This window comes from Bradyrhizobium sp. AC87j1, assembly GCF_002936975.1.
GTDB classification, from domain to species: domain Bacteria; phylum Pseudomonadota; class Alphaproteobacteria; order Rhizobiales; family Xanthobacteraceae; genus Bradyrhizobium; species Bradyrhizobium shewense.
In genome coordinates this window covers 113708-168199 of the sequence record NZ_PTFE01000005.1, presented here as the reverse complement: position 1 = coordinate 168199, position 54492 = coordinate 113708, and the positions used below count along the sequence as shown (strand labels likewise).

Annotated in this window: 49 protein-coding genes, 1 pseudogene and 1 riboswitch (1 of these 51 running past the window's edge); of the genes and pseudogenes, 8 read left to right on the top strand and 42 right to left on the bottom strand. The window is 64.7% G+C overall.

Features of this window, described 5'->3' with window-relative positions:
- On the top strand, window positions 1–933 hold a 933-nt coding region (locus tag CV770_RS05555; RefSeq protein WP_104461600.1), incomplete at its 5' end, for an ATP-binding protein.
- Between the two features lie 172 nt (window positions 934–1105).
- Here the strand turns inward: CV770_RS05555 and CV770_RS05550 are convergent.
- Complete coding sequence (locus CV770_RS05550; RefSeq protein WP_091963250.1) at window positions 1106–2506, bottom strand: LysM peptidoglycan-binding domain-containing M23 family metallopeptidase; 1401 nt, start codon at window positions 2504–2506, stop codon at window positions 1106–1108.
- A 109-nt stretch (window positions 2507–2615) separates the two neighbouring features.
- Window positions 2616–3266, bottom strand: coding sequence for a protein-L-isoaspartate(D-aspartate) O-methyltransferase (locus CV770_RS05545; protein ID WP_091963247.1), 651 nt, complete (start codon window positions 3264–3266; stop codon window positions 2616–2618).
- 228 nt (window positions 3267–3494) lie between these two features.
- On the opposite strand from CV770_RS05545, the gene CV770_RS05540 reads away from it, so the two are divergent.
- Window positions 3495–3866, top strand: coding sequence for a response regulator (locus CV770_RS05540; RefSeq protein WP_008547195.1), 372 nt, complete (start codon window positions 3495–3497; stop codon window positions 3864–3866).
- Between the two features lie 100 nt (window positions 3867–3966).
- Here the strand turns inward: CV770_RS05540 and surE are convergent, their stop codons facing one another.
- From surE to CV770_RS05470, 12 genes are all read right to left on the bottom strand, one after another.
- Complete coding sequence (surE, locus tag CV770_RS05535; RefSeq protein WP_104461594.1) at window positions 3967–4734, bottom strand: 5'/3'-nucleotidase SurE; 768 nt, start codon at window positions 4732–4734, stop codon at window positions 3967–3969.
- A 97-nt stretch (window positions 4735–4831) separates the two neighbouring features.
- The gene (locus tag CV770_RS05530; protein ID WP_091963241.1) at window positions 4832–5194 is read right to left on the bottom strand and encodes a hypothetical protein; all 363 of its coding nucleotides are present in this window, start codon (window positions 5192–5194) and stop codon (window positions 4832–4834) included.
- Between the two features lie 153 nt (window positions 5195–5347).
- On the bottom strand, window positions 5348–6679 hold the full coding sequence (gene serS / locus CV770_RS05525) for a serine--tRNA ligase (RefSeq protein WP_104461593.1): 1332 nt from the start codon (window positions 6677–6679) through the stop codon (window positions 5348–5350).
- 203 nt (window positions 6680–6882) lie between these two features.
- A complete protein-coding gene (gene tatC, locus CV770_RS05515; RefSeq protein WP_018317876.1) occupies window positions 6883–7701 on the bottom strand; it encodes a twin-arginine translocase subunit TatC in 819 nt (272 codons plus the stop codon).
- Window positions 7698–8201, bottom strand: a complete 504-nt coding sequence (gene tatB / locus CV770_RS05510) for a Sec-independent protein translocase protein TatB (RefSeq protein ID WP_104461591.1) — start codon at window positions 8199–8201, stop codon at window positions 7698–7700. Before tatB ends, tatC begins: the two co-directional genes overlap by 4 nt.
- Window positions 8202–8291: 90 nt before the next feature.
- A complete protein-coding gene (locus CV770_RS05505) occupies window positions 8292–8525 on the bottom strand; it encodes a twin-arginine translocase TatA/TatE family subunit (RefSeq protein ID WP_028145381.1) in 234 nt (77 codons plus the stop codon).
- Window positions 8526–8692: 167 nt separating this feature from the next.
- Window positions 8693–9457, bottom strand: coding sequence for an SMC-Scp complex subunit ScpB (gene scpB, locus CV770_RS05500; RefSeq protein WP_201759706.1), 765 nt, complete (start codon window positions 9455–9457; stop codon window positions 8693–8695).
- 21 nt (window positions 9458–9478) lie between these two features.
- Window positions 9479–10318 carry a segregation and condensation protein A gene (locus CV770_RS05495; RefSeq protein ID WP_018317872.1) on the bottom strand — a complete coding sequence of 280 codons (840 nt, stop codon included), beginning with the start codon at window positions 10316–10318 and terminating at the stop codon, window positions 9479–9481.
- Window positions 10315–11343: a beta-N-acetylhexosaminidase gene (gene nagZ / locus CV770_RS05490; protein WP_104461589.1), complete on the bottom strand. Its 1029-nt coding sequence runs from the start codon at window positions 11341–11343 to the stop codon at window positions 10315–10317. Before nagZ ends, CV770_RS05495 begins: the two co-directional genes overlap by 4 nt.
- A gap of 46 nt (window positions 11344–11389) precedes the next feature.
- Window positions 11390–12994, bottom strand: a complete 1605-nt coding sequence (locus CV770_RS05485) for an SPOR domain-containing protein (RefSeq protein WP_104461599.1) — start codon at window positions 12992–12994, stop codon at window positions 11390–11392.
- A 141-nt stretch (window positions 12995–13135) separates the two neighbouring features.
- The gene (gene argS, locus CV770_RS05475; RefSeq protein ID WP_201759705.1) at window positions 13136–14926 is read right to left on the bottom strand and encodes an arginine--tRNA ligase; all 1791 of its coding nucleotides are present in this window, start codon (window positions 14924–14926) and stop codon (window positions 13136–13138) included.
- 9 nt (window positions 14927–14935) lie between these two features.
- On the bottom strand, window positions 14936–16144 hold the full coding sequence (locus CV770_RS05470) for a deoxyguanosinetriphosphate triphosphohydrolase (RefSeq protein WP_104461587.1): 1209 nt from the start codon (window positions 16142–16144) through the stop codon (window positions 14936–14938).
- 136 nt (window positions 16145–16280) lie between these two features.
- On the opposite strand from CV770_RS05470, the gene erpA reads away from it, so the two are divergent.
- Window positions 16281–16610, top strand: coding sequence for an iron-sulfur cluster insertion protein ErpA (gene erpA / locus CV770_RS05465; RefSeq protein ID WP_038949166.1), 330 nt, complete (start codon window positions 16281–16283; stop codon window positions 16608–16610).
- 4 nt (window positions 16611–16614) lie between these two features.
- Here the strand turns inward: erpA and CV770_RS05460 are convergent, their stop codons facing one another.
- The gene (locus tag CV770_RS05460; protein WP_104461586.1) at window positions 16615–18945 is read right to left on the bottom strand and encodes a hybrid sensor histidine kinase/response regulator; all 2331 of its coding nucleotides are present in this window, start codon (window positions 18943–18945) and stop codon (window positions 16615–16617) included.
- 134 nt (window positions 18946–19079) lie between these two features.
- On the opposite strand from CV770_RS05460, the pseudogene xth reads away from it, so the two are divergent.
- Window positions 19080–19876 (top strand): annotated as a pseudogene (xth, locus tag CV770_RS05455) (exodeoxyribonuclease III).
- Window positions 19877–19974: 98 nt separating this feature from the next.
- Here xth and CV770_RS05450 read toward each other — a convergent pair.
- The 8 genes from CV770_RS05450 to CV770_RS05410 all read right to left on the bottom strand — a co-directional run bounded on the left by CV770_RS05450 (window position 19975) and on the right by CV770_RS05410 (window position 30141).
- A complete protein-coding gene (locus CV770_RS05450; RefSeq protein ID WP_091963212.1) occupies window positions 19975–20805 on the bottom strand; it encodes a tetratricopeptide repeat protein in 831 nt (276 codons plus the stop codon).
- Window positions 20792–22516 (bottom strand): dihydroxy-acid dehydratase, encoded by a 1725-nt coding sequence (gene ilvD / locus CV770_RS05445; RefSeq protein ID WP_104461585.1) that lies wholly within the window; start codon window positions 22514–22516, stop codon window positions 20792–20794. Before ilvD ends, CV770_RS05450 begins: the two co-directional genes overlap by 14 nt.
- 1619 nt (window positions 22517–24135) lie before the next feature.
- Window positions 24136–24717 carry a hypothetical protein gene (locus tag CV770_RS05430; protein ID WP_104461584.1) on the bottom strand — a complete coding sequence of 194 codons (582 nt, stop codon included), beginning with the start codon at window positions 24715–24717 and terminating at the stop codon, window positions 24136–24138.
- A gap of 64 nt (window positions 24718–24781) precedes the next feature.
- The gene (locus CV770_RS05425; RefSeq protein WP_104461583.1) at window positions 24782–27019 is read right to left on the bottom strand and encodes a TonB-dependent receptor; all 2238 of its coding nucleotides are present in this window, start codon (window positions 27017–27019) and stop codon (window positions 24782–24784) included.
- Window positions 27020–27133: 114 nt separating this feature from the next.
- A riboswitch (cobalamin riboswitch) is annotated at window positions 27134–27348 on the bottom strand.
- 43 nt (window positions 27349–27391) lie between these two features.
- Window positions 27392–27655: a hypothetical protein gene (locus CV770_RS05420; RefSeq protein WP_244550660.1), complete on the bottom strand. Its 264-nt coding sequence runs from the start codon at window positions 27653–27655 to the stop codon at window positions 27392–27394.
- A 100-nt stretch (window positions 27656–27755) separates the two neighbouring features.
- Entirely contained in the window at window positions 27756–27965 is a 210-nt protein-coding gene (locus tag CV770_RS05415; RefSeq protein WP_104461582.1) for a hypothetical protein, read from the bottom strand.
- A gap of 138 nt (window positions 27966–28103) precedes the next feature.
- Window positions 28104–28280, bottom strand: coding sequence for a hypothetical protein (locus tag CV770_RS42465; protein WP_018320305.1), 177 nt, complete (start codon window positions 28278–28280; stop codon window positions 28104–28106).
- 124 nt (window positions 28281–28404) lie between these two features.
- Entirely contained in the window at window positions 28405–30141 is a 1737-nt protein-coding gene (locus tag CV770_RS05410) for an adenylate/guanylate cyclase domain-containing protein (protein ID WP_104461581.1), read from the bottom strand.
- Between the two features lie 317 nt (window positions 30142–30458).
- Here CV770_RS05410 and CV770_RS05405 point away from each other — a divergent pair, with 317 nt between their 5' ends.
- Entirely contained in the window at window positions 30459–32645 is a 2187-nt protein-coding gene (locus tag CV770_RS05405; RefSeq protein WP_104461580.1) for a transglycosylase SLT domain-containing protein, read from the top strand.
- Between the two features lie 77 nt (window positions 32646–32722).
- Here the strand turns inward: CV770_RS05405 and CV770_RS43170 are convergent, their stop codons facing one another.
- The 3 genes from CV770_RS43170 to CV770_RS05395 form a co-directional block, all read right to left on the bottom strand.
- Complete coding sequence (locus CV770_RS43170; RefSeq protein ID WP_245323777.1) at window positions 32723–32884, bottom strand: hypothetical protein; 162 nt, start codon at window positions 32882–32884, stop codon at window positions 32723–32725.
- A 191-nt stretch (window positions 32885–33075) separates the two neighbouring features.
- Window positions 33076–33264: a hypothetical protein gene (locus tag CV770_RS42455; protein WP_165637762.1), complete on the bottom strand. Its 189-nt coding sequence runs from the start codon at window positions 33262–33264 to the stop codon at window positions 33076–33078.
- Complete coding sequence (locus CV770_RS05395) at window positions 33261–33632, bottom strand: hypothetical protein (protein ID WP_245453679.1); 372 nt, start codon at window positions 33630–33632, stop codon at window positions 33261–33263. The genes CV770_RS42455 and CV770_RS05395 overlap by 4 nt, the downstream gene beginning before the upstream one ends.
- Before the next feature lie 735 nt (window positions 33633–34367).
- On the opposite strand from CV770_RS05395, the gene CV770_RS05385 reads away from it, so the two are divergent.
- The 3 genes from CV770_RS05385 to CV770_RS05375 all read left to right on the top strand — a co-directional run bounded on the left by CV770_RS05385 (window position 34368) and on the right by CV770_RS05375 (window position 37927).
- Window positions 34368–36791 (top strand): PAS domain-containing sensor histidine kinase, encoded by a 2424-nt coding sequence (locus CV770_RS05385; RefSeq protein WP_104461579.1) that lies wholly within the window; start codon window positions 34368–34370, stop codon window positions 36789–36791.
- Window positions 36788–37453, top strand: coding sequence for a response regulator transcription factor (locus CV770_RS05380; protein WP_018320299.1), 666 nt, complete (start codon window positions 36788–36790; stop codon window positions 37451–37453). Before CV770_RS05385 ends, CV770_RS05380 begins: the two co-directional genes overlap by 4 nt.
- 87 nt (window positions 37454–37540) lie before the next feature.
- Window positions 37541–37927: a response regulator transcription factor gene (locus CV770_RS05375; protein WP_091965724.1), complete on the top strand. Its 387-nt coding sequence runs from the start codon at window positions 37541–37543 to the stop codon at window positions 37925–37927.
- A gap of 63 nt (window positions 37928–37990) precedes the next feature.
- Here the strand turns inward: CV770_RS05375 and CV770_RS05370 are convergent, their stop codons facing one another.
- The 16 genes from CV770_RS05370 to eno all read right to left on the bottom strand — a co-directional run.
- Entirely contained in the window at window positions 37991–38962 is a 972-nt protein-coding gene (locus CV770_RS05370; RefSeq protein ID WP_091965725.1) for a tripartite tricarboxylate transporter substrate binding protein BugD, read from the bottom strand.
- A gap of 87 nt (window positions 38963–39049) precedes the next feature.
- A complete protein-coding gene (locus CV770_RS05365; protein ID WP_104461578.1) occupies window positions 39050–40291 on the bottom strand; it encodes a threonine synthase in 1242 nt (413 codons plus the stop codon).
- Between the two features lie 233 nt (window positions 40292–40524).
- On the bottom strand, window positions 40525–41946 hold the full coding sequence (gene lpdA, locus CV770_RS05360; protein WP_091965726.1) for a dihydrolipoyl dehydrogenase: 1422 nt from the start codon (window positions 41944–41946) through the stop codon (window positions 40525–40527).
- A 17-nt stretch (window positions 41947–41963) separates the two neighbouring features.
- Window positions 41964–42197: a hypothetical protein gene (locus CV770_RS05355; protein WP_104461577.1), complete on the bottom strand. Its 234-nt coding sequence runs from the start codon at window positions 42195–42197 to the stop codon at window positions 41964–41966.
- Window positions 42198–42219: 22 nt separating this feature from the next.
- Window positions 42220–43578 (bottom strand): pyruvate dehydrogenase complex dihydrolipoamide acetyltransferase, encoded by a 1359-nt coding sequence (locus CV770_RS05350; RefSeq protein WP_104461576.1) that lies wholly within the window; start codon window positions 43576–43578, stop codon window positions 42220–42222.
- A 62-nt stretch (window positions 43579–43640) separates the two neighbouring features.
- Entirely contained in the window at window positions 43641–44093 is a 453-nt protein-coding gene (locus CV770_RS05345) for a nucleoside deaminase (protein ID WP_104461575.1), read from the bottom strand.
- A 2-nt stretch (window positions 44094–44095) separates the two neighbouring features.
- Complete coding sequence (locus CV770_RS05340; RefSeq protein WP_018320291.1) at window positions 44096–44398, bottom strand: DUF5076 domain-containing protein; 303 nt, start codon at window positions 44396–44398, stop codon at window positions 44096–44098.
- Window positions 44399–44401: 3 nt separating this feature from the next.
- On the bottom strand, window positions 44402–45784 hold the full coding sequence (locus CV770_RS05335) for a pyruvate dehydrogenase complex E1 component subunit beta (protein ID WP_091965729.1): 1383 nt from the start codon (window positions 45782–45784) through the stop codon (window positions 44402–44404).
- 29 nt (window positions 45785–45813) lie between these two features.
- Window positions 45814–46836 (bottom strand): pyruvate dehydrogenase (acetyl-transferring) E1 component subunit alpha, encoded by a 1023-nt coding sequence (gene pdhA / locus CV770_RS05330; protein WP_091965730.1) that lies wholly within the window; start codon window positions 46834–46836, stop codon window positions 45814–45816.
- Window positions 46837–47104: 268 nt separating this feature from the next.
- Window positions 47105–48622 (bottom strand): aldehyde dehydrogenase, encoded by a 1518-nt coding sequence (adh, locus tag CV770_RS05325; RefSeq protein WP_104461574.1) that lies wholly within the window; start codon window positions 48620–48622, stop codon window positions 47105–47107.
- A gap of 278 nt (window positions 48623–48900) precedes the next feature.
- Window positions 48901–49860 (bottom strand): helix-turn-helix domain-containing protein, encoded by a 960-nt coding sequence (locus tag CV770_RS05320; RefSeq protein ID WP_201759704.1) that lies wholly within the window; start codon window positions 49858–49860, stop codon window positions 48901–48903.
- A gap of 216 nt (window positions 49861–50076) precedes the next feature.
- Window positions 50077–50394: an FtsB family cell division protein gene (locus tag CV770_RS05315; RefSeq protein ID WP_018320286.1), complete on the bottom strand. Its 318-nt coding sequence runs from the start codon at window positions 50392–50394 to the stop codon at window positions 50077–50079.
- 137 nt (window positions 50395–50531) lie between these two features.
- Window positions 50532–51083, bottom strand: a complete 552-nt coding sequence (locus CV770_RS05310; protein ID WP_104461572.1) for an NADPH-dependent FMN reductase — start codon at window positions 51081–51083, stop codon at window positions 50532–50534.
- Window positions 51084–51355: 272 nt separating this feature from the next.
- The gene (locus CV770_RS05305) at window positions 51356–52354 is read right to left on the bottom strand and encodes an MBL fold metallo-hydrolase (protein ID WP_104461571.1); all 999 of its coding nucleotides are present in this window, start codon (window positions 52352–52354) and stop codon (window positions 51356–51358) included.
- Between the two features lie 114 nt (window positions 52355–52468).
- On the bottom strand, window positions 52469–53608 hold the full coding sequence (locus CV770_RS05300; protein WP_104461570.1) for a zinc-binding dehydrogenase: 1140 nt from the start codon (window positions 53606–53608) through the stop codon (window positions 52469–52471).
- 44 nt (window positions 53609–53652) lie between these two features.
- Window positions 53653–54492, bottom strand: the 3' portion of a protein-coding gene (eno, locus tag CV770_RS05295; RefSeq protein ID WP_104461569.1) for a phosphopyruvate hydratase. 444 nt of this gene lie beyond the right edge of the window; 840 of the gene's 1284 nt are visible here — the last part of the coding sequence; the start codon falls outside the window, past its right edge — the gene reads right to left on this strand; its stop codon occupies window positions 53653–53655.

The window sequence follows — 54492 nt, the reverse complement described above, 5'->3', positions numbered from 1 at the left end:
CCCGCCCCCGTCGCGGCAAAACGCCCCAAGGGGACGACCAAGGGGGCCGTCAAGGCAGCCCCAGACCTCTCCCAGGAGCGCATGGTCCGCGCGCTGGAGACCATTGCGGCGCACCTCTCCGCCCAGGGCAACCCGGCCCTCGAACGCGAGTCGTTCAAGCAGGCCGATGCCTATGTCTGGCACCCCGACGGCCGCCTCGCCGCGGTGCCGCGGGTCAGCCGCGTCGAGCTGTTCCTGCTCAAGGGCGTCGACCGGATGCGCGACATCCTGATGGAGAACACCGAGCGCTTCGCCAATGGCCTGCCCGCCAACAACGCGCTGCTCTGGGGCGCGCGCGGCATGGGCAAATCGTCGCTGGTCAAGGCAGCGCACGCCAGCATCAATGCGGAGCGCAAGCCGGCGGACAGGGTGAAGCTGATCGAGATCCACCGCGAGGACATCGAAACGCTGCCGATGCTGATGGAGAAGCTCCGGGACGCCAGCTTCCACTTCATCGTGTTCATCGACGACCTCTCCTTCGACGGCAATGACGCGTCCTACAAATCGCTGAAGGCCGTGCTCGAGGGCGGCATCGAGGGCCGGCCCGAGAATGTCATTCTCTACGCCACCTCGAACCGCCGCCATCTGCTCGCGCGCGACATGATCGAGAACGAGCGCTCGACCGCGATCAATCCCGGCGAAGCCGTCGAGGAGAAGGTGTCACTGTCGGATCGCTTCGGCCTCTGGCTCGGCTTCCACCGCTGCAGCCAGGACGAATACCTCGCCATGGTGCGCGGCTATTGCAGCCATTTCGGCATTGAGGTCGACGATGAGGCACTGCAGCGCGAGGCGCTGGAATGGTCGACCACCCGCGGCTCCCGCTCGGGCCGCGTCGCCTGGCAATTCGTGCAGGAGCTGGCGGGACGGCTCGGCGTGAAGCTGACGGCGAAGTAAGGCAACTCTAGCTCAGCCCGAACTGTCATTCCCCGCGAAAGCGGGGAATCCAGTACGCCGCGGCTTACCCGCTCAACAATGACTGCCCCTGGAATACTGGATCGCCCGGTCAAGCCGGGCGACGACAGTGTGCTCGTAGTGATGGCTTGGCCCTACTCAGCGGGCCCTCGCCTCACGCCCCGTTCAGGAATTGAAGCGGGTCAACCGGGCTCGATCCCTTGCGGATCTCGAAGTGGAGCTGCGGCGACGCCACCTCCCCGGATTGACCCGACTTGGCAATGACCTGACCGCGCTTGATGGTATCGCCGCGCTTCACCATCAGCTCACTCGCATGGGCATATGCGGTGACGTAGCCGTTGGAGTGCCGAACCAGGACCAGATTGCCGTAACCTTTCAGCTCATTGCCGGAATAGGCGACGACGCCGTCTTCGGCCGCCTTGACCGGCGTCCCCTCGGGCACCGCGAGATTGATGCCGTCATTGGACTTGCCGTTGGTCTTGGCGCCGTAGGTCGTGACCACCTTGCCGCGCACCGGCCAGCGGAAGGTCGGCAGCGCACTGGTGGTCTCGGCAGCCTTCGCCGGAGCCTCGGCGGGCTTCTCTTCGACATTGGCTGTGGCCTGGGCCAGGCGAGCGCTCTGCATCGGCGCAGCGACAGCCGCCATCTTGGTGGCGGGTGCCGGAGCGGCAGCAACCGGCTGGAGCGTCCCGACAACCGGAGCAGCCCCGACGGGAGCCGCCGCAACCGGCGCCGCGAGGGCAGCGGTCTTGGCACCGGGCACGGTCAGCTTGGTGCCGAGCTTGAGCTTGGCCGACGGATCGAGGCCGTTGGCACGGGCGAGCTCAGCCGACGAAATATGGTTCTTGCGGGCGATGCTGGCGAGCGTGTCGCCGTGGTTGACGAAGTGGGTGCTCGGCGGCGCAGCAATGGCCGCAACCGGCTTGGCTGCAGGCGCCATCGCGGGAGCTGCTGCGATAGGAGCCAACGCGGGCGCGGGTGCAGCGGCGGTGGCCGGATGCGGGATGATCAGCTGCTGGCCGGGCGAGAGCGAACGCGGCCCCTTGTAGCCATTGGCAGCGAGGATCGCCTGCGGCGTGACACGATAACGCTTGGCGAGCACGTCGAGCGTATCGCTGGTGCCGACGATGATCTTGGTGCCTCCGGCCGGCTGAGCCGCGGCAACGGAGCGTGGCGGCACGGTGGCCGTGGTTTCAAGATGCGGCTGCGCCGGGGGCGCGTAGGAGCTGACGCCGCGCCCGCCTCCGGACACGCCACCACCACCTGTGACGGGATAGGATTGCGGTGCGGACACCGCCGGCGGCGGCAAGGGCTGCGACTGATAATAGCCCGGCTGTGTCTGCGGCCGCGAATATTGCGGCAGCTCGCGCTGCTGCGGCGGCGGGGCCTGCTGCACCGAACCGGTCTGCTCAGAAGAGAAGGGGTTGGAGAAGTTCGACTGGGACAGCCGCGACGACATGTCGGCGCTGCACCCTGCGAAGCTGAAGGAGATCAGCGCCAGCACCGCGACCTGCGGTACGCGGCGCGAGTAAAGCAACTCGGCGACGACGGACATGGTTACTCACTCGTACGCAACAGAACTGGTGTTTTAAGTAAACACGCGCCGAGTAAATAACGGCTTAACCCTCCCAATAAGATGTTGGCCGCGCAGCCGATCCGGAAATCTACAGCTCCCGCGCCACCCCGGGCAGTGCCGGCACGAAGCGGACCTCGACGAGTTCCTTGCGCTCGATCCCGGCTTTGGTGCGGGTCAGGCGGACCAGCGTCTGCACGCCCTGATGCGGGCCGACCGGCGCGATCAGGATTCCGCCGACCTCGAGCCGCTCGACCAAATTGTCCGGAAGCTGCTCCACTGCGGCGGTGACGATGATGCGGTCGAACGGGCCGATATTGGGCGGCAGATTGAGCCCGTCGCCGAGCATCACCTCCACATTGTGACAGTTGAGCTTTTCGAGCCGGGCGCGTGCCGTATCGGCAAGCTTGCGATAGCGTTCGACGGTCAGGACCTGGCCGGCGAGCCGCGACAGCACAGCGGCCTGATAGCCGGAACCTGCCCCGATCTCGAGCACGCGGTGCCGCTTCTGAAGCTGGAGCTGCTCGGTCATGTAGGCCACGACGAAGGGCTGGCTGATGGTCTGCCCGCAGGCGATCGGCAGCGCGCTGTCACGATAGGCGCCATCGCGATCGGCCTCGTCGACGAAAAGCTCGCGCGGCACCTCCTCCATGGTTCGCAGCACCGCCTGATCGCTGATGCCCCGACGCCTCAGCGTGAGCTGAAACATCATTTTTTCCGGCGGATGCTGATCGGGGGTCATTGCCTGCTTGTGCTGTCTTGCCGGGGCCGGTGGACGTTAATCCCGGGCGCAGGAATCGTGTTCCTGCTCAGGAACCCATGATAACCTTCGCCTGGAGCATTTGACCACAAATTGGCTTGCCACGGGCGAGCCGCGATGACCATTTTCAGGTATCCGTTCGTCGAAACGCGCATTGCGTCAATTCGTGTTATCTGCGAACGTTTTTGGCGATGGGCAAGGGACTCAACTATGACCGCGACAGGGCTTTCCGGCCGCTCTGTATTCCTCGTCGAGGACGAGGTGATGATCAGGATGATGGTCGCGGACATGCTCGAAGAGCTCGGCTACAAGGTCGCAGCTGAGGCCGGCGACATCACCGAGGCCATGCGGCTCGCCCAGGCGACCGAGTTCGACATCGCCATTCTCGACGTCAACGTCAACGGCAAGGTCATCTCGCCGGTCGCCGACGTGATCAAGGCGAAAGGCTGCCCGTTCATCTTCGCCACCGGCTACGGCTCCTCCGGCCTACCCGAGCAGTACCGCGACCGGCCGGCGCTCCAGAAGCCGTTCCAGCTCGACGCACTCGGCAAGACCATCGAAGCCGCACTTCGCGGCGGCTAGGATATTTCCGTAGCCCGGATGGAGCGAAGCGCAATCCGGGAATCTCGTCACGAGCGATACGGCCCCGGATTTCGCTTCGCTCCATCCGGGCTACAGGCGCTTAACTCAGCGTCGCGCTGAGCTCTTCCGAAAACGCTTCGTTGGTGCGGTCGAGCCTGAGCGGCGTGACCGAGACGTAGCGCTCGCGAAGCGCCGCCAGATCGGTGCCGTCTGCCGGCGTGTCCATCATCGCGGCGCGCTCGAAGCCGATCCAGAAATAGGGATTGCCGCGGCCGTCCTGGCGCTCGTCGATTCTGAGGAAACCGAGATTGCGCTTGCCCTGGCGCGTGACGCGGATGCCCAGCACATCCTCGGGCGCGCAGGACGGGAAGTTGACGTTGATGACGGTGTCCTTCGGAATGCCCGCGGCAATCACCTTGCGCAGGATGTCGGGCCCGAATTTGCGTGCGGTGTCCCATGGCGGGCGCTCGCGGGTCTCGACGCTGAACTCCTGCGACAGCGCGAATGACGGCAACCCCAGGATGGTGCCTTCCAGCGCGCCGGCGATGGTGCCGGAATAGACCACGTCCTCGGCGACGTTGCGGCCCTTGTTGACCCCGGACAGCACGACGTCGGGCAGCTTGGCACCGAGGATATGGCGCGCGCCCATGATGACGCAGTCGGTCGGCGTGCCGCGCACGGCAAAGTGCCGCGGGCCGACTTCGCGCAGGCGCAAGGGATCGTTCAGCGACAGCGAATGCGACACGCCGGACTGGTCGAGCTCGGGCGCCACCACCCAGACGTCGTCGGACAATGCGCGCGCGATCTCCTCCACGACTTTGAGGCCGGGGGCATGAATGCCGTCGTCATTGGTGCAGAGAATGCGCATGCGAAGGGCCGATTCCAAAAAAGCGGGGTCTGAGCCGTCTTATCCGGCTCTGGCCGATCAGGCAAACCGGCTGATCAGGGGTTCCCGCCTGAACCCATTAGCGGCGGATGCGCCATTGTGGAAGGAAGCGCGCCAGCCGCCCCTCCGCACGCAGACTCATCGCGGGTACCGCCGGACTGACGACGGCAGCCTCGATCACGCCGAGCGCCTCCAATTGCGCAACGAACGCGTCCGGCTCCGGCGTCTGCGGAAAGCGTTCGCGCGCCACCGTCAGCGCGTTGTCGAAGTCGGCAGCATTCACACCCGGCTTGGCCCTCCGGCTCTGCACGAGATCCTGGTCCCAGAGCCGCGCGATCTCGATGTCGAGCACGCCGCGCAGGCGCTGATCCACGGCCTGAATCCCGGCCCCCGTCACCGCCCATTGTCGGCCGACCCAGAAGATGTCGCGGTGCAAGGCCATGAACGGTGGGTTCGCGTTGTCGAGTGGCCGGCAGGATAGCCGGCCGCCCGATCTTCGCAACCGATCGTTTCCAACATTTCAGACGGGCAACGCGATTCTCGTCTTGACGCGTTTTCTTGACGCAAACCGGTACCCACTTCGCCCGAAAACGCTTTAGTCGCGCCCGATCACCTTCACGCCGCCCATATAGGGCTGCAGCACGTCGGGGACTGCGATCGAGCCGTCCTCCTGCTGATAGGTCTCCATCACGGCGATCAGCGCGCGGCCGAGCGCGGTGCCCGAACCGTTCAGCGTGTGGACGAAACGCGGCTTGCCGTCGGGACCGCGCGAGCGCGCATCCATGCGTCGTGCCTGGAAATCGCCGCAGACCGAGCAGCTCGAGATCTCGCGGAATGCCCCGCCATCGCCCTGCCCCGGCATCCAGACCTCGATGTCATAGGTTTTTTGCGACGAGAAACCCATGTCTCCTGCGCAAAGCGTCATCACGCGATAATGCAGGCCAAGTCTCTGCAACACCTGCTCGGCGCAGGACAGCATGCGCTCCAGCTCGTCCTTGCTCACCTCCGGCGTCGTGATCGAGACCAGCTCGACCTTGGTGAACTGGTGCTGGCGGATCATGCCGCGCGTGTCACGCCCGGCAGCGCCCGCCTCGGCGCGGAAGCACGGCGTCAGCGCGGTGAGGCGCATCGGCAATTGCTTCTCGTCGAGAATGGATTCGCGCGCGAGGTTGGTGAGCGAGACTTCGGCGGTCGGAATGAGGCCGAGGCGCTCTGTCCTCAGCCGCTCCTGGTCGGGCGAGGCAAGGAGCTCGCCTTTGATCGCCCAGAACTGATCATCCTCGAACTTCGGCAATTGTCCGGTGCCGAACATGATCTCGTTGCGCACCAGCAGCGGCGGATTGATCTCGGTATAGCCGTGCTCGTCGACGTGCAGATTCAGCATGAACTGGCCCAGCGCGCGTTCGAGCCGCGCCAGTCTCTTCTTCAGCACGACGAAGCGGGCGCCGGAGAGTTTTGCCGCCGCCTCGAAATCCATGTCACCAAGCGCGGTGCCGAGATCGTCATGCAGCTTCGGCGCAAAGCCGTAGTTGCGCTTGTTGCCGAACACGTGGTGCTGCACGTTGCCGTGCTCGTCGACACCATCGGGCACTTCGTCGAACGGAATGTTCGGGATTGCGGACAGCTCTTTGGTCAGCTCCTCATCGGCGGCTTTCGCGGCGGCCTCGAGCTGCGGCATCGTAGTCTTGAGCTCGGCGACTTCGGCCATCAGCTTGGCCGCGCGTGCCTCGTCCTTGGCCTTCTTGGCGTCGCCGATCTCCTTCGACGCCGCGTTGCGCCGCGCCTGCGCCTGCTCGGACGCCAGGATCGCCGCGCGCCGCGTCTCGTCGATCGCGAGCAGCGAGGCCGACAACGGCTTCAGGCCGCGCCGGGCGAGGCCGGCGTCGAAGGCTTGCGGATTGTCGCGGATCGATTTGATGTCGTGCATGGCTGTGGTCCTGGATCAGCGCGTAAACAGTCAACGTCGAATGTTGCCAGTTTACATTGGCGCGCGCCTCCCCCTAGCACAGCTCTCATCGCCCGCGAAAGCGGGCGATCCAGTATTCCAGAGACGGGAGTGATTCCTTGGTAGGCCGCGGCGTACTGGATTCCCCGCTTTCGCGGAGAATGACAGCGAGGGTGTGGCGGCCTCTACTCCGCCGGATTGGCCGGCGTCGACACGTCGGTGCCGGTGGCGGCCTGCGCCGCGGCGGCGGCCTTCTTCTCCACCATCGCCACCGCGATGATCGAGCCCTCATAGAGCGCCATCAGCGGAATCGCCAGCGAGCACTGGCTGATCACGTCGGGCGGCGTCAGCACGGCCGCGATGACGAAGGCGATGACGATGAAATAGCGCCGCTTCTCGCGCAGCATCTTCGAGGTGATGATGCCGATGCGGCCAAGCAGCGTCAGGATCACCGGAAGCTGGAACGCAATGCCGAAGGCAAAGATCAGCGACATCATCAGCGACAGATATTCGCCGACCTTCGGCAACAGCTCGATCTTTGCGGTCTCGTCGCTGCCGAGTTGCTGCATGCCAAGCGAGAAGCGCGCCAGCATCGGGAACACAACGAAATAGACCAGCGCCGCACCCAGCACGAAAAAGAACGGCGTCGCGACCAGATACGGCAGGAAGGCCTGCTTCTCGTGCTTGTAGAGCCCGGGCGCCACGAACATGTAGACCTGCCCCGCCACGATCGGGAACGAGATGAACGCCGCGCCAAACATCGCCAGCTTCAACTGGGTCAGGAAATATTCCAGGAACGCGGTGTAAATGAGCTTCGCGTTTGCGGGATCGCCGACGGCCAGGACATATGGCCATACCAACACGTTGAATATCTGCTTGGCGAAGAAGAAGCAGAAGATGAACGCAATGCCAAAGCCGAGCAGCGCCTTGATCAGCCGCGAGCGCAGCTCGATCAGATGGTCCATCAGCGGGGCTTTGCTGGCCTCGATATCGGCGTCGGTCATGACGCTTTGGCGTCCTTGATCGCTTCGGATGGCGCGGTGTCCTGCGCAACCGGCGCCTGCTCGACCTCACGGGTAATCGCAAGCGGCTCGTTCGCAGCCGCATGCGCCTCGGCTTCCATGAAGGTCGCGGGCGTCGGCGCTTCCGGTGTCGTTGGTGTCGTCGGCGGTTCGATGGCAGTTGTGGTCGGCGTCTCCGCCGGCTTATCGAGCGCATCGACGCGCAGCGCGTCACTGACGTCCTTCTGGAGCGAGGTCAGCGGATTGTTGCTGGTGAACCCGGTCGCGGCTTCCTTGACCTCGTCGAAGCTCTTCTTGAGGTCGGCCATTTCGGCCTCGCGCATCGCTTCCTGGAACTGGCCCTGGAATTCGGCGGCCATCTTGCGGGCCTTGCCCATCCATTGGCCGACCATGCGCAGCACGCCCGGCAGCTCTTTCGGGCCGATGGCGATCAGGGCCACGACCCCGATCAGGACCAGTTCACTCCACCCGATGTCGAACATGAGGTCTTCCGTTCACGCGAAGCCGCAGCCGGCCCAATCCCTTGCGCGCAGGATCGGGCCGCACCCCGCGTCTCGCGTGCTTCTTCCGGCTCAGACGGCCTTGCTGCCGACGTCGGACCGCGCCGCGGTCGGCGCATTATTGTGCTCGATGGACTTGGCCGGCTCGGGCTTCTCGGCGGGCTTGTCGTCGTCCTGCATGCCCTTCTTGAACGCCTTGATGCCCTGCGCCACGTCGCCCATCAGATCCGAAATCTTGCCGCGGCCGAACAGCAGCAGGACCACTGCGATCACCAGGATCCAGTGCCAAATGCTGAGTGAACCCATCCTGCAACCCTCCAAACGCGCATGGCCGGGGACCCGGCCGATCTTCACCGAAACCTAGGCTTGGCAGGTCTCAAAAACAAGGACCTAGGCAGCGCCAATTCGCTGTTGGCACTACGTAATCTTGCTAGTGTTAACCGGTCGCAGGGCACCGGTAAAACGCAAAGGCCTCACTCTTCGGTGCCGCCTTCGCCGCCACCCTCATTGCCGCCTTCCGGGGTCTCTTCCGGGCTCTCGGGCTCGACCGCAGGCGCCAGCGCCAAATCAAGGTCCTCGCCCGGTTCCAAGGGATCCTCGTCCTCGCGAAGCTGCGGGTCGTCCGACGGCGTCGGCACGCTGAATCCGGTCGGCAGGCGCGAATCCAAGAGGCCCGTGCCCTTCAGCTCCTCAAGGCCCGGCAGATCGCCGAGCTGTTCCAGGGTGAACTGCGACAGGAAGTCCTCGGTGGTTCCGAAGGTCAGCGGACGGCCGGGCGTCTTGCGGCGGCCGCGCGGCTTGATCCAGCCGGTCTCCAGCAGCACGTCGAGGGTGCCCTTCGAGGTGACGACGCCGCGGATCTCCTCGATCTCGGCGCGCGTCACGGGCTGGTGATAGGCGATGATCGCCAGCACCTCGATCGCCGCGCGCGAGAGGCGGCGGGTCTCGGTGCTCTCCCGTGTCATCAGCCAGGCGAGATCGCCGGCCGTGCGGAAGGTCCATTTGTTGGCAACGCGAACGAGATTCACCCCGCGCAAGGAATAGTCGGCCTGCAATTGCTCGAGCGCGGCCTTGACGTCGACGCCCTCGGGCATCCGCTTGGCCAGCGTCGCGGTATCCAGCGGTTCACTCGAAGCGAACAGCAGTGCTTCCAGCAGCCGCAATTCCTCGGGACGTGCCTGGGATTCGTTCTCCATCGGCTCGGCCTCTTCTACCCGCACTTCAGCCAGGCTTGCCATGGCAGCTTCTCCTTCTTGCACTTAACCGACCGGCGCATCAGGCGCAGGAGCTGCGTCCGGCACCGGTTTGGGGCGCCCCTTCCGGAAATAGATGGGCGCAAACGCCTCTTTCTGGTTCAGCTCGAGCTGACCTTCGCGAACCAGTTCCAGCGCGGCGGCGAAGCTCGAGGCGAACACCGTCGCGCGCTGCGTCGGATCGGCGACATGCCGGACCAGAAAATCGTCGAGCACGCCCCAATCGTCCTGCTCGCTGATGCTGCCGACCAGCCGCTCCAGCGTGGCGCGCGCCTCGGCGAGCGACCACACCGTGCGCTTGGCCAGATGCACGCTCGCCAGCACGCGCGACTGGCGCTGCGAGGCGTAGGCGGTGAGCAAATCGTACAGCGTCGCCGTGTATTTCGGATGCTTGATCTCGGCGATCTGCTCGGGCTCGCCGCGCGGGAAGATGTCGCGCAGCAATTGCTGCCTGTTCATCAGCCGGTTGGCGGCTTCGCGGATGGCCTCCAGCCGGCGCAGGCGGTTGGCGAGCGCGGTCGCCATCTGCTCGGCACTCGGGCCTTCCGCGCTCGGCGGCTCCGGCAGCAGCAGGCGCGACTTCAGGAAGGCGAGCCATGCCGCCATGACGAGATAGTCGGCGGCAAGCTCGAGCCTGATCTTTCGCGCGGCCTCGATGAAGTGGAGATACTGGTCGGCCAGCGCCAGGATCGAGATCTTGGCGAGGTCAACCTTCTGCTGCCGCGCCAGCGCAAGCAACAGGTCGAGCGGGCCCTCATAGCCCTCGACGTCCACCACCAACGCCGGCTCACCCTCGGCAAGCTCTGCGGGCCGCCCGGTTTCGAAAGATAGAATTTCTGCGGTCATGCGGATGCCGTGTTTGCCCGTGCGATCAATGCGTCCAGCTCAGTGCGTGCGGCGACGCGGTCGAGCGGTTGCGGCGCCTTGCGCGCGGCGAGCGCGGCGTTCGCCCGCTCCAGCGCCTGGCCCGACAGCTCCGGTGTCTGGCCGGCGACCTCGCGCATCTCCTCGATATTGCCGTTGCAATGCAGGGCCATGTCGCAGCCGGCCGCGAAGATGGCGCTGGTCCGCTCGGCGATATTCCCCGACAGCGCGTTCATCGACACGTCATCACTCATTAACAAACCCTGGAACCCGATTGCGCCGCGAATCACGTCAGCAATCATTGTCGCAGATGTCGTCGCCGGATGGGCGGGGTCGACCGCGCTAAACACAACATGTGCAGTCATGGCCATCGGCAGGTCCGAAAGCGGCTTGAATGCGGCGAAGTCGGTCCGTTCCAGCTCGTCCCTGGGCGTATCGACCCTCGGCAGCTTGAAATGGGTGTCGGCAGTGGCCCGGCCATGGCCGGGGATGTGCTTGAGAACCGGCAGCACGCCGCCCTGCTCCAGGCCCTCGGTGACAGCGCGGGCAATCGCCGCAACCTTGCCTGGCTCGGTGCCATAAGCCCTGTTCCCGATGACGGCATCGGCGCCCTCGACCGGCACGTCGGCCAGCGGCAGGCAATCCACGGTGATGCCGAGATCGGCAAGATCGGCTGCGATCAGACGGGCGGACAGGCGCGCCGCGGTGAGCCCAAGTGCCGAATCAGTGTCGTACAAGGTCGAGAAAGCGGCGCCCGGCGGATAGACCGGCCAGTGCGGCGGACCCAGGCGCTGCACCCGTCCGCCCTCCTGATCGATCAGGACAGGCGCGTCGGCGGCACCCGCCGCCGTCCGCAATTCCGCAACCAGTGCAGCGACTTGAGCTGGCGTTGCGACATTGCGCTTGAAGAGGATGAAGCCCCATGGGCGCTGCTCGCGGATAAACTCCCGCTCGACGGCGGTCAGTTCCGTTCCGGATACACCGGTAATGAAGGCCCGCGTGCTCATAACGGCCGATTAACCCTGACCCGCGAGGGGGTCAAGGAAACGGCCGTTAATTCCTCTGGACGAAGCAGGCAGACAAGCCAGCAGACTTCAGGCTGTTGCAGGCGTGCGTCGCTTCCTCGGCCGAACCATAGGGCCCAGCGAAGGCGCGGTAGACGACGCCCTTGCCCTTGTCGCTGAGGTCGACGCGCTTGATCACCGGCGAACGGGAGCCGAGCACGCTGCCATACTTGCTCTGAAGCACGCGGTACGACGCGGCGGCGCTATCCTCGCTCTGCTGCGAGGAGACCTGCACGACGTAGCCACCACCGCCGCTGCTGGCGGGCGCGATTTGCGTCGGGGTGGTCGCAGCCATCCGCTGCGGCGGTTCGGCCGCTGGGACCGACTGCGGCGCCAGCGACATCGGCTGGTTGGCGCTGGCATTGGCAGCGGTCGGCGGAGTGCGCGGCGCGGCCGGTGCAACGGGTGCAGCAACTGGCTTCGGCCCCGCCGTGGGCCTGGCGGCAGCGGCCGATTGCGGCGTGGCGCTATCGGTCTGATCGCCCTTCACGGCGACAGTCCTGATCGCGCGCGGCGAATTGTTCGGCATCGTGCCGTTGCTTGAGGTCGCGCTGGTGCTCGGTAGCGGCACCGCAGACGGCGACACGCTCGCGACCGACGGCGGGTTCGCATTCTGGTTCAGCGGCGGGAACACCACGCGGGGACCGCCCGCCTTGGCGTTGACGTCGACCGGCGCTTCTTCGCGCGGCACGATCTTCTCGGTGCCATCGCCGCTCACCATGCGATCCGGCACCTTGGCCGAGGAATCCGTCGGCGCGGGCACGATCTTGGTCGGAGTGTTGTCGGCCTTGATGATCGGCGGCTCACCGCTGCGGGGCGAGCCGACATAGGTCTTGTAGGCGAAGGCGGCGCCGGTGCCGACCACGGCAAGCGCCAGGATCGCCGCGACCGTCATCATGCCGCCGCGCTGCTTCTTGGGCTCTTCGAGCTCCGCATCGGGATAGTCGCTCTGATACGCGTAGGGATCGTCGGGATAGGCCGGCTCGCGCTGATAGTCCTGCTCGCCTGCCTCCAGCCGGCCGTAGAGCGCATCGTCGTAACGCGCCGGATCGGGCTGCTGATGCGGCTCCTGATAGGCCTGTTGCTGGTAAGCCTGATCCTGCTGCTGGTAGGCCTGATCCTGGTAGGCTTGCCCCTGGTAGGGCTGCGCCTGATAGGCGTGATCCTGATAAGCCTGCGGCTGAAGCTCAGGCTCGGGCGCGGCGGGCTGGGCTGAATAGCGGTGCAACGGATGAACCGGGTTTACGGACACGGGATAGTCGGGCTCGGGAGCTGGCGCCGGCTGCGGCTGCACGTTGGCGCGCCGCATCCATGAGGGCGGCCCGGGCTGCGCCGGCGGGGTCTGCTCGGCATAGTCCTGCTGATAATCGTCTTGCCGATCCTCTTGCCGATAGTCGTCGTCCTGATAGCTCTGTGCTGGCGCGGGGGCTGCCGGCGGATGTGCGCCGGGCCGCCCCTGAGCTGCGAACGGATCGGTCTGTCCGATCAGGCGGGCGAGCTCGGCCAAGGGATCGCTCTCCGCCTTGCCATGCTGGGCGCCACCGCGACCATAGTCATCGGAGGGATACGGTCTGTCTTGATATCGTTCGGCCATCGTGATGATGCGTCCCTTCGGGAAAGCCGCGCGCCCCTCGACCAAGGCACGGCTTTCGACCCACAAGGCTTTCAACCAAGTCTAAGCGATCCGGCTTCTGCCGGTTACCCCCGATATTCCCCTTAAGTAGTTCGCCCCAAACTACCGCATCTCGTTCGGAGCATGGACGCCGAGGATGGCGAGGCCCGATGCCAGAACCGAGACGACGCCCTGGACCATGGCCAGTCGCGCCTTTGTAAGCTCTGCATCATTATTGATAATGAAGCGTAAATAGGGCAAATCGCGCCCCTTCGTCCAAAGTGCATGAAATTCGCTGGCTAAATCATAGAGATAAAAGGCAATTCGGTGCGGCTCGTGGGCCGCGGCTGCGGCTTCCAGCATGCGCGGAAATATTGCGAGCCGCTTGAGCAGGTCGAGTTCGACGGCGTCTGACAGCCGTTCCACCGCCGACTCAGCGAGCCAGGCGATCCGCTCTCCGGCATCCTCCGGCAGTTCCGGGAACACCTCCGCTCTCGCGTTGCGGAAGATCGAGTGGCCACGAGCGTGGCCGTACTGGACGTAGAACACCGGGTTGTCGCGCGACTGTTCCATGACCTTGGCGAGGTCGAAGTCGAGCACGGCGTCGTTCTTCCTGTACAGCATCATGAAGCGGACGGCGTCCTGGCCGACCTCATCCACCACCTCACGCAAGGTGACGAAGTCCCCGCTCCGCTTGGACATTTTCACCGGCTCGCCGTTGCGCAGCAGCTTGACGAGCTGGACGATCTTGACGTCGAGCGAGCCCTTGCCTGACGTCGTTGCCTTCACCGCCGCCTGCATGCGCTTGATGTAGCCGCCATGGTCGGCGCCCCAGACGTCGATCATCTCCGCAAAACCGCGGTCGAACTTGTTCTTGTGGTAGGCGATGTCGGCGGCAAAGTAGGTGTAGGAATTGTCCGACTTGATCAGCGGACGATCGACGTCGTCGCCGTAAGCCGTCGCCTTGAACAGCAGCTGCTCGCGGTCTTCCCAATCCTCGACCGGCGCGCCCTTCGGCGGCGGCAGGCGGCCTTCGTAGACGTCGCCCTTGGCCTTCAGGAAATCGATGGTCTCGGCAACCTTGTTGTTGCCGGTCTCGATCAGCGAGCGCTCGGAGAAAAACACATCGTGGCGGATGTTGAGGGCGGCGAGATCGTCCTTGATCTCGTCCATCATCATCGCGATCGCCTTGGCGCGCACCGTCGGCAGCCATCCGGCCTCGCTCATCGCGAGGAGCTTGTCGCCGTGCTCTTTCGCCAGCGCCGCGCCGACCGGCTTCAGATAGTCGCCCGGATAGAGCCCTTCCGGAATCGGACCGATGTCCTCGCCGAGCGCCTCGCGGTACCGCAGGAACGCGGAGCGCGCGAGCACGTCGACTTGGGCGCCGGCGTCGTTGATGTAATATTCGCGCGCGACGTCGTGGCCTGCGAACTGGAGCAGGCTCGCCAGCGCGTCGCCGAACACGGCGCCGCGGCAATGGCCGACATGCATCGGCCCGGTCGGATTGGCCGAGACGTATTCGACATTGACCTTGGAGCCGCCGCGGACGCGGCCGTAATCGGCGGCCTCGCGCAGCACTGTCCGCAGCGCCTCCGCCCAGGCGGCCGGCCTCAAGGTCAGATTGATGAAGCCGGGACCGGCGACGTCGACCTTGGCGATCAGCGCGTCGGCACGCAGCCGCTCGGCGATCTGCTCGGCGAGATCGCGCGGCTTGGCCTTTGCCTCTTTCGCCAGCACCATGGCGGCGTTGGTCGCCATGTCGCCATGGGAGGGATCGCGCGGCGGCTCGACCACCACGCGGGAGAAATCGATGCCCTCGGGCCAATTGGCTTCCGCCGCCAGCGTACGGCAGGCGGCGTGCACGCGTGCAAGCACGTCGGCGAACAAATGCAGTGCTGAGGATGTGTCGGGCATGGCCGCCGCCTAACGCAAATCCGGGGTCGAGTCAAAAAGCCGCTGGTGCTCGGTCAGGGCGAAACGGTCGGTCATTCCGGCAATGAAATTGCCGATCCGGCGGGCCCGGTCACCCTCATTGTCAGCCTCCGCCCCCAGCAGCCATTCCGGCGGCAGCTCGCTAGGGGATTTCAGGTATTTCGCGAACAGGTCGAACAGGATCTGCTCCGCCTCCCCCATCACCCGCATCACCCGCTTGTGACGGTACATGTGCTGATAGAGGAAGGTCTTGATGGCGGCCTCCTCCTCGGCGACCTCGGCCGGAAATGCGACCAGCGCCCGGCTCTGCTGGCGGACATCCTGGGCCGATTGGGGCTTCACCGCGGCGAGGTTCTTCTGCGCCTGCGCGAACACCGCACCGATCAGGTGTGAGATCAGCTCGCGCACGAGCTCGGCACCGCGCCTGAGTTCTTCGAGATCGGGATAGTGCGCTGAGGTCTCGGCGATGATTTCAGCTGTGAGCGGCATCACCTTGAGATCGTCGAGATGGAACAGGCCGGCACGCAGGCCATCGTCGATATCGTGGGCGTCATAGGCGATGTCGTCGGCGATGGCGGCGACCTGCGCCTCCAGCGAGGCGAAGCTCCACAATTCGAGGTCGTAGGTCTTGATATAGTCGGCGATGCCGACGGGAATGCCGTGCTCGCGATAGCGACCGACCGGCGCGCCGCTGCGGTCGGTCAGCGGACCGTTATGCTTGACGATGCCCTCCAGCGACTCCCAGCTCAGATTGAGCCCGTCGAAATCAGGATAGCGATGCTCGAGCGAAGCGACGACGCGGAGCGTCTGGGCGTTGTGGTCGAAGCCGCCGAAGTCCTTCAGGCAGGCGTCCAGCGCCCGCTCGCCGGCATGGCCGAACGGGGGATGGCCGAGATCATGGGCCAGCGCCAGGGTTTCGGTGAGATCCTCGTCGAGCCCGAGCTGCCGGGCCAGCGCACGGGCGATCTGCGCCACCTCCAGCGAATGGGTCAACCGGGTACGGTAGTGGTCGCCTTCATGGAACACGAACACCTGGGTCTTGTACTTCAGGCGGCGGAACGCGGTGGAATGGATCACCCGGTCGCAATCCCGCCGGAACGGGCTGCGGGTCCGGCTCGGCGGCTCCGCGACCAGCCGGCCGCGGCTGCGGTCGGGATCGCAGGCATAGGGCGCATGGGGGGCAGCCATTCCGACGGACACGACGAATTTAGTCCCTATCCATTTGATTCTGCGTATCCTTGCACTTAACTATGCCGGACGCGGGATACCAAATGAATTGGGCAAGTGAACCTGCCAAGTGAACCTGGTATGACCGCGGGACTATCGGAGACGAGCCATGACGACCGACGTGACTATCAGTGACCGCGCCGCACGCCGGATTGGGGAGATCCTCAAGGGCGAAGGCTCTGGCGCGATGCTGCGCATCTCGGTCGAGGGCGGCGGCTGCTCGGGTTTCCAGTACAAGTTCGACATCGACCGTGCGCGGACCGACGACGATCTCGTGATCGAGCAGGACAATGCGGTGGTGCTGGTGGATTCGGCCTCGCAGCCGTTCCTGGCGGGATCGCAGGTCGATTTTGTCGACGATCTGATCGGCGCTTCGTTCCGCGTCAACAATCCCAACGCCACGGCGTCCTGCGGCTGCGGCACCAGCTTCTCGGTCTGACCGCTTACGCGCCTGTTATCTGCTTCTCCTCATCCGTCCACTCCATCTCGACCGGCATCAGCTCCGGCTGGAGCGGCGCGTCCTCCGACATCGTGTGGCCGTCGAGCGCGCGCAGCAAGGCCGCGACCAGCGCCGGCTTGCGCAGAGGCTTGGTGAGGAAGTCCGACATGCCCGCCTCGCGGCAGATCCTGACGTCCTCGGGGAAGGCGTTGGCGGTCAGCGCGACGATCGGCAAAGCTTCGCAGCGCCCGCCTTGCGCGCGGATCGCGCGGGTGGCCGCGAGCCCGTCCATGTCGGGCATGCGCACGTCCATCAGCACCACATCGTAATTGCCTTCGGATGCTGCCGCGACGGCCTCAGCGCCGTCGGTGACGACGCGCAGCTCGACGTCGAAGGCCCCCAACATCTTGCTCACGACCATGCGGTTGACCGCGTCGTCCTCCGCGACCAGCACCTTCAGCGGCCGATCGAGACCGGCGATACGGGTCTTGAGCTCGTCGGCCTCATCGTGGCCGGCCGTCTGCTCGGAGACCTGCGCCTGGCTCCAGGGCAGCACCAGCGTGAAGCGGAAAATCGATCCCTCGCCCGGCGTCGAGGTGACGCCGATGGTGCCGCCCATCTGCTCGATGATGCGCCGGGAGATCGCAAGGCCGAGGCCAGTGCCGCCGAAGCGGCGGCTGATCGAGGCGTCGGCCTGGGCGAAATCGCTGAAGAGCTGGCCGAGCTTTTCGGGAGCGATACCGATGCCGCTGTCGGTCACCGTCCATTCGACGGTCGCCAGCAAATCGCGGCGCGCCTGGCAGGTCGCCGAGATCGTCACCTCGCCCTCATCGGTGAACTTCACCGCATTGGACGCGAGGTTGAGCAGCACCTGGCGGATGCGCGCGACGTCGCCGCGCAGCGTCGGCGGCAGGTTCGGGTCGAGTTCCAGCTTGACCGTCAGCCCCTTGCCCTTGGCGCTCGCGCGCACCACGGTCGCGACCGCCTCCACCAGCGCCTGCGGGGCGAAGTCGATCACCTCGAAGGTGAAGCGCCCGGCCTCGAGCTTGGACAGGTCGAGGATGTCGTTGAGGATGCGCTGGAGATTGTCGCCGGACTCGCGGATCGTGGTGACCGCCTCGCGCTGCTCCGGATCGAGCCTGGTCTCGAGCAGCATGCTGGCAAGCCCGAGCACGCCGTTCATGGGCGTCCGGATCTCGTGGCTCATCACCGCGAGGAAGTCCGACTTGGCGCGACTCTCGGCCTCTGCCTTTTCCGCGCGCCAGCGTTCGGTCACGTCGCGCCCGAAGCCGCGATAGCCGAGGAACTGGCCCTCGCGGTCATAGGCCGGCTTGGCCGTCAGCGACCACAGCCGCGCCTCGCCGCCGGCGACGACCTTGAGGTTCATCTCGTGCAGCGGCTCGTTCTGCTCCATCAGGCCGACGACGTTGTAGGCCGCGCTCTTGTCCTCCGGGCACAGCATGTCGAGCACGTCGGCGAAATGCGATCCCTTCAACAGCGGCAGCGGCAACTGGGCGACGTCCACGAAGCGCTCGGGTACATCGACCAGATGCCCTTCGGCATCGGTCTGCCACAGCCAGTCGCTGGCGTTCTCCTGAAAGTCTTTCAGCAGCAGCGAGATGATCTCGGTCTGGCGTTCGAGTTCGAGCTGGGCCTTGAGATTGCCGAGGAACAGATTGCCCTGCGAGACGATGCTGCGCGCCATGAAAAATGCGAACAGCAACAGGAACACCGCCGTCACCAGATACGGCCCGGCGCCGCAGAGCAGCATCGCACCGGCGCAGGCGGTCGTCATGGTGGCGAGATAGACGAGGCCGGCGCGCGGGAACGTCGACAGCGTGAAGGCGCCGCCCGACATCATGCCGACCATCAGGCACGCCAGGATCAGCTGGCTGGTCGGCTCGATGCGGCTGAACAGAGCGAGCGGCAGCGCGCCCCAGATCGCGGCGAGCAAGACCGCCTGCCGCAGCATCTGCCGCGCGGCGCGAGGCGAGGCCTCCTGCGGCGGGTTCTGATGCGACCGCCGCCAGGCGGGCACCGCGAGCGAGGCGGTGGCGGCGAGCGTCAGGCCCCAGATCGCGAGGAAGTCGTTCCATCCCCTGCCCCAGAACAGGATCAGCACGATGGCGACGTTCAGCATCGTCACCGCCATCGTCACGGGAATCAGCCGCGTCACGGCGTCGATCTGCTTGGCGCGGATGCGGCGGATCTCGCGCTCGCTGAGATCGGCGGTCAGGCCGTCCTCGATCTCGAAGCCGCCGAGCCAATACAGGAACGCGCCGATCAGGCCGTCACGCGGCTCGGTTTGCTTCATCGACTTGTCCGGCCATCCCATTCGCGGAACCTTTTGACGATCAATGGCCTGCCGCCTGCTTAAGCCGGGTTAATTTTGTGGGAGATTTTGCGGCGTCCTTGACGGGCGCGTTTGCAGTTTGTTCTAACCATGGCCCCTGCCCGGAGCCCGCCGACATGACCATCAGAGTTGCCACCTGGAACGTGAACTCGGTCCGGCAGCGGATCGACCTTCTCCTGACCTGGCTGAGGGAGTGCCAGCCGGACATCGTCTGCCTCCAGGAGATCAAATGCGTCGACGAGGCCTTCCCGAGGCTGGAGATCGAGGCGCTCGGCTACAACGTCATCACCCATGGGCAGAAGACGTTCAACGGCGTCGCGCTGCTCTCCAAGCTCCGGTTCGACGAGACCAAGTCGGGGCTTGCCGGCGACGACGAGGATGCCCATGCGCGCTTCCTCGAGGGCGTGGTGACGCTGAAGTCGGGCGTGCTGCGCATCGCCTGCCTTTATCTGCCCAATGGAAATCCGGTCGGGACGGAGAAATATCCCTACAAGCTCAAATGGATGTCGCGGCTTCTTGACTATTCGAAGGAGCGCCTCAAGACCGAGGAGCCGCTGATCCTCGCCGGCGATTTCAACGTCATCCCGCACGCCCGCGATGTGCACAATCCGGCCGCCTGGACCGAGGACGCCCTGTTCAAGCCCGAGACGCGGGAGAGCTTTCAGTCCCTGCTCGGCCTCGGCCTGACCGATGCCTTGCGGGCCGTCACCGATGAGCCCGGGCTTTACACCTTCTGGGACTACCAAGCCGGGGCCTGGCAGAAGAACCAGGGCCTGCGGATCGACCATCTGCTGCTGTCGCCGCAGGCCAGCGACCGGCTCGCCAATGTCGGGATCGACAGCTATGTGCGCGGCTGGGAGAAGCCCTCGGACACGTGCCGGTGTGGGCGGATCTGGATCTGGAGGCGGCGTAGGCCGGGGCCCGGAGGGGGTGGGTTACGCTTCCGACGTTCCGCGTTGAAGCAGCGAGAATGTCGTCGCTAACCCACCCTACGGCACCGAGGTTGCCGAGCTACTCCCGGCGGCCGCCCTGCACCCACTGTTCCAGCATTTGCAGGCACATGGCGCGGTCGTCGTCGGAGGCCTTGGCGAAGGCGCGGCTGTAGCTTTCCTTGATCCAGGTCTCGTCGGCGCCGGCGCTGTCACGCGCCAGCGTCAGCCACATCAGGCCGCGCGCGGCCTGTCGCGGCAGACGGTCGCCGTTGAACAGCATCTGGCCGAGCAGCGCCTGGGCCTCGTGCTGGCCCTTCTGCGCGGCAAGGCCGAGCCAGCGGGCGCCATAGCGGAAATCCTCACGCGAGGCGTCCGGCGTCTTCAGATAGAGCCGGGCGAGATCGTATTGCGCGTCGGCATTGCCGAAATAGGAGGCAGCATAGGAGAACATCTCCCGCGCCCGCTCCGGGTCCGACTTGACCTTCGAGTTGGGGATGCCGCTCAGATAGTAGCGGCCGAGCGCGACGAAGGCGTTGGCCACGATCTGCGCCTGCGGAGCCGACGGGCTGTCCTCGGCATGCGCATTGGCGATCCGGCTGAAATATTCGAAGGCCCGCAGATCGTCCTGGGCGACGCCGTCGCCATTGGCGTACATGCGGCCGAGCTTCCACTGCGCGATGGGGTGGCCACCCTCGGCGGCATATTGCAGCGCACTGAGCGAGGTCTCCTGAGGCACAGTCGCCGGCGCGACCTTACCGCGCGCGGTCACCGCAGTCCCCGGCAAGGTGGTCACGACCGGGATGGTCGCGTCCTTCGGGTTGACCGGAGCCCCGTCGAAGGCAAGCGCCGGGGCGGCCAGCGCACCGGCCCCCAACACAAACGCAACTATGGCACGCCTAGATGTCCGCATAGCACTGTTTCTCGTGCGCGCCGCCCGGATGGGTCACTGCCCCCCCGACCGCTGGTCCAACCTGTTGAGCATACTTCCAGAGCGCACCTGACGTGTGGTTAGTCGCGCGAGCGGTCCATTTGGTCTTGCGCTGGGCCAGCTCGGCGTCGCTCAATTTTACGTTAAGGGTACCGGCGACCGCGTCGATCTCGATGATGTCGCCGTCCTCGAGCAGCCCGATCGGGCCACCAATGGCAGCTTCCGGCCCGACATGGCCGATGCAGAAGCCGCGGGTGGCGCCGGAGAAGCGGCCGTCGGTGATGAGCGCGATCTTGCCGCCCATGCCCTGGCCGGTCAGCGCCGCGGTGGTCTGGAGCATTTCCCGCATGCCGGGGCCGCCCTTCGGCCCCTCGTAGCGGATCACGATGACTTCGCCTTCGCGGTAGGTGCGCTTCTGGACCGCCTCGAAAGCATCCTCCTCGCGGTCGAAGCACCTGGCCGGACCGGTAAACCTGAGGTTGGACATTCCCGCGACTTTCACGATCGCACCTTCTGGCGCCAAATTGCCCTTCAGACCGACCACACCGCCAGTGACGGTGATGGGCTTGTCTGCCGGGTGCACCACGTCTTGGTGCGGATTCCACTTCACGCTCTTGAGGTTGTCGGCGATCGTGCGGCCCGTGACGGTAAGGCAATCACCGTGCAGGAAGCCGTTGTCGAGCAGCGTCTTCATCAGAAGCGGTATGCCACCTACTTCAAACATGTCTTTGGCGACATAACGACCACCCGGCTTCAAATCCGCGACATATGGTGTCTTTTTGAAGATTTCGGCTACGTCGAACAGGTCGAACTTGATGCCGCACTCATGCGCGATCGCCGGTAGGTGCAGCGCAGCATTGGTCGAACCGCCGGAGGCGGCGACCACGGCGGCGGCGTTCTCCAGCGCCTTGCGGGTGACGATGTCGCGCGGCCGGATGTTTTCGGCGATCAGGTCCATCACCTTCTCGCCCGCGGTCATGCAGAAGGCGTCGCGGATTTCATAGGGTGCCGGAGCGCCGGCCGAGTAAGGCAGTGCGAGGCCGATCGCCTCGGACACGGTCGCCATGGTGTTGGCGGTGAACTGCGCGCCGCAGGCACCCGCCGAGGGGCACGCCACGCGCTCGATCTCGTCGAGATCCTCGTCCGACATGGCGCCGACCGAGTGCTTGCCGACGGCCTCGAACATGTCCTGCACGGTGACCTGCTGCCCGCGGAAAGTGCCGGGCAGGATCGAGCCGCCATAGATGAAGATCGAGGGCACGTTGAGACGGACCATCGCCATCATCATGCCCGGTAGCGACTTGTCGCAGCCGGCAAGCCCGACCAGGGCGTCATAGGCATGGCCGCGGACGGTGAGCTCGACGGAGTCGGCGATGCATTCGCGCGACGGCAGCGAGGAGCGCATGCCGTCATGGCCCATGGCGATGCCGTCGGTCACGGTGATGGTGCAGAACTCGCGCGGGGTGCCGCCGGCCGACGCCACGCCCTTCTTCACCGCCTGCGCCTGGCGCATCAGGGCGATGTTGCAGGGAGCGGCTTCATTCCAGCAGGATGCGACGCCGACGAAAGGCTGGTGGATCTGCGCGGTGGTCAGACCCATGGCGTAGAAATAGGACCGATGCGGCGCGCGCGCAGGGCCTTCCGTCACGTGACGGCTCGGCAGCCTCTGCTTGATGTCGGTCTTCGCGTCCATCGCAAACCAGTTTCCTCGGTCAACCCTTTCAGACCCGAAAAATCAGAGCCAAGATTTGAATCGACCTTGGGATTTCTCGTCGCCTTCGAAGACCGCCGCTACCCCTAAAACATTAGAGCGATTTTATTCATGCTCGGGTGTGGCCAAAAAGCGGCGGTGATGCGAACCACCAGTGATGACGGTTAAATCGGAACCGGGTGTTGCGTAGACAGCACAATCGTTACCGGGAAGACACGGGGTGGACTACTGAAATACCCTCGGAGGGAGGATGATCCACAACTTCAGATTTTGTATCGGCAACAACACTTCCGAATTGCTCCACGAGGCGGTGACCGCGCGCGGGTGAGTCGGGGCGCGCTGCTCATCAACGATTCCTCCCTCGTGTCCCGGACAAGCCGCAACGCCTCTTAGCGTTGCGGCGCAAAGCCGGGATCCAGAAAGCAACAGGGCGCGATGCGGATGGATGGGCCCCGGCTCTGCAGCGCACCGCTGAAGGAGCGCTGCGCTGCGTCCGGGGCACGAGAGCGGAGTTATGACGCACGCTTTCTCCACGCCGTCATTGCGAGGAGCCCTTGCGACGAAGCAATCCAGAATCCCTCCGCAGAGAGACTCTGGATTGCTTCGTCGCTTCGCTCCTCGCAATGACCGCGTATGAGGTGACACCCTGGTTCTCCAAGTGACGCCGTCATTCCCCGCGAAGGCAGGGAATCCAGTACGCTGCGGCTTCTCGGTTCAATCACAACTGTCTCTGGGATACTGGATCACCCGCCCCAGTGCGCAAGTGCGCACAAGGCGGGCAACTGAATGTGTGGATGCACACGCCTTCTCGTCCTCGCGGCGCATTCGCCCGAGCTTTGCTTGGTCGCTCCACCCTCTAAGCCAAGAGGGCGCAGGGAAGGCCGGGTGCTGGCTCGCACCCGCGGTCCGCTGCGCGAAATGCACACGCAGAAAGAACCGCACAGCAGCATACAGGTGGTGCCGATCACTCGGCCTTCCCTGCGCGATGGCTGGACGGCTTATGCCGTGATCTCCCGGGAGCCGACCATTCCTTCTGGCCTCCCTCGCCCCGCGAATTGGATGATGCAGTCTGCCCGGTTGGGCTCGCTCGCACCTTCGCGAAGGCTTGACCGTAGCAACGACGGCCAGGACCACACGGTTTTGCCGTACGCACGGCCCGCCATTTCGCCGCAGTATTCCCAGCCCTGTCGACGAAGCCGGAAACTTACAGACGAGACGAAGCCTAGCAGCGCCGCTCGTCCGCACGCGGTTACGGACTCACAGGGACTACCCGCCCTGCCCGCACCTCTCATGCCGACGCTGCCGCGTCCACCGCAAGCCCGGCTCGCGACAGTGACGACCACATAGTCGCCCCTCTTGGGTGAGCCGGGATGGGCGACACATACGCCGAAACCGAATTTCGGTAAAGTGGAATATTTTCGGCGACGAGGATTGACAGAGGGCGACACAGGCACGATCGCGTAGCCCGGATGGAGCCAACGGGTCGGCGCGGAGCGCCGCCCGATGACAGGCTCCGCGCAATCCGGGACGGTGCGAGATGCCGGGCGAGCGGCCCCGGATTACGCTTTCGCTCCATCCGGGCTACGGCCACGATCGGCCGCTCAGGCCGATATTGCTCGCTTGCGTCCGGCCGGATCGATCAGACGGACGATCTCACAGATCGCGACGAGGGCGGCGAGCCAGACCGCGCTGGTCAGTCCAATGCGCATCACGATGGCGGCGGTGAAGGCGCCCTCGCCGCCGAGGAACGGCGTCGCGGCGAGCAGCGCGAGCTCGTAAATGCCGTAGGCGGCGATGAGCGTGATCGCCAGCGCCAGCGGCCTGCGGCCCTGCGGCAGCAGGCCGAGCACCGTCGACGAGGCCGCGGTCGCCAGAAGCGCAGCCGCGCCGATCACGAAGCCCCAGGCAATCGTGCTGGAGTCAACGGGATAATGCAGCACGCCGAAACCGATGGTCTGGTTGACGAGCCAGGCACCGGTGACGACGAGCAACGCCGGACGCTGCGGCAGCATCGCCGCGGCAATGACGGCGAAGGCCGCGAACGGCGTGGCGCAGGCGAACGCAAAACTTGCGAGCGCGCATGACGCCGTCAGCAGCGCAAAGCAGAACATCGGCGCAAGGCGCGGCGCGACCGGGTGAAGCCGGAAGCGATCGTCGCCAGACGGCAGGATGCTGAGAGCCATGGGTGAATCTCCTTCTCTTTCGAATGCTAATCCATTTGAGGGCACCTGACAGCCCTGACGAAAATCAGAACGTTGCGCCGGCCTTGAGCAGATAGGTGCGGCCGGGCAGCGGATAGGCGCTGAAGCGGCCGTCCGTGAAGGTGCTCGCGATGGCATAGTCGTAGTAGAGCGCGTTCAGCACGTTGTTGACGCTGAGGGACCAGAAGTAGCGCTCAACCTGGCCGCTGAGCTTGAGATCGATCGTGCCGTTGGCGGGGATCGGCTTCTGGGTGCCCGCCTGGTCGTTGTCCATGCGACGCTCGCTCCAGAAGCGCGCGGTGGCATCGAGCACCACGTAATTCTGCCAGATGTTCCAGGTGACGCCCGCACTCGCCGTGTAGCGCGAGACCAGCGGCACGTCGTTGCCGGCCCAGATGCCTTCGCGGAAGACCGCGCTTGTATAGGCCACGCCGGAGCGCAGCAGCAGGGCGTCGTTGACGCGATAGGATAGACTGGTCTCAGAGCCGTAGCGGCGGGTCGGATCAAGATTGGTGTTGTAGAACAGGACCGGATTGAAATGGACCTCGTTGGTGAGATCCATCAGATAGACACTGCTCTGCAGCTGCAACCCGCCGCCCTTGATGCGAACACCGCCCTCAATGTCCTGCGAGGTCTGGGTCTTGAGCTGGAACGTTTGCGGGATCGCAGCGAAGGTAAAGGGATCGAACGAAGGCCCTGAGGACAGGCGCTCGTCGACATCAGGCGTGCGGAACGCGCGCGCAACGCGGCCGAACAGCGAGACCTGGTCGTTGAGGCGATGCTCGGCGCCGAGATGCAGCGCATATTGGGTCTCGTTGCTCGTCAGCGGCAGCGCGCCGATGTCGGCGTTGAACGGAGCTGCCGGGTCGAAATTGTCGCGTGCCGCAAGCCTGACGTTCTGCACACGCGCGCCGTAGGAGATGTCCGTCGTGGGCGCGATTCCCAATGTGTGCTGGAAATAACCCGCAACCGTCTGCTGCCTGAGGTCGTAATTGTGCCATGGGGAGAGCCCCTGCCCGGCGCCGCGGTTCTGCTCAAAGCTCGCATCGTAATAGTCGATGCCGGTCAGGAGCTGCGACGGCATGCCGAGCAGCAGGCTCTTCACGCTGAGCCGCGGCGTGATCGACCATGTCGTCAGATGGGAACCGACATAGGTCGACGTGAAGAACGCCGGAACCGGCGTCGGGGTGGAGAAGAAAGCACTCTGCTGCTTCTTGTCGCGCACGCCGCCGTCGACGATGAGATCGACGCCGTTGACCAGGGTCTTGGTGAAACCCGCAGTCGCGCCAAAACCCTGCTGGTTGGCGTAGTTGAAGGGCGTGCTGGTCCCTCGCCGGTTGGCCCTGAGCTCGTCGAGGCCGATGGAGGGATCGACAGTGCGGCCGCCCGGCAGTCGCAGCTCCTGATTGTCGCCAGTGACGGTGAGAAAAGCGGTCAGGCCGGGCGTGGTGTAATTGAGATTGCCGACGCCATTCTGCTGGGAATAGCGGTTGTTGTCGCGATAGCCATCGGTCCTGACCGTATTGCCGTAGAACGAGGTCGACCACGGACCCGAATTGAGTGAGGTCGACACGTTGCCGAGCCTGGTGTTGAACGAGCCGAAGCCAGCCTCGATGCGCGCGGTCACGGGCGGTCCGCCAACGCCATTTTTGGTGACGATGTTGATCACACCGCCGACCGCGTTGTCGCCGTAGAGCACCGCGCCGGAATTGCCCCGCGTGATCTCGATGCGTTCGATCGAATTGAGCGGGATGGTGGAGAGGTCCACCTGCGCCATGTCGACGTCGTTCAACCGCCGTCCGTTGACCAGCACCAGCGTGTTGGCGGTGGCAAAGGCGCCGAAGCCACGCAGGTCCACGCTGGTCTTGGCGCCGATCTGACCGCCATAGAGCGTCGTGATCTGGGCCCCCGGCGTCTGCGTCGCGATGATCTCGGCAAGCGTCTGCGACGGCGAATGCGCAATATCCGCGGCCGTGATGACGGTCGTGGCAGCCCCGACGACGCCGCCGCTGCCGGCGGCAGCCTCACCGCCGGAGCCGGATGAGCCGGCGCCATTGCCTGCCGGCGCGACATTCGTCCTCACCCGCTGCCGCGTCGCCTCGCCGTCACCGATCGCCCTGGCGCGCGTGCGGTTCTGATCGTCGGGCCTGGTCACCTCGATCGGCGGCAATTGCTCGGCAAGCGCCTGCCGGGCGAAGGCGGAGGACAGATCGAGCGAATGGAGGGAAACGGATGCGAGCAGGCCGGCGCTGAGGCGCCTGGCAGCAGGGACAAGACGGGACACAATTGTAACCTCGGTATGACGTCAGTGGCACGTCACAGCGAACGAGGTTTCACGGCAGAGCGATGGATTGCTCCGGTGAAGCTAATGTCTGTACTCCCCGACCGACATCTTCGCGTGTGACCACGGCTGACGGCAGGTCTCCTGGCTCGCGGGTCGTGACCTTTCGTCGCCTTCCCAGGACCGAGATTCCCAGTGGCATGAGACGAAAGATTCACCGCTTACAGTTGCGGGGGCAGCCGTGGCGTTGAGACAAATCCCTGCGTTGGGACAATCCCGCACCACATTCCCTTTTGATCTCCGTGAGGAGAACCGTCGCCGATCATTTACGAGCCGTTGGCCCCGGGAGTCAATCGACCGGTGCATGCCGGGCGCTCAGGTCCGCCCTCGCACCCGTTGCGCCTGGGCCCAGGCGACAGCGACGTCGCGCGGCGGAACATCGACGCGCTTGATCGGGGTCAATTCGCCGGAGGCCGAGACGATGGCGGTCTCCTCGCGGCGACAGCGCGTGCAGACAAAGCGCACCTCGTGCGGAGACGCCGACCAGCTCGACCGCTTCACATTGGCCGCCATCGGCCAGGCATCACAATGCGAGCACGACACCAGAAATCGACCGGGATCGAGCATACCCATTTCCATCGGACTCCACGTCCTGCCCACTTGCTTCAATGATTAACCCAAGTGAATCGTTCCGGTGTCCCAGCACCGCCACTGGGTGCGCTGCGAGAAAGCGGTGGCCTCAGCGCGCGCCCCTGAGGGTGCAGGAGGTGGTGCAGGTGACCGTGGTGCCGCGATCGCATGATTTGCAGGCACTGACGCACTGGTTCATATCGCGGGGATTGTAGCTGTAGTTCCGCATCGGGCAGGTCGGCGTCGAGCCGGTGATATCCTGCTCCTGGTCGCAGGCCGCCGTCATGAGCGCGAATATGATCACGGCAACGAGGCGCATGTGATTGCCCTGTCAAGCATGGCAAATGACACTCGCGAGGTGCGCTGCATTGCAGCTAACCCCGGCCTTTCCACCACGAGCGATCGCTCGCGAGGTCAAGGATGCGCGCCAAACCTTAAGAACGGATTGCAGCCGGCGTCAGGCAGCAGCCTTGGTCGCGATCGCCTGCCGCATGTCCACCGCCAGCTGACGGTACTGTTCCGAGAGTTTCAGATAGAACTCGCGCTTGGTGCTGTCGGTGGCGAGCTTGGCGATCAGCTCGCATTCGGCGGTGAGCGTCTCGAACCGTTCCAGCCTGTCCTGAAGTTCCGTCATCGGCGTGTCCCCGTCAAACGCCTCAAGGACATCCAACCTAAGCCCGGGAAATAGGTCACGGCGAACATCGTTATCGAGTAGAAACGTTTTTTCCGGACAGGGCGGGCTGGCGCAACAAAAACGGCTATTTCTGCTCCTGGCGCCAGGCACCGTCCCACCCCTCCTCCGGCGGCTTGGCCTCGAATTGCGCGATGCGGCCGAGCATCGTACGCGAGGGACCGTCGCCGGGGACGGCTTCGAGCGCGGCGTTGAAAGCGGCGCGCGCCTCGTCGAAGCGGCGGGCCCGATAGGCGGCGAGCGCTTCGGCATAATGCGTGCGCAGGCTGTCCTGCGCGCCGGTGAGTGCGCCCGCCCGCGCCATCACCTCGAAGATCGGCTGCGGCGCGCTCTGGCCGGCGACCGCCAGACGATCGACCTCGCGCAGCTCGAGCCGCGCTCCGATCGCATCAGCAGTTGCCTGCGAGATCAGGATGCGGGTGCCGTAGACCTTGTTGACGGCCTCCAGCCGCGAGGCCAGGTTCACGGCGTCGCCCATCACGGTGAAGCTCATCATCAGCTCGGAGCCGATGCTGCCGGTCAGGACCTCGCCGGTGGCGATGCCGATCCGCAGGTCACACGGCGCCGGCATGGCGCGGATGCCGAGCAGGTCGGGCAGCTGCTTCTGCAGCGCGGGCACCTGGTCGACCATCTCGGTTGCGGCGATGCCGGCCAGGAGCGCCTGCTCGTCCTCCTCGATGAAGGGCGGGCCCCAATAGGACATGATGGCGTCGCCGATATATTTGTCGATGATGCCGCGATTGCCCCTGATCGGTCCGGACATCACCGTGAAATAGTGGTTCATCACCCTGACGAGGCCGCGCGGGGTCATGCCCTCGCTCATCGAGGTGAAGCCGCTCATGTCGCAGAACATGATGGTCATGACCCGGCGCTCGCCGTCGATCGCGACTTCGGGCCGGTCGATCAGCCCCTGCACCACCTTGGGATCGATGTAGCGGCCAAAGGTCTCGCGGATGCGCTCGTTGTGCCTGAGCTGCTCGGTCATGCGGTTGAAGGCCGCGGCGAGCTCGCCGATCTCGTCCTGCGTGGATACGGTGATGGTCTTGTCGAAGCGGCCGGCCTCGACCTCGCGGGTGCCGGCGAGCAGTAGCCGCACCGGGCGCGTGATACCGCTGGACACCAGGAGCGCGAAGGCAAAGCCGACGATCGCCGCGAGCACAGTCACAATGGCGGAGATGACGATCGCCTGATGCTGACGGCCGATCACTGTCCTTGTCGAGGCAAAGACCTGCTTCAACATGTCCGCGCGGATGGTGTCGATCCTCTGATTGAACTGATCGCGCAGTGTATCGAGATGCTCCAGCGTGCCACGCACCTCGGTCATCTGCTTGTCATCGACCTGCTTGAGCAGCTTGGCATGATCCTCATTCATTGCCTGCCGAAGTTCGGTGAGCGCGGTTTCGATGCGCGTCTCGATCCGCGCCAGCCCGGCATTGTCGGACGGCGTTCTGGAATCGTCGATGATCGCGTTGATGAGCGTGCGTGCGGCCTCCGCCTCGTCGTCGATCTTGCGATCGGCCTCCTCAAACTCTCGCAAGCGCGCCGCGTAGGCTTCCTCCTCCGACGGCGCCTGCATTTTCATCATCACCATTCGCCGCAGCGCCACCGACCGCTCCAGCGAGCGAATGTTGGCACGCGCCAGATGTCCATAGGCCGGGATGTAGCGGTTGGTCAGCTCGTCGAGGAGGATTCCGACCTGGCTCGACATCACCATCGACAGGATCGAGGTGACCAGCATCAGGACGATCAATCCGAGGGCGATACCGACGATCTTGCGCCTGATCGACTGGTTGAAAATCGGCATAGAAGGACAAAAGCCAAAGGGACGGAGCGAGGGAACTCCATACACCGGATCTGGCTGCGGGAACACGCGCAATCTGGGCTTGTGACGCCCAGAACCAAGCCAAGCCGTCGCGCGGGCCCGGATCGTTAACAAAGGTTAACCGAACTGACCTTCGCTCCCGAGCCGAAGTTCCCTCGTCACATCCGTATTTTGCCGCATTGTTGCGACAGCGTGGGGAATGCGAAACGATGCCGTAGCATCGTTTTCGATGTCGTTGATTCTCAAGCCGCATGTCGTCGCGGACCTTGGTTTGTAGTGGTTCGCAGGGGGACCATGGGATGAACCAGTGCCTACGCTCGCTCGCGTGTCTCGTTGCCGTGGCCGCAATGGCCCTCCTTCCCACCGAGCTGGCGGCCAAAAGCAGCCACAAATCGTCCGCACCGAAAAAATCGCATGAGGCGAAAGCCGGCAAGCAACATCATGCGGTGGCCAAGTCCCGTCACGGCAGGCATGCCGAGGCCAAGCGCAAGTCGAAGAAGACCGGCGACGAGCCGTCAGAGAAGCCGGCCGCCCCGCCCCTCACCGGCGACCTCGCCGCGCTGAAGGATGCGATCGACCTCGCGCGCAAGGGCAAGACGGATGATGCGAGCGCGGCGCGCGACCGCATCACTGATCCCGCCGGACAGAAGCTCGCCGACTGGTTCATGCTGCGCCATTCCGAGAGCACCGCCAATTTCAAGCGTTATGCCGCCTTCCTTGCCGCCAATCCGGGTTGGCCGAGCAGCGCCCTGCTCCGCCGCCGCGCCGAGGCGCGGCTGTGGCAGGAGAAGGCCGACGCGGCCACCGTGCACAAATTCACCATGGACCGCCCGACCAGCGCCAAGGGCAAGTTCGCCCTCGCCCGCGTGCTGCTCACTGAAGGCGACGCCGACAGGGCTGCCCGCCTCGTGCGCGAGGCCTGGCGCACCGACGAATTGTCCGAGCGCAGCGAGGAGGATTCCTACGAGGCGTTCCGCGATCTGCTCAACTCCGAGGATCATCGCGCCCGCATGGACAAGCGGCTCGGCGCCAAGGACTATGCCGGTGCGCGGCGCGCGGCAAAACGGCTCGGCGAGGATGCGCTGGCGATCGTCAAGGCCTGCGCCGCCGTCACCGGCAAGGCCAGCAAGGCCAACGATTATCTCGAGGACGTACCGGCTGAAGCGCGCCGCGATCTCGGCTATGTGCTGTGCCGCGCCCAATGGCACCTCCAGAAGGACCGCATCGACGATGCCGCCGAGGTGATCCTGGCCGCCGCGCCCGACACCATGGCCGCGCAGGACACCGACGCCTGGTGGCGCGAGCGTCGCCTGCTCGCGCGCAAGCTGCTCGACCAGGGCAAGTTCAAAACGGCGTATGATGTGGTGCGCACGGCCGCGGTGCCCGAGAAGGAAGTCTACCGCGTCGACTATCATTTCATGTGCGGCTGGATCGCGCTGCGCTTCCTGAGCGATCCCCAGGCGGCCATGGTGCACTTCGCCGCCATCGACGCAGGCTCGGCCAATCCGATCGCGCTGTCGCGTGCCCATTACTGGCGCGGCCGTGCCGCCGAGGCGATGGGTGCGACGGCCGATGCGCGCATGAGCTACCGGGCGGCCGCGCGCTATCCGACCGCCTATTACGGCCAGCTTGCGCGCGCAAAGCTCGGCCTCGATCGCATCGAGCTGCGACCGCCCTCGCCCGTGCTGGCCGCGCTCGACACCCCGCCCGCAGACGAGCGCGTGCGCGCCGCCGACATGCTCTACGGCATCGGCGAGCGCGATACGGTGTTCTATTACGCCGAGGATTTCGCCAAGGAGAGCACCGACGTCGCGGCCCTCGAGGGCCTCGGCGAACTCGCCGGACAACGCCGCGACGCGCGCGTGATGCTGGAGGTCGGCAAGTCGGCGCTGGCGCGCGGACTCGCGCTCGACCATTACGCTTTTCCGACCATCGGCATCCCCGAGCACCAGCAGGTCGCGCCCGCGATCGAGACCAGCGTGATCTATTCGGTGGCGCGCACCGAAAGCTCGTTCGACCAGCGCGACAAGTCGCCGGCCAATGCGGTCGGGCTGATGCAGGTGACACCTGAAGCCGGCCGCGACACCGCCAAGCGCTTCGGCCTGACTTACGACTGGGACAAGATGGTCTCCGATCCCGTCTACAACACGCAAATGGGCGCGGCCGAGCTCAGCGCGCTGCTGTCGGAATATCGCGGCAACCAGATCATGACCTTTGCCGGCTACAATGCCGGCCGCGGCCGCGTGCGCGAATGGGTGCAGGCCCGCGGCGACCCCAGGGATCCCAAGGTCGATCCGGTCGACTGGGTCGAGCGCATCCCGCTGTCGGAGACGCGCAACTACGTCCAGCGCGTGATCGAGAACGTGCTGGTGTACCGCGCCAGGTTCGAGGGCAGCAGCATGGTCGCCGGCAAGTCCGACCAGCGCGTCACGACGCAGGAAGTGAGCGCGGCACCAACGGGATCGGCCGCAGCCCCCTCACCCTAGCCGCCACCGCCGGGGCTGGACGCGGCGCGGGCTGGACGCGGGACTGCGGCCGACTGTTCTGCGCGGCCGTCATCGAGTTAGCCGTCACCTCCTTCCATGGTCAGAAGGTCGTACTCGCGCAGATATGCCTCGGCCAATGAGCGCGACAGCGCGCCCATCTGAATCATCCAGGCCCAGCTCGAGATCGCCGTCAGCACCGCGATCGCCTCGAACGGGATGCGGGGCCACAGCATGTCCATGGCCGTCTGCTGACGGTAGCAACCGTAGTCGCAATACCGCTCTTGCTTGGACACATGCCGGACGTAACTCGCACCCAGCGGCCGCGCGCATGCGCTGCAGACGCCGCCGTGGCAGGGATGTTCCCGATTGACGAGCATGAATCTCAATGCCGTGTCCTCTCCTGCCGAATGCGTCCTGCCAGCCTGACGGCTCAAGATGCCGCGCGCGTACGTCCCTCGATCAACGGCGCGGCCTCGTGATGAAGCGCGTAGCAATCGTAGCCGCAGTAGCGCAGCAGCGTCCTGGCATCGCGCAGATAGCCACCATCGATCTCCTCGCAGCACCAAAGGCACGACGTCTTGCGGAACGGGGTTCTGCCGTTCACCAATATGAATCTCACGTGGCACCTCCCAACGCGAAACAGTAGACCAAGTCGACCAGAGAGGCGGACGGCGGTGGCGCGCAGATATGGTTGCGGCCGTCGGGATTGTCTCTGTTCCGCTCAACCTTCTGGGACGGGATCAGGATGTATTTGCCGTCTTCCCGGCGCCGCGCGTAGATTCTGCCGTCGACGTAGCGAATCTCGGTCGGGTAGCAATCGGCATTGTTGCAGCAGCTCAGAACCGGATTGTCCGGCATGTGCCAGCTCGAATAGAACTTCTCGTGCAGCAGTTGATCCTGAGCCGGATGGTGACGATGTGAACCATCCTGTCCGACTTCGTCGGCCTCCACGCCCGTCACCAGCGGAAGCGGCAGCGCGATCGCCAACAGGAGCTTGCAGGTACGGTTCAACGCAGCCTCCCGACGAGGAAATTGCCTGAGGTGGCAGACGCGGCGGCTGGTCCTCAGGCCGCCTGATATCGGAACAACCAGCGGCGGTCGCGCTCGCGGCGCGCCCTGAACCGGTCGAGACATTTCCTCGAGCAGAGCGGCGTCCGCCAGGAATAGTATCGGATCAGGCCAAACTTCGCCGCGCAGACAGCACAGCCTTTGGTCTCAGGACGGCGCTCGGAGTAGTCGGGGCTATCGCACATCATCCTCTCCTCTTGACCTCTTAGGGGTCCCGGCTTCCTTGTGCGCAAGCACGGGTCGCCACGGTCGTCACGGAAAATGCGGCTTCTCAATCGTGACCGCCAATTCATCCGGCAAATCAGGGGGCGGATGCAGAGCCTGGCTCGTTGGGGGCAACACCGCCGAGCCTTTCAGCAATTTGTGCTCCGCAATCGTCTCCTCTCGATTGGCTGCAAAACTAGGCCGACTGCAACGCATCGCTCAATTGTACGGAGGTAAATGCACGCTAGAACTAGGGTTGTGCGAGCTATACGTAGGTTTGGCCGTAGTTTTGCGGACCTCTGCCCGACTGCGCAACGACACGGCGCAACGCGCGCAAGCTGCACGGCAACCGGGAGTTTTGCCGAGAATCCGACTTTGGTCGGGGGCAATTGCCCCTGTTCTGGCAAAGTGCTCTACTCGCCTTGACGCTAGCGCGCCGGGACGCTTGCGATGATGCCTGGCCAGATCACGAAAATCGGGACTTCGGCCGCACAATTCCTGCTCGGCGGCCTTGCGGCGCTTCGATCATTCGGCAACGGCGAGAAGGACCGGTCCGCGGTCGCTGACGCCTCGCGGCAGAACACCGATCTGCGTGACGCCATGAAGCAATGGCGCGAGGTGTTCGAGCACAATCCGGTCATGTACTTCATGGTCGATCCGTCCGGAACGGTGCTCAACGTGAATACGTTTGGCGCCGCACAACTGGGCTACACGACGGCCGAGCTGATCGGCCAATCCGTGCTGAACGTCTTCTTCGAGGAAGACCACGACTTCGTTCGTCAATGCGTCGCTTTGTGCCTCACGACCGTGGACCAGTCGCATACCTGGGAGATTCGCAAGTTCCGGAAGGACGGGTCGGTGCTCTGGGTCCGCGAAAACGCCAAGGCGATGCTGCGCGGCGACGGCACGCCGATCCTGCTGGTCGCTTGCGAGAACATCACCCAGCGCAAGGAGACCGAGGATGCGCTGCGACAGAGCGAGGCCTATCTCGCCCAGGCCCAGGAATTGAGCCACACCGGCAGCTTCGGCTTGAACCTCGCCACCGGCGAGGCGGTCTGGTCGAGGGAGACCTTCCGCATCTTCCGATGCGATCCTGCGACGAAGCCGACCCTGAACTTCGCCTTTCAGCGCATCCATCCGGAAGATCGCGACATAGTCCGCAGCACCCTCGATCGGGCCTACCGGCTGGCGGAGGATTTCGATCACGAATACCGCCTGCTGATGCCCGACGGATCGATCAAATATCTCCATTCCGTGGCGCGCGCCGTGCGGCACCCATCCGGGCGCATCGAGTTCGTCGGAGCGGTGACCGATGTCACGATTGCGAAGGAAGCGGAACAGAGGCTGCGTCGCAGCGAAGCCTATCTGGCCGAAGCCCAACGCCTCAGCCAGACGAGCAGCTGGGCCTGGGACGTTCATCGTCAGGAGTTCGCCTACCGGTCGGCTGAACTGTACCGACTGTTCGGGTTTGAGCCGGACCAGACCGATCTCCTGGCCCGGGCTTTTCAGCAACGTATCCTGCCGGAGGACTTTCGGCGGATTGTCGAGGTGGAACGTGAAGCCGTCAGGCTAAAGCAGCCCTTCCAAATCGACTTCCGGATTGCGCGCCCCGACGGTTCGATCAGACGCGTCCACAGCGAGGGACATCCTGTGATCGGCCGCGACGGCGAGGTGATGGAAATCATCGGCACGCACGTGGACGTCACCGAGCAGTTCGCGGCGAAAGATGCGCTGCATAAGGCGTTCGACGAGCTCAAGACATCCGAACAGCGCTTCCGCGACTATGCCGAGACCGCATCGGATTGGTTCTGGGAGACCGGGCCGGACCACCGCATTACCAGGATATCGGAGCATGCCGAAACCTCCAGCGCGGCGCCGAAGGGCCTGATCGGCCTGACCCGCTGGGACATTCCGCCCGACGCCGAGTTCGAGCCGGAGAAATGGGAGCAGCATCGCGTGGCGCTCGATGCCCACGTTGCGTTCCGCGATCTGATCTACCGCAGCAGGGATGGTAACGGATCTCCAATCTACGTGCGAACCAGCGGCAAGCCGTTCCATGATGCGACAGGCAATTTTCTCGGCTATCGCGGCGTCAGCAGCGACGTCACGGCGGCGATCCGCGTCGAGCAGGCGGAAGAGGCGCTGCGCAAGGCGCAAGGCGAGCTCGCCCACGTCACCCGCGTCACGACGCTCGGCGAACTGACCACCTCGATCGCCCACGAAATCACACAGCCCCTTGCCGCGGTGATCTCCAATGCGGACGCTTGCATCGCTTGGCTTGACCGCGACCCCGCCGACCTGAAGGCCGCGCGCCGTTCCGCAGAATGGATTGTCGAGGACGCCAATCGGGCAAGCGAGGTGATCCGCCGGATCAGGGCGCTTGCGAAAAAGACCGAGATCGAAATGGCTCCACTCGACATCAACCAGGTCGTCAGGGAGGCAGTGGCGCTGGTTCGGCGCGAGCTGGCGATCCATGCGGTGTCGGTGCGAATGGAGTTGGCGTCCGACCTGCCCAGGATTTGCGGCGACCGGATCCAGCTTCAGCAGGTGCTGATCAACCTGGTGGTGAACGGCATCGATGCCATGCATGCCAATGTCGACCGCCCGCGCGAGCTGGCGATCCGCTCGAGCCGGACGGACGACGACCGCCTGCTCCTCACCGTGACAGACAGCGGTGTCGGCCTTGGCAAAGACGTCAAGGAACGCATCTTCACTCCCTTCTTCACGACCAAATCGGGCGGTCTGGGAATGGGACTCTCGATCTGCCGATCGATCATCGAGGCTCATGCGGGCCGGCTTTCGGCCATTCAAAATGAAGGGAGTGGTGCAACATTCCAGATCGCCCTGCCCTTGCCAAACAAGGACACGTCGTGACTGATCATGCCAAGCAGGCCCAGGCGAGCGCCGGTGATCCGATCGTCCTGATCGTCGATGATGATCCGTCGATGCGCCGTGCGCTCACCAATCTCTTTCAATCGGTCGGCCTCAAGGTCGAAGCCTTCAGTTCGGCGGCGGAAATCATGGAGGCGAAACCGCCTGCAGTCCCCAGTTGCCTCGTGCTCGACATCCGCCTGCCCGGCTTGAGTGGCCTCGACCTCCAGGCGGACCTCGCCAAAGCCAATATTCACACGCCCATTATCTTCATCACCGGTCACGGCGATATTCCCATGACCGTAAGAGCCATGAAAAGCGGTGCCGTCGATTTTCTGACCAAGCCGGTGCGCGACCAGGACATGCTGGATGCGGTGCAGGCGGCGATCGAACGCGATCGCAAGCGGCGCGATGCCGAGCAGTCGATCTCAGGCGTGAGATCCCGTTACGAGGGGCTGACGGCGCGCGAGCGCGACGTCCTCGCCCTGGTTGCGTCCGGCCTGATGAACAAGCAGGTCGCCGCCGAGCTTGGATTGGCCGAAATCACCGTGAAGATCTATCGCGGCCAGATCATGCGGAAAATGGCGGCGAAGTCGTTGGCCGACCTCGTCAGAATGACCGACGCGCTCGGAATCCCGCGCAACAGGGGTCATCTGCAAACCTAAGTATGCTTTCCAATCTCGCTCCGGTGGCCCACCTTGCCTCGAGCGGCTGAATCGTGGCCGGCGGCTCCCCGTGCAGGAGCGATTATATTGTCAGCGTCTTCGATCGTTTCCGTCATTGATGATGATGCCTCCGTTCGCCTTGCGACGAACAACCTGCTGACGTCGCGCGGGTACACGGTCTACACCTTTGGTTCGGCTCACGAATTTCTCCAATCCGCCGAACTGGAGACGACCTGCTGCGTGATCACGGACGTGCAGATGGCGGTCATGAGCGGCGTCGAGCTGCTGACGCATATGCGCGGCCTCGGGCGCATCACGCCCTTCATTTTCATGACGGCTTTTCCGGACGAGGCCGTACGCGAGCGGGCACTGAGGGCCGGCGCGATCTGCTTTCTCGCCAAGCCGTTTTCAACGCCGGCCCTGATCCAGTGCCTGGAGACCGCACTGTCGGACCCCGGCGACGCCACGATGTGAAGCGACGGCGCCCCGTCCCGCCGGGTCCCCAGACCAGGACACGCCTGCGGCCATGCGTCGTGCTCAATCCACCTTGATGTTGGCCGCCTTGATCATTGGCCACCATTTGGCGATCTCGGCCTTCTGACGGGTGCCGAGCGCTTCGGGCGTGAGCTGGTCCTTGGGCGTCATCTCCAGCCCCTGGCTTTCGAGCTGCTTCTTCACCGCCGGATCGTTCAGCGCCTCCACCGCCGCAGCATTGAGTTTGGCAACGATCTCCTTTGGCGTGCCCTTCGGCACCCACATGCCCGACCACAGCGTCATGTTGAAACCCTTCAAGCCCGCCTCCTCCGCGGTCGGAATCTCAGGCGCCGAGGACAGGCGCTTGCTGTCGGTGATGGCGTAGGCGCGGATGGTGCCGGCGCGGACCTGCGCGATGGAGTTGGAGGTCTGGTCGATGATGACGTCGATCTGGCCGGCGATGAGATCGTTCAGCGCGGGCGCGGTGCCGCGATACGGCACGTATTGCAGCTTGATGCCGGAGACGCTCTCGAAATAGACGCCGGCGATGTGGCTGCCGGAGCCGGCGCCGGCGGTGCCCGCTGTCGGCGGCGACGGCCGGGACTTCAGCCATTCGATCAGCTCTTTCAACGAGGTCGCGGGCACCGCGTTCTTGCTGACGACGATCATCGGATTGCTCGGCAGCAGCACCACCGGCTCGAGGTCGGCAACGAGGTCGTATTTGAGCTTGTAGACGGCCCCGTTGGCGACGTGAGTGCCGAGATGGCCGAAGGAGATCGTGTAGCCGTCCGGCGGCGATTGCACGGCGCGGCCGACGCCGATCGACCCGCCCGCACCGGTGACGTTCTCGACCACGAGGGGCTGGCCGAGCGCAGTGCGCATCCGCTCGGCGAGCACACGCGCCATCGCATCCGACGGGCCGCCGGCCGAGAAGGGCACGATGATGGTGATGGGACGGGAGGGATAGTCATCGGCGCGCGCGGCGCCGGTCACAGCGAGAATAGCAAACAGCGCAGCCCAGACGGCTTTCGTCATTGTTTTCTCCCCAGCGATGTCGTTCTTGTTTTTGTCTCTTCCCGCGTACGGGAAGAGGGATCGTTCGTGAAGAGACGAAATGACGCGCTAGAACTGCGTGTAGTCGATCGGCTTGTGACGGTCGAGCGTGCGGGTGACCGGCGGCAGCGGATATTTCAGGCCGGTCGCGCAGTTGAACAGCATGACGCGGTCACCCTTCGAGACGCGGCCGTCGGCGAGGCTGTCCTTGTAGGCGGCGTAGGTGGCGGCGCCCTCGGGGCACAGCAGCAGCCCCTCCTCGCGCGCGACCTCGTTCAGCGCCGACGAGATCTTGTCGTCGTCGACCGCGATGGCAAAGCCCTTGCTCTCGCGCACCGCGCGCAAGATGAGGAAGTCGCCGATCGCCTGCGGCACGCGGATGCCCGAGGCGATGGTGTGGGCGTCCTCCCAGCGAGTCGCATGCTCGGTGCCGGCGTCATAGGCCCGCACCATCGGCGCGCAGCCGGAGGCCTGTACCGCGACCATGCGCGGGCGCTTCGAACCGATGAAGCCGATCTTCTCGAGCTCGTCGAAGGCCTTCCACATGCCGATCAGGCCTGTACCGCCGCCGGTCGGATAGAAGATCACATCGGGCACGTCCCAGCCGAGCTGCTCGGCGAGCTCGAGGCCCATCGTCTTCTTGCCTTCGATGCGGTACGGCTCCTTCAGCGTCGAGGTGTCGAACCAGCCGACTTTGGCCTTGCCCTCGCCGACGATCTTGCCGCAATCGTCGATATAGCCGTTGACGCGGTAGACGGTCGCGCCCTGCAGCTCGATCTCGCTGACGTTCACCTCCGGCGTATCGGCCGGGCAGAAGATCGTGGTCTTGATGCCGCAGGAGGTGGCGTAGGCCGCCAGCGCAGCGCCCGCGTTGCCGTTGGTCGGCATGGCCATGTGCTTGATGCCGAGCGCCTTGCCCATCGACACCGCCATCACGAGGCCGCGCGCCTTGAACGAGCCGGTCGGCAAACGGCCCTCGTCCTTGACGATGATCTCGCCGCCGCCGAGCTTCTTGCCGAGCTTCGGCAGCCGGATCAGCGGCGTGGTGACCTCGCCGAGCGAGACGATGTCCTTGCATTTGCGCACCGGCAGCAGCTCGCGGTAGCGCCACATGTCGCCGGGCCGCTGCGCAAGTGCGTCTTTGGTCAGCGCCTTCTTCACGCCGGCGAGGTCGTAGCGCACCAAGAGCGGCTTGCCCGCCTTGGAGAGGTTGTGGACCTGGTCGGCGGCGTAATGGTCGCCCTCCATCGCGCATTCGAGATGGGTGACGAAGGTCGGGCGTTCGATGGTGAGGTTGTCGTTGTCGTGCATGGGTTCTTCTTCCCTTTTCTTGTTCTCGTATTTCGCTATCAGACCCGTCACCCTGAGGTGCGCTTCATGCGGCGCATCGCGCCGGATGAAGAGCCTTGAAGGGCGACGAGCCCGGGTGCTGCATCTCGGCCGTTCATCCTTCGAGGCTCACTCGGCGGCGCGGTGCGCCGCCGAACTCGCACCTCAGGATGACGGAACTGATGGCAGCGCGCTGTGCCGCAGCCCTCGTTCCATCAAATATTCAACACCCTTCCATACGCATCCAGCACGGCTTCCTTCATCATCTCCGACAGGGTCGGATGCGGGAACACGGTGTGCATCAGCTCTTCTTCCGTCGTCTCCAGGTTCATGGCGACGACGTAGCCCTGGATCAGCTCGGTGACTTCAGCGCCGACCATGTGGGCGCCGAGCAGCTGGCCGGTCTTCTTGTCGAAGATCACCTTGACGAGGCCCTGGTCTTCTCCGAGCGCGATCGCCTTGCCGTTGCCGACGAAGGGGAAGCGGCCGACGCGGATCTCGCGGCCGCTCTCCTTGGCCTTGGCTTCGGTGAGGCCGACGGAGGCGACCTGCGGATTGCAATAGGTGCAGCCCGGGATCAGGTTCTTGTCCATGGGATGCGGATGCAGGCCCTTGATGGCCTCGACGCAGATCACGCCCTCATGCTCGGCCTTGTGGGCGAGCATTGGGGGCCCCGCGACGTCGCCGATGGCGTAGATGCCGGGGACGTTGGTCTTGCCGTAGCCGTCGACCACGATGATGCCGCGGTCGGTCTTCACGCCGGCTTTTTCCAGGCCGAGATTCTCGATATTGCCGACGACGCCGACGGCCGAGATCACGCGCTCGAACTCGGTGGTCACAGGCTTGCCCTTGCCGTCGTCGATGGTGGCGACGACGCTGTCGGCCTTCTTCTCGAGCTTGGTCACCTTGGTCGAGGACATGATCTTGAGGCCCTGCTTCTCCAGGCGCTTGCGCGCGAGGCCCGCGATCTCGGCGTCTTCGACGGGCAGGATCTGCGGCAGCACCTCGACCACCGTCACGTCCGAGCCCATGGTGTGGAAGAACGAGGCGAACTCGATGCCGATCGCACCGGAGCCGACCACCAGCAGCGACTTCGGCATCCGCTCCGGAACCATGGCCTCGAAGTAGGTCCAGACCAGCTTCTTGTCGGGCTCGAGCCCCGGCAGCACGCGCGGCCGCGCGCCGGTCGCGATGATGATGTGCTTGGCCTGATAGGTCCCCTCGCCCAGCGCGCCCTTCGGGCCCTCGACGTCGGACTTCTTCACGGTGACCTTGCCGGGTGCGTCGATCGATGCCGCGCCCCAGATCACGCTCACCTTGTTCTTCTTCATCAGGAAGCCGACGCCGTCGTTCAGCCGCTTGGAGACGCCGCGCGAGCGCTGCACCACGGCCTTCGGGTCGAACGAGACCTTCTCCGCCGACAGGCCGTAGTCCTTGGCGTGCTGCATGTAGTGATAGATCTCGGCCGAGCGCAGCAGCGCCTTGGTCGGAATGCAGCCCCAGTTCAGGCAGATGCCGCCGAGATACGACTTCTCGACGATCGCGACCTTGAAGCCGAGCTGGGCGGCCCGGATGGCGGTGACATAGCCGCCGGGACCGGAGCCGATGATGATGACGTCGAAGGATGTATCGGCCATGGCGGCTCCCGTTCAACTCAAGAGGCGCCGCGGGCGCGGCGCTTGACCAGAAAAGACCTCACCAGCCATTCGAGCATCACCGCCAGGACCATGACGGCCAGAGCGATGAGCACGACGGGCTGGGCGATGTTCCGTGCCAGTTGCTCACTGGCAAAGAACGCAGAGTGCAGAAAATCGAGCCCGATCGGGTTGAGCGCGACCGCGGCTCCGAGCAGCAGCGATATCCATGGCCAGCGGGTACGGACATGCAAAATTGCGCCCTCTGCCGCCGCGTCAGACCATCATCATGACGGGGTTTTCGATCAGCTGCTTGAAGGCGCCGATCAGTTCGGCCCCGAGCGCACCGTCGATGGCACGGTGGTCGCAGGACAAGGTCACGCTCATCATGTGCGCGATCTCGATCTTGCCGCCGCGCACGACGGGCCGCTCCTCGCTGGTGCCGACCGCGAGGATGGTCGCATGCGGCGGGTTGATCACGGCGGTGAAGTGGCTGATGCCGTACATGCCGAGGTTGGAGACCGCCGTGGTGCCGCCCTGGTATTCCTCGGGCTTCAATTTGCGGGAACGTGCGCGGGCGGCAAAATCCTTCATCTCGTTGGAGATGGTCGAGAGCGTCTTGGTCTCGGCCTTGCGGATGATCGGCGTGATCAGGCCGCCGGGCATCGCCACGGCGACGCCGACGTCGGAATGGTGGTGCTTGACCATGCCGCTTTCGGTCCAGCTGACGTTGCAGTTCGGAATCTTCTGCAGCGCCACCGCCATCGCCTTGATGACGAAATCGTTGACCGAGATCTTGTAGAGCGGCTTCTTCTCCTTGTCCTTCGGCGCGGCAGCGTTGATCTCCTCGCGCGCAGCGAGCAGCTTGCCGATGTCGCAGTCGATGGTCAGGTAGAAGTGCGGGACGTTCTGGATCGACGCGGTCAGGCGCTGCGCAATGGTGCGGCGCATGCCGTCATGCGGGACGATGTCGTAGGAGCCGGGCTCGAACAGCGACAGGATCTGCTTGTCCGACATGGTGGGCGCGATCGAGGGCGCACCGGACGGTGCCGCGGCAGGCGCCTTGAGGCCCTTGCCCGACTTGGCCTGCTCGACGTCGCGCGCGACCACACGGCCGTGCGGGCCGGTGCCTGTTACCATCGACACGTCGATGCCGGCGTCCTTGGCGAGACGCCGCGCCAGCGGCGAGGAGAACACGCGACCACCTTGGCCGTTGCTCTGCGCGGCCGGAGTTGGGGCCTGCGGCGCAGGTGCAGCAGCCGGCGGCGGCGGCGCGGCTTTGGGAGCGGCAGGCGCAGCTGCGGGAGCAGGCGCGGCAGCAGGAGCCTCGGCAGCTTTCGGAGGTGCGGCCGAAGCGCTGGGCTTGGCGGCACCCGCCGCCTTCACGTCCTCGCCTTCGCCGGCGAGCACCGCGATCACGTCGTTGACCGGGACGTCCTGGGTGCCCTCAGGCACCAGGATCTTGGCGATCGTGCCCTCGTCGATGGCCTCGACCTCCATCGTCGCCTTGTCGGTTTCGATCTCGGCGATGACATCGCCGGATTTGACCTTGTCGCCTTCCTTCTTCAGCCACTTGGCGAGGTTGCCCTTCTCCATCGTCGGCGAGAGAGCGGGCATCAGGATGTTGATGGGCATGCTGACCTCAAGAAGAACTTTGCAAAAATCCGTCTCCGACAGCGGAGACGAACAGACCAGGTTTAGTTGCCGATGTCGCCCTGCCACAGGCGCTCATTGGCAGGGATGGAACGCCAATTCTTCATCATGGTGATCGAGCGGTCGTCGGCAAGATCGATCCAGGGGATGCCGAACTTGTCGAGAATGTCCTTGGATCCCTCGAAGGTGACGGACTCTCCGATCACCACGAGCTTGACCTTGAACAGCCCCAGCGCGCCGGCGCACATCGAACATGGCGAGAGCGTGGTGTACATGACGGTATCGTGAAACGAGATCGCGCCGGCTTCGCGCAGGCAGGTCATCTCGCCATGCAGGATCGGATTGTTCTCCTGCACGCGGTTGTTGTGGCCGCGGGCGATGATTTTGTTGTCGCGCGTCAGCACGGCGCCGATCGGCAGGCCGCCCTGCGCGATCGAGGCCTCCGCCTCGCGGATCGCCTCCAGCATGAAATCGAAATGATGAGCTTCGATCGCCACGGTCAGTGTCCCTTGCCGCGCGGCGTCGTGGTGCCGGTGTCCGTGGGACGCTCGATCTCGGCCTGGAACATCTCCAGGATCCGGTTCAGCGCGTCCTCTTCGGTATATTCGCTCTCGCGCGCATAGGCGCGCGCGGCGTGGCGGGCGAGATCGACGAGCAGCAAGCCCCACATGTCGGGCTCCTCGAAGGCGCGTTGGAACGCCATCGACAGCCCGCCGTCCAGCACGAATACGCGCAGGATCTCGACCGCGTCGTCGCGGGTCATGACGTCGGGCGGAAGTGGCTGCTCCTTCGGGCCCGCCATGATCTACCTGTAGCAGACGGCTTTGGCGGCCTCGACGACTTCTGCCGCCGACGGCAGCGCGAGCTTCTCCAGGTTCGCGGCATAGGGCATCGGCACGTCCTTGCCGGAGACGCGCGTCACAGGCGCGTCCAGATAATCGAAGGCATTCTCCATGATGCGCGCGGCAATCTCGGCGCCGACGCCGCTCTGGGCCCAGCCCTCTTCCACCGTGACGGCGCGCCCCGTCTTCTTGACGGAGTTGATGATGGTCTCGGTGTCCATCGGCCGCAGCGTGCGCAGATCGATCACCTCGGCCTCGATGCCCTCCTTGGCAAGCTCATCGGCCGCTTTCAGCGCATAGGTCATGCCGTTCGACCAGGAGATGATCGAGACATGGCTGCCGGAACGCACGATGCGGGCCTTGCCGATCGGGATCACGAAGTCGTCGAGCTTCGGCACCTCACCGGTGTGGCCGTAGAGCACCTCGTTCTCGAGGAAGATCACCGGATTGGGATCGCGAATCGCGGCCTTCAGAAGCCCCTTGTAGTCGGCGGCCGAGAACGGCGCGACGACCTTCAGGCCGGGGACGTTCGAGTACCAGGCCGAATAATCCTGGCTGTGCTGGGCGGCGACGCGCGCAGCCGCGCCGTTCGGTCCGCGGAACACGATCGAGCAGCCCATCTGCCCGCCGGACATATAGAGCGTCTTGGCCGCGGAGTTGATGATCTGGTCGATCGCCTGCATGGCGAAGTTGAAGGTCATGAACTCGACGATGGGCTTGAGGCCCGTCATCGCGGCACCGACGCCGACACCGGCAAAGCCGTGCTCGGTGATCGGGGTGTCGATGACGCGCTTGGCGCCGAACTCCTGGAGCAGGCCCTGCGTCACCTTGTAGGCGCCCTGATATTCGGCGACCTCTTCGCCCATCACGAAGACGTCGGCGTCGCGGCGCATCTCTTCGGCCATGGCATCGCGCAAGGCTTCGCGGATGGTCTGCGTGATCATCTCGGTGCCGGCGGGCACTTCCGGATCGGGCTCGGCGACGGCCTGCGGCGCCGGCGCCGCCTTGGGCGCGGCCGCCTCAGCCTTTGCGGCGGCAGGCGGCGCGGATTCGGCAGCCTTCTGCGCGGGTGCCGGCGTCTTGGCCAAATCAGCCGCGCTTTCGCCGTCGGCAAGGATGGTCGCGATCGGCGTGTTCACCGCGACGTCGGCGGTGCCCTCGGGGATCAGGATCTTGCCGAGCGTCCCCTCGTCGGTCGCTTCGACCTCCATGGTCGCCTTATCGGTCTCGATCTCGGCGATGACATCGCCGGACTTGATCGTCTCGCCCTCTTTCTTCAGCCATTTGGCGAGGTTGCCCTTCTCCATCGTGGGCGACAACGCGGGCATCAGCACTTGAATTGGCATAGCGACTCCAAAAGAAAGCTTGCGCGCGTTCAGCGGTAAACGTCGGTCCAGAGCTCGGCGGCATCCGGCTCGGGATCATGTTGGGCGAAATCGGCGGACGCGTTGACGATGTCGCGCACCTCGGCGTCGATCGCCTTGAGATCGGCCTCGCTGACCTTGGCAGCCAAGAGGCGGTTGCGCACCTGCTCGATCGGGTCCTGGTCGTGGCGGACCTTCTCGACCTCCTCGCGCGTGCGATATTTTGCAGGGTCGGACATCGAGTGGCCGCGATAGCGGTAGGTCTGCATCTCCAGGATGAAGGGACCCTTGCCGGCGCGGCACCAGGCGGCGGCTTCGTCGCCGGCGGCCTTGACGGCGCGGACGTCCATGCCGTCGACCTGCTTGCCGGGGATGTTGAAGGACGCACCGCGCTTGGAGAAATCCTGCTGTGCCGAGGCGCGCGAGACCGAGGTGCCCATGGCGTAGCGGTTGTTCTCGATGACGAAGATCACCGGCAGCTTCCAGAGCTCCGCCATGTTGAAGCTCTCATAGACCTGGCCCTGGTTGGCCGCGCCGTCGCCGAAATAGGTGACGCTGACATTGTCGTTGCCGCGATAGTGGTTGGCGAAGGCCAGACCCGTGCCGAGCGAGACCTGGGCGCCGACGATGCCGTGGCCGCCGTAAAAGTGCTTCTCCTTGCTGAACATGTGCATGGAGCCGCCCTTGCCCTTGGAATAGCCGCCGCGGCGACCGGTGAGCTCGGCCATGACGCCGTTGGCATCCATGCCGGTGGCAAGCATGTGGCCGTGATCGCGATAGCCGGTAATGACCTGATCGCCCTGCTTCAGGGCCATCTGCATGCCGACCACCACGGCCTCCTGGCCGATATAGAGGTGACAGAAGCCGCCGATCGCGCCCATGCCATAGAGCTGGCCGGCCTTTTCCTCGAACCGCCGGATCAGGAGCATGTCGCGGAGCGCCTTGAGCTCCTGCTCCCTCGTGAATTCCGGGGGCGAACCGCCGTCGGTCTTGTCCTGTGGAGTGCTTGCGGCGGCTTTCTTGGGTGCGGCCATGGGAATTCCGGGTCAGAGAAAACTTTCGTCCTCTCTAACCCAACTCAAACGCCCTTGGAAAGCACCGCAGCGGCATGGCACGACTTTCATTATGCCGCAGTGCAACGTGGCCGAAATATTGGAAAATCTTTGGCGCTGATCGGGCAACAAATCTATGCGCGTCACGTGCACGTGCAGATTCGTGGCCGGATCAAGAACTATGGACCATGCCGATCCGGGCCTTCGGAGCGGACGGCGCCAAGATGGCGCCGCCCTCTCCGCACCTCGATCAGAAGAAGCCGAGCTTCTTCGGGCTGTAGCTGACCAGGAGATTCTTGGTCTGCTGATAATGATCGAGCATCATCTTGTGGGTCTCGCGACCGACGCCCGACTGCTTGTAGCCGCCGAACGCCGCATGGGCGGGATAGGCGTGGTAGCAGTTGGTCCAGACCCGGCCGGCCTGGATGGCCCGGCCGAAGCGGTAGCAGCGATTGGCATCGCGGCTCCAGACGCCGGCCCCGAGGCCGTAGAGGGTGTCGTTGGCGATCTCGAGCGCCTCCTCGTCGTTCCTGAAGGTCGTGACCGAGACCACGGGGCCAAAGATCTCCTCCTGGAAGATTCGCATCTTGTTGTGGCCCTCGAACACGGTCGGCTTGACGTAGAAGCCGCCGGCGAGATCGCCGCCGAGCTCGGCACGTCCGCCGCCGGCCAGCACCTTGGCCCCCTCCCGCTTGCCAATGTCGATGTAGGACAGGATTTTTGCGAGCTGCTCGCCGGATGCCTGGGCGCCGATCATGGTGGCGGCATCGCGCGGGTCGCCCTGCTTGATCGCCGCGACGCGCTTCAGAGCCCGCTCTATGAAGCGGTCATAGATGTCGGCATGGACCAGCGCGCGGCTCGGACAGGTGCAGACCTCGCCCTGGTTCAGCGCGAACATGACGAAGCCTTCGATCGCCTTGTCGAAGTAATCGTCGTCCTCGGCGGTGACGTCGTTGAAGAAGATGTTCGGCGACTTGCCACCGAGCTCCAGCGTGACCGGAATGAGGTTCTGGCTGGCGTACTGCATGATCAGCCGGCCCGTCGAGGTCTCGCCGGTGAAAGCGATCTTCGCGATCCGTGGGCTGGAGGCCAGCGGCTTGCCGGCTTCCAGACCAAAGCCGTTGACGATGTTGAGGACGCCGGGCGGCAGCAGGTCGCCGATGATTTCGGCCCAGACCATGATCGAGGCCGGGGTCTGCTCGGCAGGCTTCAGCACGACGCAATTGCCGGCGGCGAGAGCGGGGGCGAGCTTCCAACAGGCCATCAGCAGCGGGAAGTTCCAGGGGATGATCTGGCCAACCACACCGAGCGGCTCGTGGAAATGATAGGCGATGGTGTCGTGGTCGATCTCGCCGATCGAGCCCTCCTGGGCCCGCACCACGCCGGCGAAGTAACGGAAGTGATCAATGGCGAGCGGGATGTCGGCGGCGCGGGTCTCGCGGATCGGCTTGCCGTTGTCCCAGGTCTCGGCGATGGCGAGACGCTCGAGATTTTCTTCCATGCGGTCGGCGATCCGGTTCAGGACCGCGGCGCGCTCGGCGACGCTGGTACGGCCCCAGGCACCCTTGGCGGCATGCGCCGCGTCGAGGGCCAGCTCGACGTCCTGCGCGTCCGAGCGCGCGATCTTGCAGACGATCTGGCCGTTCACCGGCGAGGCGTTGTCGAAATATTTGCCGGAGATCGGCGCGACGAATTTGCCGCCGATGAAATTGTCATAGCGTTCGGCGAAGGGAACTTTGGTGACGCTGAGGAATTCCACCTTGTTCATTGATCACTCCCGATGTTTGCTGTTTGCGCAATTCGTCGCGTGGTCGCGACTTGCGCAGACGATGTCGCGGGAGGTGTTTTCTGTCAGCCCCGATGGGAGCGATGGCGGCGCCGACCTGTCGCAGTTCTGCGACATTCGTGGGTGAGGCCGGTGCAAGACGAAGCGCTCGCGGCCTCTACATCGTCATTGCGAGCGCAGCGAAGCAATCCAGAGTCCCTCCGCGGAAAGATCCTGGATTGCTTCGCTGCGCTCGCAATGACGACTGAGGAAACTGCGGCTCAGTGGTTCAGTTCGAACCGCTTGAGCTTTCTGTGCAGCGTGGCGCGGCTGACGCCGAGGGCCTTGGCGGCCGCCGAGACATTGCCGCCGGCGCGGAGCAGCGCGCGCTGCACCACCGCGCGCTGGCCGCCGGCAAGATGATCGCGCGCGGGTTCGCCGCCGAGCAGATCGGCTGCGGGCACCGGCTGCAATGCCCGGCCCGGGGCAATTCCCAGCGCCGCCCGGGCGGAGCGGGTTGCGCCGATCACGAGATCGTCCGCATCGACCGCAATGAGGCCGCCGCATTGACCGTCCGCAGCTTGCGTCAAGACGATGCGGGCATGGCTGAAGGCCCTGCGGAACAGATCGGCTTCGATACGCCTGGCCGCCTCGCCCGTCGCAAGCGCGATCAGGCTGGAAAACGCGTCGGTGCGGTCGGCGCGGCAGGAGGAGACGTCGAGCACGCCCGCGAGCGCCGCTTCATGGTCGTAGATCGGAACGGCGGTGCAACTCAGAAGCGTGTTGCGGGTGAAGAAATGTTGGTCGCGGTCGATCGTCAGCGGACGCTGCTCGACGAGGCAGGTGCCGATGCCGTTGGTGCCCTCGTGCTCCTCGCTCCAGAGCGCACCGGTCCAAAGGCCCCAGGATTGAAACGTCGCATCGTCCGCCGCCGTGCCGCGACGATCGACCGGCACGCCCTCGCCGTCGGCGAGCAGCACGCAGCAGCCGCTCGCGCCGACGGCCTGATAGAGCCGGTCCATCGCGCCTTGCGCCGCGGCCAGGAGCGGCGCGATGCGCTCGCGCGCCTCGTGCAGCTCGGCTTCGGTCAGCCGCATCGGCGAGGTGCGGCCGCCGGGATCGAGGTGATGCAATCTGGACGAACGGCGCCACGAGGCCACAAGCGCGGATCGTGCCGCCTGGCCTGACGCGATGGCGGCCTCGACGCGAGCCGCGTGATGCCGGGGCATTGACCCATTCATCACTATTTCCTCCGGATGACAGACTAGATCGTGCCGGCGCCACCCGTTTGATCTGCGTCAACTTCGGAAGAGCGCCACAGAAGCCATGACCCCGCTGCGGCACTGCCGTCAAGGCGGCCGCGCGGTTCCGGACTTACGACCTTCGCAGGAGGAAAGGCACTGTGGTCGGATTTTGGCGGCGGCTTTCGCTGTCGGTTTCGAAAGCTGCGGAAAGCGCTAGTGCGCCGGGATCATCCGAACGAGATCGCGCGGATTGACGTAGTCGAGCTGGAAGCGCGCCCGCTCGTCCAGCATGTCGGGGTCGATCCGCTCGGACCGCAGCAGCGACACCCGCTGCTCGCTCCTGGCGCGCTCACGCTTGAGCTGGGCCAGTTCGCTGGTCAGCGCGATGATCTCCTGGTCGAGTTCCTGGCGGGCATTGAGGCCGTATTTGCCGGTATAGGCGTTGACGCCGAAATAGCCGACGATGGCGGCCGCCATCGCGTAGAGGGCAAGACCGGTCAGGATCGATTTCAGGCGCGCGCGGGAGACCATCTTGGGAAGATGAGACAGGTTGGTTAAGGGAGTGCTAATCCGGAGCCAGCCGTCATTCCGGGGCGATGCGCTGCATCGAACCCGGAATCTCGAGATTCCGGGTTCGGCTCTTCGAGCCGCCCCGGAATGACACCCCCTCAGCCCTGATGTTTCGCAACGTGCGTGGCGAAGGCGCCGATGTACTGCTGCAGCACCGTTTTCAGGGAATCTTTGGTCAAATTACCCTCCGCGTCGAAGGCATCGCCGACCGCGTTCAGATAGATCTCCGGCTGCTGCATGATCGGGCCCGCAATGCCCGGCAGGATGTTCTGGAGCGTCTTTGCGGCGCTGACGCCGCCGAGCGGACCAGGCGAGTTCGAAACGATGCCGACCGGCTTGCCGTTGAACGAGCTCTTGCCGTAGGGCCGCGAGGCAACGTCGATGGCATTCTTCAGCACGCCCGGGATTGCGCGATTGTATTCGGGCGTGACGAAGATGACGCCGTCCGACTTCTGGAGCCTGTCGCGGAAGGCCAGCCAGTCCGCGGGCGGCGCGCCCTCGAGGTCCTGGTTGAAGAACGAGATGCCGGCCGGCGTGACGACCTCGAGCTTGAGCGTATCAGGCGCAAGCTTGGCCAGTGCATTGGCGATCTTCAACGAAAAGCTGTCCTTGCGCAGGCTGCCGGCGATCGTGACGATGTTGTAGGCCATGAGGTGTCCTTGAGGGCTTGAGCTGGAGTGCCGGGCGGCACTTAAGCGATCCGGATCATTTAATGCAAGTGCATGAACCGGCCCGATTTGGAAACGCTGTGTTTCGCGAAAGCAGATGGTTCTCGCCAGTAGCCCGGATGGAGCGTAGCGCAATTCGGGACCGGCGCAGCTTGGGGCAAGACCCCGGATTACGCTGCGCTCCATCCGGGCTACGATCTCAACGCAATCAGGCCGCCCAAAGGCGGCCTGACGTTTCACACAATCGAACCAACTCAGATCGTCGGATTCCACGCCGACGGGACCAGTCGGTATTTGGCGCCGTCCTTTACGACATGACCGACCGACGGGAACGTGAAGTGGAAGCCGACCACGGTCGCTTTCTCCGCCGCCGCCATGTCGTAGAACTTGTGGCGCGTCGCCTGCGCCATCCCTGCATCCATGTCGAAAATCACGTGCCAGTCGGGATTGCGCAGGAAGAATTCCGGGATGTTAGTGACGTCGGATTGGATCAGCACCTTGGCATCGCCCGATGCGACCGCGAACGAGGTGTGGCCCGGCGTGTGACCCGGAGTTGCGATCGAGGTGATGCCCGGCGCGACCTCCTTGCCCCACTCGTACTTCGTCACCTTGGACTCGAGGCCAGCGAAGATCTTCTTCACGTTGGCGAAATTGTTCTTCAGCGCCTGATTGGACTCGGCCTTGGCAGCGTTCTCCTCACTGGCCCAGAACTCCCACTCCTTGCCGGGCACCATGATCTCCGCATTCGGAAAGGCCAACGCGCCGTCGGCCAGGCGAATGCCGTTGATGTGGTCGCCATGCATATGCGACAGCAGCACAACGTCGACGTTCTTGGGGTCGACGCCAGCAGCCTGGAGGTTCTGCAATGTGCGGCCGACAGCGCCTTTGCTCGCCTCGAGATTGGCAATGCCGTTTCCCGTGTCGATCAGGACGAGCTTCGAGCCGGTATTGATGAGCTGCGGGTTGAACGGAATCGTGACCATGCCCTTCGGCATGTAAGCCGCCTCACCCGCCGCCAGCGCCTCGTCCTTCGGTATGTTGGCGACGAACTTATCCGGCATCGGGAAGGTGCGCGCACCGTCATTGATCGAGGTGCACTCGTAGCTGCCGACCTTGTAGCGATAGAAGCCCGGCGCTTGCGTGCCGGTCGGCGGCACTGAGGCATTGGCCGCGGTCGGCCCGAAGCCGGATACGGCAGCCGCACCGAGGGCAGCGGCGCCTGTGAGCAAATGACGGCGATTGAGATCAGTCATGGAGAGGTCCCCTTCTGAGCGCCCCGCGGTTTTTTCCGCGTTCAAATGGCGGCGGAATAATCTCCGGCTTCGCTCAGAAGGCAAGACCTTCCTTCGGTGACCTGCCGTCGCAGATCACGATGATTTATTTGGGTTGATGAGGAATTTTTCGCCGGTGGCGCGTTTGGCGTACACCGCGATGTTGGCGGGATCGAGCACGTCGGTCAGCGACACCACCTTGGTGTAGTGACTGGCGAAGGTGGTCTTGAGCTCGGACGCGACGCGCTGACGCAACCGTCCGATCTCGGCCGGACCGATGTTCTGGAGGAACGGCGTCAGCAGCCAGCCGCCGACGCCCCAGGTCAGTCCGAACGACCGGCTCAATTCGGTCGCACGGTTGTCGAGGCTGCCGTAGATATAGATCTGCTTGTATACGTTGGAGCCGTAGCGGCTGTATTCCTTCGCAGTCTTGTTGGCGGCAACTTCCATGGCGGTCAGAATCTGGCTCGCCAGCTTGCCGCCGCCGATGGCATCGAAGGCGATCGTGGCGCCGGTCTCGACCAGCGCATTGGTGAGATCATCGGTGAAACCAGGCGCGCTGGAATCCACGACGTGCTTGGCGCCGATCTTGTGCAGGATATCGGCCTGCTCCTTGCTCCTGACGATGTTGACGAGGCCGATGCCGTCCTTGATGCAGATCTTGTTGAGCATCTGGCCGAGATTGGACGCCGCTGCGGTGTGCACGAGCGCCTTGTGGCCCTCCCGCCGCATCGTCTCGGTCATGCCGAGCGCGGTCAGCGGATTGACGAACCAGGATGCGCCGTCGGCGGCCGTGGTGCCCGCCGGCAGCTCCATGAGGTCGCGGACCTTCAGCACGCGGTACTGCGTGTACATCGCGCCGCCGATCATCGACACGGTCTTGCCCATCAGCGCCTTCGCAGCGTCCGACGATCCGGCCGCGATCACCGTGCCGGCGCCCTCGTTGCCCACCGGCAACGACTGATCGAGCCGGGCTCCCATCATCCGCATCGCAGCCTCCGGCATCGTCGCGGTGATGACCGGCATCTCCTTCGTGCCGGAGGCCTTGGCAGCCGACATGTCGGCGGGCCCGATCAGGAGGCCGAGATCGGACGGGTTGATCGGCGTCGCCTCGACTCGAACCACGACCTCATCGTCGGCCGGCTCCGGGGTCGGGACATTCACGAGGGACAATTCCAGCTCGCCGCTCTTCTTCAGCAGCGAACGCAGTTGCAGTCCGGTCTTGCCGTCGCTCATGTCGATCCTCCCCTGTCCGTCTTTTCTCGAGTCGAAGCGCTGGCTTATGCCAGCGCTTTCAGTGCGGCCTTGCCACCGTACAGCGCCTGCTTGCCGAGCTGCTGCTCGATGCGCAGGAGCTGATTGTATTTGGCGGTGCGATCGGAACGTGCAAGGGAGCCGGTCTTGATCTGACCGCAATTGGTGGCGACCGCGAGGTCGGCGATGGTGGAATCCTCGGTCTCGCCGGAGCGGTGCGACATCACCGAGGTGTAGCCGGCCTTGTGCGCCATCTCGACGGCGGCGAGCGTCTCGGTCAGCGTGCCGATCTGGTTGACCTTGATCAGGATCGAGTTGGCGCGGCCGGTCTTGATGCCGTCGGCGAGGCGCTTGACGTTGGTGACGAACAGGTCGTCGCCGACCAGCTGGCACTTCTTGCCGATGAGGTCGGTGAGCTCCTTCCAGCCGTCCATGTCGTCCTCCGACATGCCGTCCTCGATGGTCACGATGGGATAACGGCCGACGAGGTCCGCAAGGTACTTGGCCTGCTCCGAGATCGAGCGGGTCTTGCCCTCGCCTTCATAGACGTACTTGCCCCCCTTGAAGAACTCGGTCGAGGCGCAATCGAGGCCGAGCACGATGTCGGTCCCTGCCTTGAAGCCGGCCTTGCCGATCGCGTTCATCACGAATTCCAGCGCGGCGTCGGCCGACGGCAGGTTCGGGGCAAAGCCGCCCTCGTCGCCGACGTTGGTGTTGTGGCCGGCCTTCTTCAGCTCCGACTTCAGCGTGTGGAAGACCTCGGCGCCGTAGCGCAGGCCTTCGGCGAAGGAGGACGCGCCGACGGGCAGGATCATGAATTCCTGGAAGTCGATCGGGTTGTCGGCGTGCACGCCGCCATTGATGAT

Bases quoted from the DNA above. Each gene is read 5' to 3' on its own strand.
- CV770_RS05415 (WP_104461582.1), bottom strand. From the start codon at position 27,965: ATGCGCCTCGTTGCCGTGATCATATTCGCGCTCATGACGGCGGCCTGC.
- ilvD (WP_104461585.1), bottom strand. From the start codon at position 22,516: ATGGACGCGAAGACCGACATCAAGCAGAGGCTGCCGAGCCGTCACGTG.
- CV770_RS05300 (WP_104461570.1), bottom strand. From the start codon at position 53,608: ATGAGCGACGGCAAGACCGGACTGCAACTGCGTTCGCTGCTGAAGAAG.
- serS (WP_104461593.1), bottom strand. From the start codon at position 6,679: ATGCACGACATCAAATCGATCCGCGACAATCCGCAAGCCTTCGACGCC.
- CV770_RS05365 (WP_104461578.1), bottom strand. From the start codon at position 40,291: ATGCACGACAACGACAACCTCACCATCGAACGCCCGACCTTCGTCACC.
- CV770_RS05410 (WP_104461581.1), bottom strand. From the start codon at position 30,141: ATGCCGATTTTCAACCAGTCGATCAGGCGCAAGATCGTCGGTATCGCC.
- nagZ (WP_104461589.1), bottom strand. From the start codon at position 11,343: ATGAGCACGCGGGCCTTCATTACCGGTGTATCCGGAACGGAACTGACC.
- CV770_RS05450 (WP_091963212.1), bottom strand. From the start codon at position 20,805: ATGCGGACATCTAGGCGTGCCATAGTTGCGTTTGTGTTGGGGGCCGGT.
- CV770_RS05505 (WP_028145381.1), bottom strand. From the start codon at position 8,525: ATGGGTTCACTCAGCATTTGGCACTGGATCCTGGTGATCGCAGTGGTC.
- CV770_RS05540 (WP_008547195.1), top strand. From the start codon at position 3,495: ATGACCGCGACAGGGCTTTCCGGCCGCTCTGTATTCCTCGTCGAGGAC.
- CV770_RS05545 (WP_091963247.1), bottom strand. From the start codon at position 3,266: ATGACCCCCGATCAGCATCCGCCGGAAAAAATGATGTTTCAGCTCACG.
- tatC (WP_018317876.1), bottom strand. From the start codon at position 7,701: ATGACCGACGCCGATATCGAGGCCAGCAAAGCCCCGCTGATGGACCAT.
- CV770_RS05405 (WP_104461580.1), top strand. From the start codon at position 30,459: ATGAACCAGTGCCTACGCTCGCTCGCGTGTCTCGTTGCCGTGGCCGCA.
- CV770_RS05420 (WP_244550660.1), bottom strand. From the start codon at position 27,655: ATGGAAATGGGTATGCTCGATCCCGGTCGATTTCTGGTGTCGTGCTCG.
- adh (WP_104461574.1), bottom strand. From the start codon at position 48,622: ATGAACAAGGTGGAATTCCTCAGCGTCACCAAAGTTCCCTTCGCCGAA.
- tatB (WP_104461591.1), bottom strand. From the start codon at position 8,201: ATGTTCGACATCGGGTGGAGTGAACTGGTCCTGATCGGGGTCGTGGCC.
- CV770_RS05320 (WP_201759704.1), bottom strand. From the start codon at position 49,860: ATGAATGGGTCAATGCCCCGGCATCACGCGGCTCGCGTCGAGGCCGCC.
- CV770_RS43170 (WP_245323777.1), bottom strand. From the start codon at position 32,884: ATGGACATGCTGTGGCCCCGCATCCCGTTCGAGGCGATCGCGGTGCTG.
- pdhA (WP_091965730.1), bottom strand. From the start codon at position 46,836: ATGGCCGCACCCAAGAAAGCCGCCGCAAGCACTCCACAGGACAAGACC.
- CV770_RS05335 (WP_091965729.1), bottom strand. From the start codon at position 45,784: ATGCCAATTCAAGTGCTGATGCCCGCGTTGTCGCCCACGATGGAGAAG.
- CV770_RS05315 (WP_018320286.1), bottom strand. From the start codon at position 50,394: ATGGTCTCCCGCGCGCGCCTGAAATCGATCCTGACCGGTCTTGCCCTC.
- CV770_RS05460 (WP_104461586.1), bottom strand. From the start codon at position 18,945: ATGGGATGGCCGGACAAGTCGATGAAGCAAACCGAGCCGCGTGACGGC.
- lpdA (WP_091965726.1), bottom strand. From the start codon at position 41,946: ATGGCCGATACATCCTTCGACGTCATCATCATCGGCTCCGGTCCCGGC.
- CV770_RS05370 (WP_091965725.1), bottom strand. From the start codon at position 38,962: ATGACGAAAGCCGTCTGGGCTGCGCTGTTTGCTATTCTCGCTGTGACC.
- CV770_RS05340 (WP_018320291.1), bottom strand. From the start codon at position 44,398: ATGGCGGGCCCGAAGGAGCAGCCACTTCCGCCCGACGTCATGACCCGC.
- CV770_RS42465 (WP_018320305.1), bottom strand. From the start codon at position 28,280: ATGACGGAACTTCAGGACAGGCTGGAACGGTTCGAGACGCTCACCGCC.
- surE (WP_104461594.1), bottom strand. From the start codon at position 4,734: ATGCGCATTCTCTGCACCAATGACGACGGCATTCATGCCCCCGGCCTC.
- argS (WP_201759705.1), bottom strand. From the start codon at position 14,926: ATGCCCGACACATCCTCAGCACTGCATTTGTTCGCCGACGTGCTTGCA.
- CV770_RS05385 (WP_104461579.1), top strand. From the start codon at position 34,368: ATGATGCCTGGCCAGATCACGAAAATCGGGACTTCGGCCGCACAATTC.
- CV770_RS05485 (WP_104461599.1), bottom strand. From the start codon at position 12,994: ATGGCCGAACGATATCAAGACAGACCGTATCCCTCCGATGACTATGGT.
- CV770_RS05495 (WP_018317872.1), bottom strand. From the start codon at position 10,318: ATGACCGCAGAAATTCTATCTTTCGAAACCGGGCGGCCCGCAGAGCTT.
- CV770_RS05350 (WP_104461576.1), bottom strand. From the start codon at position 43,578: ATGCCCATCAACATCCTGATGCCCGCTCTCTCGCCGACGATGGAGAAG.
- CV770_RS05310 (WP_104461572.1), bottom strand. From the start codon at position 51,083: ATGGCCTACAACATCGTCACGATCGCCGGCAGCCTGCGCAAGGACAGC.
- CV770_RS05430 (WP_104461584.1), bottom strand. From the start codon at position 24,717: ATGGCTCTCAGCATCCTGCCGTCTGGCGACGATCGCTTCCGGCTTCAC.
- erpA (WP_038949166.1), top strand. From the start codon at position 16,281: ATGACGACCGACGTGACTATCAGTGACCGCGCCGCACGCCGGATTGGG.
- CV770_RS05530 (WP_091963241.1), bottom strand. From the start codon at position 5,194: ATGGCCTTGCACCGCGACATCTTCTGGGTCGGCCGACAATGGGCGGTG.
- scpB (WP_201759706.1), bottom strand. From the start codon at position 9,457: ATGGCAAGCCTGGCTGAAGTGCGGGTAGAAGAGGCCGAGCCGATGGAG.
- CV770_RS05305 (WP_104461571.1), bottom strand. From the start codon at position 52,354: ATGACTGATCTCAATCGCCGTCATTTGCTCACAGGCGCCGCTGCCCTC.
- CV770_RS05550 (WP_091963250.1), bottom strand. From the start codon at position 2,506: ATGTCCGTCGTCGCCGAGTTGCTTTACTCGCGCCGCGTACCGCAGGTC.